This is a genomic window from Qipengyuania sp. SS22 (genome assembly GCF_025736935.1).
Taxonomy (GTDB): domain Bacteria; phylum Pseudomonadota; class Alphaproteobacteria; order Sphingomonadales; family Sphingomonadaceae; genus Qipengyuania.
Map to the genome: position 1 here is coordinate 1,242,350 of NZ_CP107048.1, position 56,665 is coordinate 1,299,014.

Annotated in this window: 54 protein-coding genes and 1 riboswitch (2 of these 55 cut by a window edge); of the genes, 33 read left to right on the forward strand and 21 right to left on the reverse strand. The window is 64.0% G+C overall.

The annotated features are described in order from the left end of the window. Together N6L26_RS06020 and N6L26_RS06025 are read left to right on the forward strand one after the other, a co-directional pair. Positions 1 to 163: the end of a class I SAM-dependent methyltransferase gene (locus N6L26_RS06020; RefSeq protein WP_263607131.1), read on the forward strand. The gene continues 437 nt to the left of window position 1, outside the view; only the last 163 of its 600 coding nucleotides appear in the window; its start codon lies beyond the left edge, outside the window; its stop codon occupies positions 161 to 163. Between the two features lie 2 nt (positions 164 to 165). Further along, positions 166 to 807 (forward strand): MOSC domain-containing protein, encoded by a 642-nt coding sequence (locus N6L26_RS06025; RefSeq protein WP_263607132.1) that lies wholly within the window; start codon positions 166 to 168, stop codon positions 805 to 807. 25 nt (positions 808 to 832) lie between these two features. Here the strand turns inward: N6L26_RS06025 and N6L26_RS06030 are convergent, their stop codons facing one another. Continuing rightward, positions 833 to 1,675, reverse strand: a complete 843-nt coding sequence (locus N6L26_RS06030) for a PhzF family phenazine biosynthesis protein (RefSeq protein ID WP_263607133.1) — start codon at positions 1,673 to 1,675, stop codon at positions 833 to 835. 71 nt (positions 1,676 to 1,746) lie between these two features. On the opposite strand from N6L26_RS06030, the gene N6L26_RS06035 reads away from it, so the two are divergent. From N6L26_RS06035 to N6L26_RS06045, 3 genes are read left to right on the forward strand one after another with little or no spacing between them, the layout of a single operon-like run. Continuing rightward, positions 1,747 to 2,511, forward strand: a complete 765-nt coding sequence (locus tag N6L26_RS06035; protein ID WP_263607134.1) for an SDR family oxidoreductase — start codon at positions 1,747 to 1,749, stop codon at positions 2,509 to 2,511. Then, positions 2,508 to 3,173, forward strand: coding sequence for a cytochrome b/b6 domain-containing protein (locus N6L26_RS06040; RefSeq protein ID WP_263607135.1), 666 nt, complete (start codon positions 2,508 to 2,510; stop codon positions 3,171 to 3,173). The genes N6L26_RS06035 and N6L26_RS06040 overlap by 4 nt, the downstream gene beginning before the upstream one ends. Further along, positions 3,170 to 3,910: a molybdopterin-dependent oxidoreductase gene (locus tag N6L26_RS06045; RefSeq protein WP_263607136.1), complete on the forward strand. Its 741-nt coding sequence runs from the start codon at positions 3,170 to 3,172 to the stop codon at positions 3,908 to 3,910. Before N6L26_RS06040 ends, N6L26_RS06045 begins: the two co-directional genes overlap by 4 nt. Here N6L26_RS06045 and N6L26_RS06050 read toward each other — a convergent pair whose 3' ends face one another. Further along, on the reverse strand, positions 3,911 to 4,348 hold the full coding sequence (locus N6L26_RS06050) for a DUF1801 domain-containing protein (protein ID WP_263607137.1): 438 nt from the start codon (positions 4,346 to 4,348) through the stop codon (positions 3,911 to 3,913). A gap of 80 nt (positions 4,349 to 4,428) precedes the next feature. Here N6L26_RS06050 and N6L26_RS06055 point away from each other — a divergent pair, with 80 nt between their 5' ends. The 4 genes from N6L26_RS06055 to N6L26_RS06070 all read left to right on the forward strand — a co-directional run bounded on the left by N6L26_RS06055 (position 4,429) and on the right by N6L26_RS06070 (position 8,843). Next, on the forward strand, positions 4,429 to 5,724 hold the full coding sequence (locus tag N6L26_RS06055) for an SAM-dependent methyltransferase (protein ID WP_263607138.1): 1,296 nt from the start codon (positions 4,429 to 4,431) through the stop codon (positions 5,722 to 5,724). A gap of 72 nt (positions 5,725 to 5,796) precedes the next feature. Continuing rightward, on the forward strand, positions 5,797 to 6,060 hold the full coding sequence (locus N6L26_RS06060) for a DksA/TraR family C4-type zinc finger protein (RefSeq protein WP_263607139.1): 264 nt from the start codon (positions 5,797 to 5,799) through the stop codon (positions 6,058 to 6,060). Between the two features lie 124 nt (positions 6,061 to 6,184). After that, positions 6,185 to 7,414, forward strand: a complete 1,230-nt coding sequence (locus tag N6L26_RS06065; protein WP_263607140.1) for an argininosuccinate synthase — start codon at positions 6,185 to 6,187, stop codon at positions 7,412 to 7,414. 913 nt (positions 7,415 to 8,327) lie between these two features. Continuing rightward, positions 8,328 to 8,843, forward strand: coding sequence for a septal ring lytic transglycosylase RlpA family protein (locus N6L26_RS06070; RefSeq protein WP_263607141.1), 516 nt, complete (start codon positions 8,328 to 8,330; stop codon positions 8,841 to 8,843). Positions 8,844 to 8,845: 2 nt separating this feature from the next. Here N6L26_RS06070 and N6L26_RS06075 read toward each other — a convergent pair whose 3' ends face one another. Further along, positions 8,846 to 9,415, reverse strand: coding sequence for a response regulator transcription factor (locus tag N6L26_RS06075; protein WP_263607142.1), 570 nt, complete (start codon positions 9,413 to 9,415; stop codon positions 8,846 to 8,848). A gap of 378 nt (positions 9,416 to 9,793) precedes the next feature. On the opposite strand from N6L26_RS06075, the gene N6L26_RS06080 reads away from it, so the two are divergent. Next, positions 9,794 to 10,498, forward strand: coding sequence for a LuxR family transcriptional regulator (locus N6L26_RS06080; RefSeq protein WP_263607143.1), 705 nt, complete (start codon positions 9,794 to 9,796; stop codon positions 10,496 to 10,498). On the opposite strand, the gene N6L26_RS06085 is transcribed toward N6L26_RS06080, so the two are convergent. Next, on the reverse strand, positions 10,473 to 11,441 hold the full coding sequence (locus N6L26_RS06085; RefSeq protein WP_263607144.1) for a hypothetical protein: 969 nt from the start codon (positions 11,439 to 11,441) through the stop codon (positions 10,473 to 10,475). The two genes, N6L26_RS06080 and N6L26_RS06085, sit on opposite strands and share 26 nt — an antisense overlap. Before the next feature lie 340 nt (positions 11,442 to 11,781). Between N6L26_RS06085 and N6L26_RS06090 the strand changes: the two genes are divergently transcribed. Together N6L26_RS06090 and N6L26_RS06095 are read left to right on the forward strand one after the other, a co-directional pair. Then, entirely contained in the window at positions 11,782 to 12,228 is a 447-nt protein-coding gene (locus tag N6L26_RS06090; protein WP_263607145.1) for a hypothetical protein, read from the forward strand. After that, positions 12,215 to 13,486 (forward strand): DUF6575 domain-containing protein, encoded by a 1,272-nt coding sequence (locus tag N6L26_RS06095; RefSeq protein ID WP_263607146.1) that lies wholly within the window; start codon positions 12,215 to 12,217, stop codon positions 13,484 to 13,486. The genes N6L26_RS06090 and N6L26_RS06095 overlap by 14 nt, the downstream gene beginning before the upstream one ends. Positions 13,487 to 13,907: 421 nt before the next feature. Here N6L26_RS06095 and uvrA read toward each other — a convergent pair whose 3' ends face one another. Beyond that, entirely contained in the window at positions 13,908 to 16,832 is a 2,925-nt protein-coding gene (gene uvrA, locus N6L26_RS06100; protein WP_263607147.1) for an excinuclease ABC subunit UvrA, read from the reverse strand. Between the two features lie 465 nt (positions 16,833 to 17,297). Here uvrA and N6L26_RS06105 point away from each other — a divergent pair, with 465 nt between their 5' ends. The 9 genes from N6L26_RS06105 (at position 17,298) to N6L26_RS06145 (ending at position 26,936) form a co-directional block, all read left to right on the forward strand. After that, positions 17,298 to 17,666, forward strand: coding sequence for a hypothetical protein (locus tag N6L26_RS06105; RefSeq protein ID WP_263607148.1), 369 nt, complete (start codon positions 17,298 to 17,300; stop codon positions 17,664 to 17,666). Then, complete coding sequence (locus N6L26_RS06110) at positions 17,630 to 18,439, forward strand: hypothetical protein (protein WP_263607149.1); 810 nt, start codon at positions 17,630 to 17,632, stop codon at positions 18,437 to 18,439. Before N6L26_RS06105 ends, N6L26_RS06110 begins: the two co-directional genes overlap by 37 nt. 9 nt (positions 18,440 to 18,448) lie before the next feature. Next, a complete protein-coding gene (locus N6L26_RS06115) occupies positions 18,449 to 18,655 on the forward strand; it encodes a hypothetical protein (RefSeq protein WP_263607150.1) in 207 nt (68 codons plus the stop codon). A 144-nt stretch (positions 18,656 to 18,799) separates the two neighbouring features. Continuing rightward, entirely contained in the window at positions 18,800 to 20,848 is a 2,049-nt protein-coding gene (locus tag N6L26_RS06120) for a M13 family metallopeptidase (protein WP_263607151.1), read from the forward strand. Positions 20,849 to 21,006: 158 nt separating this feature from the next. After that, positions 21,007 to 22,185, forward strand: a complete 1,179-nt coding sequence (locus N6L26_RS06125; protein WP_263607152.1) for a sensor domain-containing diguanylate cyclase — start codon at positions 21,007 to 21,009, stop codon at positions 22,183 to 22,185. A 172-nt stretch (positions 22,186 to 22,357) separates the two neighbouring features. Beyond that, entirely contained in the window at positions 22,358 to 23,269 is a 912-nt protein-coding gene (locus N6L26_RS06130) for a lysozyme (RefSeq protein WP_263607153.1), read from the forward strand. Between the two features lie 122 nt (positions 23,270 to 23,391). Beyond that, positions 23,392 to 23,937 (forward strand): RNA 2',3'-cyclic phosphodiesterase, encoded by a 546-nt coding sequence (thpR, locus tag N6L26_RS06135; protein ID WP_263607154.1) that lies wholly within the window; start codon positions 23,392 to 23,394, stop codon positions 23,935 to 23,937. Further along, positions 23,934 to 24,560 carry a hypothetical protein gene (locus tag N6L26_RS06140; RefSeq protein WP_263607155.1) on the forward strand — a complete coding sequence of 209 codons (627 nt, stop codon included), beginning with the start codon at positions 23,934 to 23,936 and terminating at the stop codon, positions 24,558 to 24,560. The genes thpR and N6L26_RS06140 overlap by 4 nt, the downstream gene beginning before the upstream one ends. A 132-nt stretch (positions 24,561 to 24,692) precedes the next feature. After that, positions 24,693 to 26,936, forward strand: a complete 2,244-nt coding sequence (locus tag N6L26_RS06145) for a M3 family metallopeptidase (protein WP_263607156.1) — start codon at positions 24,693 to 24,695, stop codon at positions 26,934 to 26,936. Here N6L26_RS06145 and N6L26_RS06150 read toward each other — a convergent pair whose 3' ends face one another. From N6L26_RS06150 to N6L26_RS06165, 4 genes are read right to left on the reverse strand one after another with little or no spacing between them, the layout of a single operon-like run. Then, a complete protein-coding gene (locus N6L26_RS06150; protein WP_263607157.1) occupies positions 26,937 to 27,665 on the reverse strand; it encodes an ABC transporter ATP-binding protein in 729 nt (242 codons plus the stop codon). It abuts the gene before it with no gap. Further along, entirely contained in the window at positions 27,662 to 28,615 is a 954-nt protein-coding gene (locus tag N6L26_RS06155) for a FecCD family ABC transporter permease (RefSeq protein ID WP_263607158.1), read from the reverse strand. The genes N6L26_RS06150 and N6L26_RS06155 overlap by 4 nt, the downstream gene beginning before the upstream one ends. Continuing rightward, on the reverse strand, positions 28,612 to 29,427 hold the full coding sequence (locus N6L26_RS06160; protein ID WP_263607159.1) for an ABC transporter substrate-binding protein: 816 nt from the start codon (positions 29,425 to 29,427) through the stop codon (positions 28,612 to 28,614). Before N6L26_RS06160 ends, N6L26_RS06155 begins: the two co-directional genes overlap by 4 nt. After that, positions 29,424 to 31,340, reverse strand: coding sequence for a TonB-dependent receptor plug domain-containing protein (locus N6L26_RS06165; RefSeq protein ID WP_263607160.1), 1,917 nt, complete (start codon positions 31,338 to 31,340; stop codon positions 29,424 to 29,426). The genes N6L26_RS06160 and N6L26_RS06165 overlap by 4 nt, the downstream gene beginning before the upstream one ends. A gap of 89 nt (positions 31,341 to 31,429) precedes the next feature. Further along, positions 31,430 to 31,620, reverse strand: a riboswitch (cobalamin riboswitch). Between the two features lie 161 nt (positions 31,621 to 31,781). On the opposite strand from N6L26_RS06165, the gene N6L26_RS06170 reads away from it, so the two are divergent. The 9 genes from N6L26_RS06170 to N6L26_RS06210 all read left to right on the forward strand — a co-directional run bounded on the left by N6L26_RS06170 (position 31,782) and on the right by N6L26_RS06210 (position 42,547). Continuing rightward, a complete protein-coding gene (locus tag N6L26_RS06170) occupies positions 31,782 to 32,870 on the forward strand; it encodes a cell wall hydrolase (RefSeq protein WP_263607161.1) in 1,089 nt (362 codons plus the stop codon). A gap of 118 nt (positions 32,871 to 32,988) precedes the next feature. Further along, positions 32,989 to 33,330 (forward strand): hypothetical protein, encoded by a 342-nt coding sequence (locus tag N6L26_RS06175; RefSeq protein WP_263607162.1) that lies wholly within the window; start codon positions 32,989 to 32,991, stop codon positions 33,328 to 33,330. Positions 33,331 to 33,739: 409 nt separating this feature from the next. Further along, the gene (gene mdh / locus N6L26_RS06180) at positions 33,740 to 34,702 is read left to right on the forward strand and encodes a malate dehydrogenase (RefSeq protein WP_263607163.1); all 963 of its coding nucleotides are present in this window, start codon (positions 33,740 to 33,742) and stop codon (positions 34,700 to 34,702) included. Between the two features lie 8 nt (positions 34,703 to 34,710). After that, a complete protein-coding gene (locus tag N6L26_RS06185; RefSeq protein ID WP_263607164.1) occupies positions 34,711 to 35,199 on the forward strand; it encodes a hypothetical protein in 489 nt (162 codons plus the stop codon). After that, a complete protein-coding gene (gene sucD / locus N6L26_RS06190; protein WP_263607165.1) occupies positions 35,196 to 36,086 on the forward strand; it encodes a succinate--CoA ligase subunit alpha in 891 nt (296 codons plus the stop codon). Before N6L26_RS06185 ends, sucD begins: the two co-directional genes overlap by 4 nt. 97 nt (positions 36,087 to 36,183) lie before the next feature. Then, a complete protein-coding gene (locus N6L26_RS06195; RefSeq protein ID WP_263607166.1) occupies positions 36,184 to 39,015 on the forward strand; it encodes a 2-oxoglutarate dehydrogenase E1 component in 2,832 nt (943 codons plus the stop codon). 17 nt (positions 39,016 to 39,032) lie between these two features. Beyond that, complete coding sequence (odhB, locus tag N6L26_RS06200; RefSeq protein WP_263607167.1) at positions 39,033 to 40,265, forward strand: 2-oxoglutarate dehydrogenase complex dihydrolipoyllysine-residue succinyltransferase; 1,233 nt, start codon at positions 39,033 to 39,035, stop codon at positions 40,263 to 40,265. Between the two features lie 10 nt (positions 40,266 to 40,275). Beyond that, entirely contained in the window at positions 40,276 to 41,688 is a 1,413-nt protein-coding gene (gene lpdA, locus N6L26_RS06205; RefSeq protein ID WP_263607168.1) for a dihydrolipoyl dehydrogenase, read from the forward strand. A 49-nt stretch (positions 41,689 to 41,737) separates the two neighbouring features. Continuing rightward, positions 41,738 to 42,547, forward strand: a complete 810-nt coding sequence (locus N6L26_RS06210; protein ID WP_263607169.1) for a hypothetical protein — start codon at positions 41,738 to 41,740, stop codon at positions 42,545 to 42,547. On the opposite strand, the gene N6L26_RS06215 is transcribed toward N6L26_RS06210, so the two are convergent. Further along, a complete protein-coding gene (locus tag N6L26_RS06215; RefSeq protein WP_263607170.1) occupies positions 42,529 to 44,214 on the reverse strand; it encodes a dipeptidyl-peptidase 3 family protein in 1,686 nt (561 codons plus the stop codon). The genes N6L26_RS06210 and N6L26_RS06215 overlap by 19 nt on opposite strands. Positions 44,215 to 44,341: 127 nt before the next feature. Here N6L26_RS06215 and N6L26_RS06220 point away from each other — a divergent pair, with 127 nt between their 5' ends. The 3 genes from N6L26_RS06220 to N6L26_RS06230 are packed head-to-tail and all read left to right on the forward strand — an operon-like array spanning position 44,342 to position 47,009. Continuing rightward, positions 44,342 to 45,676, forward strand: a complete 1,335-nt coding sequence (locus tag N6L26_RS06220) for an amidase family protein (protein WP_263607171.1) — start codon at positions 44,342 to 44,344, stop codon at positions 45,674 to 45,676. A gap of 14 nt (positions 45,677 to 45,690) precedes the next feature. Further along, a complete protein-coding gene (locus N6L26_RS06225) occupies positions 45,691 to 46,392 on the forward strand; it encodes a PepSY domain-containing protein (RefSeq protein WP_263607172.1) in 702 nt (233 codons plus the stop codon). Next, entirely contained in the window at positions 46,389 to 47,009 is a 621-nt protein-coding gene (locus N6L26_RS06230; protein ID WP_263607173.1) for a trimeric intracellular cation channel family protein, read from the forward strand. The genes N6L26_RS06225 and N6L26_RS06230 overlap by 4 nt, the downstream gene beginning before the upstream one ends. Here N6L26_RS06230 and N6L26_RS06235 read toward each other — a convergent pair. From N6L26_RS06235 to secY, 11 genes are all read right to left on the reverse strand, one after another. Beyond that, positions 47,006 to 47,740 (reverse strand): hypothetical protein, encoded by a 735-nt coding sequence (locus N6L26_RS06235; protein ID WP_263607174.1) that lies wholly within the window; start codon positions 47,738 to 47,740, stop codon positions 47,006 to 47,008. The two genes, N6L26_RS06230 and N6L26_RS06235, sit on opposite strands and share 4 nt — an antisense overlap. Before the next feature lie 117 nt (positions 47,741 to 47,857). Next, positions 47,858 to 48,424 (reverse strand): hypothetical protein, encoded by a 567-nt coding sequence (locus tag N6L26_RS06240; RefSeq protein ID WP_263607175.1) that lies wholly within the window; start codon positions 48,422 to 48,424, stop codon positions 47,858 to 47,860. Between the two features lie 133 nt (positions 48,425 to 48,557). Continuing rightward, positions 48,558 to 49,940, reverse strand: a complete 1,383-nt coding sequence (locus N6L26_RS06245) for a serine hydrolase domain-containing protein (RefSeq protein WP_263607176.1) — start codon at positions 49,938 to 49,940, stop codon at positions 48,558 to 48,560. A 91-nt stretch (positions 49,941 to 50,031) separates the two neighbouring features. After that, a complete protein-coding gene (gene rplQ / locus N6L26_RS06250; protein ID WP_263607177.1) occupies positions 50,032 to 50,454 on the reverse strand; it encodes a 50S ribosomal protein L17 in 423 nt (140 codons plus the stop codon). Between the two features lie 117 nt (positions 50,455 to 50,571). Beyond that, positions 50,572 to 51,627 (reverse strand): DNA-directed RNA polymerase subunit alpha, encoded by a 1,056-nt coding sequence (locus N6L26_RS06255; protein WP_253515116.1) that lies wholly within the window; start codon positions 51,625 to 51,627, stop codon positions 50,572 to 50,574. Positions 51,628 to 51,734: 107 nt separating this feature from the next. Then, entirely contained in the window at positions 51,735 to 52,124 is a 390-nt protein-coding gene (rpsK, locus tag N6L26_RS06260; protein WP_253515114.1) for a 30S ribosomal protein S11, read from the reverse strand. Positions 52,125 to 52,179: 55 nt separating this feature from the next. After that, entirely contained in the window at positions 52,180 to 52,548 is a 369-nt protein-coding gene (gene rpsM, locus N6L26_RS06265) for a 30S ribosomal protein S13 (protein WP_253515113.1), read from the reverse strand. A gap of 279 nt (positions 52,549 to 52,827) precedes the next feature. Beyond that, positions 52,828 to 54,189 carry an NADP-specific glutamate dehydrogenase gene (gdhA, locus tag N6L26_RS06270; protein ID WP_412071346.1) on the reverse strand — a complete coding sequence of 454 codons (1,362 nt, stop codon included), beginning with the start codon at positions 54,187 to 54,189 and terminating at the stop codon, positions 52,828 to 52,830. 84 nt (positions 54,190 to 54,273) lie between these two features. Then, positions 54,274 to 54,921 carry an SRPBCC family protein gene (locus N6L26_RS06275; protein ID WP_263607179.1) on the reverse strand — a complete coding sequence of 216 codons (648 nt, stop codon included), beginning with the start codon at positions 54,919 to 54,921 and terminating at the stop codon, positions 54,274 to 54,276. A 67-nt stretch (positions 54,922 to 54,988) separates the two neighbouring features. Beyond that, positions 54,989 to 55,636 carry an adenylate kinase gene (locus tag N6L26_RS06280; protein ID WP_263607180.1) on the reverse strand — a complete coding sequence of 216 codons (648 nt, stop codon included), beginning with the start codon at positions 55,634 to 55,636 and terminating at the stop codon, positions 54,989 to 54,991. A 31-nt stretch (positions 55,637 to 55,667) separates the two neighbouring features. Beyond that, positions 55,668 to 56,665 carry the 3' portion of a preprotein translocase subunit SecY gene (gene secY / locus N6L26_RS06285; RefSeq protein ID WP_263607181.1) on the reverse strand. The gene runs 367 nt beyond the window's last position, so the window shows 998 of its 1,365 coding nt (coding positions 368–1,365); its start codon lies beyond the right edge, outside the window; its stop codon occupies positions 55,668 to 55,670.

Below are 56,665 nucleotides of genomic sequence, written 5' to 3' on the forward strand. Positions count from 1 at the left end.
CCCGCTCGGGCGACTGACCAACCTCCCCGACGAGCGCTGGCTCGAACGCGCCTATCGCCACGCCGGCTTGGCAATGGTCGCCAGCGAACGCTATCGCGGCGAAGGTGCCGATGGCATCCAGCGCGACTGGTACGCGCTGACCATGCGCAGGGAGGAAAAGTGATGGTGGCAATAACCGAAATCTGTATCGGCCTGCCGCAGCCCTTCAACGGCGCGGAACTGAGCGCGATCGACAAGCGACCGGTTACCGGCGCGGTAACGATCCGGAGTTTCGGTATCGAAGGCGATATGGTCGCCGATACCGCTCATCATGGCGGCGTGGACATGGCGGTACACCACTATCCGCACGATCATTACGCGGCCTGGGACCAGTGGCTCGGCGGCCACGACCTGCTCGTCCGCCCCGCGGCCTTTGGCGAAAACCTGATGAGTACCGGGCTTACCGAACCGCAGGTCCATATCGGCGACCGGTTTCGTTTCGGCAGCGCGCTTCTCGAAGTCAGTCAGCCGCGCAAGCCCTGCTGGAAGATCGAACACCGGTTCGACCGCAAGGGCATGGTCGCGCGGATCATCAAGCAGCACGATTGCGGCTGGTACTATCGCGTGATCGAGGAAGGCGAGGCGCAGGCCGGCGATGCGCTCGAATGCGTTGAGACCGGGCATACCGAGTGGAGTGTCGCCCGATTGTTCGCCAAATTCTACGATCCCGCGCACCGCGCATCACGCGAAGAGATCAAGGAGATCGTGGATCTCGAGCGGCTCTCCCCGGTGATGCGAGACAAGATCCGCGCGAAACTCGCCAGCTAGCAATCCGTCACGCGCGCTGCGGCGCTCAGCTCCAGTCGGGCAAGGCCGCGCCTTCGGCAACACTCACACAGGTCCCGCCGATCCACACCGAACCATCGCTCTCCTGCGAGCAGTTAATGCGCCCGTCGGCCCCTGTCTGGCGCCCTTGAGCGGCGATATAGCGCCCCTCCGCAAGTCCGCTGGCGAACAGGTGCATCGCGACACCGGCATTGAAGCTGCCCGTCACCGGATCCTCGCGCATACGCCCCTGCTGGTCGGCGAAAAAGGCGCGCAGTTCCCATGCGATTTCCCCACCGCTCGTCGGTCCGGCCAGCCCGATGTCGGTGCCCTGCGGCGCCTCCGCCACCGGTTTCGCCGCGAGCACATCCTCGTCGGAGCGCAGCCGCAACAGCTGCCACTGCGGTCCGTTGGCGACGTGCACCGCCTCGACCACCGCTTCCTCGCGAACACCCGACAGGTCGATAGCCCGCGCGCGTTCCGCGTCGGATAAGGGGCCGCTGCGCACCAGATCAGGGGCGCGGAACGACAGCCGCTCCCCATCGCGCCGGATTTCGACCGGGCCGACGCCGCATTCTTGCACGATTGCCCCGTCGTTCTTCGGCACGCCGCCCGCGCGCAGCCAGGCATGGCAGCTGCCCAGCGTCGGATGGCCCGCAAACGGCAATTCGCCCGCGGGATAGAAAATCCGCACGCGATAATCGGCGTCGGGATCGGTCGGCGGAAGCAAGAAGGTGGTTTCGGAAAAGCCCAGCCATTGCGTCAGTTTGAGCATCTGCTCGGCGCTGAGACCGTCCGCCCCATGCACCACCGCGAGCGGATTGCCGCTCAGCGGACCAGAACCAAATACGTCGACAAGATCGAGTTTCACAGCATCTTCCTCGCTAATGCGGCCCGCTGGCAAAGCTAGGCAATCATCGCCAAAACTGCTCAATAGAATTCATGACGAGTTCGACAGTTTTGGTGACCGGCGGATCGGCGCGGATCGGTGCGGCAATCGTACAGGCGTTTGCAGACAATGGCTGGCATGTCGTCATCCATTACGGCGAATCGCAGGACGAGGCGGAAGCCCTGGCGAGCATCCTGCCCTCCGCCGAAACGGTGCATTGCGACCTTGCCGACGGCGATGCCGCGGTGACGATGGTCGAAGCGCTCGCGGCGCGGCTGCCCGATTGGCGCTGCATGGTGAATTGCGCGGCGATCTTCGAGCCGGACGATGTAACCGGGCTTGATCCTGCGACGAACTGTCAGTCGATGCAGATCAACGCCCGCACTCCGGCACGCATGGCGCAGGCCTATCTCGCGCATGCCCGCGCCGAAACGGGGCGCCGCGTGATCCAGTTCACCGATCAGAAGCTGGCCAATCCCAATCCCGATTTCTTCAGCTACACGATGAGCAAGCACGCAGCCGGATCGACCGTGCCGATGCTCGCCATGGGTGCAGCGCAGCCTGACGATCGCATCTATGCCCTCGCGCCGGGCGCGATCCTCGCCAGCCACGACCAGAGCGAGGCCGAGACCGAGGTCTCTCACCGTATGAACCTGCTGGGCCGCAAAACCGGGGCGGACGAGGTCGCCGAGGCCGCGCTGTTTCTCGCGCAAGGCCATCTCGCCAGCGGGCAGACGCTCTATGTCGATAGCGGCCAGCACCTGCTCGCCCAGCCGCGCGACGTGATCTACCTCGCGCGCGAAGGGCAGCCCGCATGAAGCGCCACGCGCTCAGCACGCGCCTGTGGCACTGGCTCAATTTGCTGTGCGTGACCGTGCTGTTCATGTCCGGGCTGACGATCTCCAATGCGCACCGCCGGCTGTACTGGGGCGACTGGGGCTTTGCCCCCGAACAGGCGTGGCTCGCAGTGCCGCGCTTTCCCGACTGGATGACGATCCCCGGCTATTACAGCCTGGCGGTGGCGCGCGACTGGCACATCCTGATGGCCTGGCCCTTCGCGCTCGGCTTGCTGTTCATGTGGCTCGCCATGCTCATCAATCGCCATTTCAGCCGCGACATCGCCACCCGTTCGCGCGAATGGCGCCTCTCCGCCATCGGACGCGACATTGCCGCGCATCTCAGGCTCGATTTCGACCATGCCGGTAACAAGTACAATTTCCTTCAGAAGCTCGCCTATGGCCTCGTGCTCGGCGTGTTCCTGCCGATGATGATCTCTACCGGCATTGCGATCAGCCCGGGCATGGGGCCGAGCTTCGGCTGGCTGGTCGAATTGCTCGGCGGGCGGCAATCCGCGCGCAGCCTGCACTTCATCTTCGCCTTTGCCATCGCCGCATTCTTTGTCGTCCATGTCGTGCTGGTCATCCTCGCCGGGCCAATCCGCCAGATCCGCGACATGATCACCGGAGGGCGCGAACCGTGAAGCGCAGGAATTTCCTCGTCGCTGCGGGCGCGGCTTTCGTGGCGGGCTGCAACCGGATCGCAGAAACCGACGCCGGCCAGTCGCTGCTTGGCGCAGCCGAAGGGTGGCACAGGGGCGCGCATCGGTTGCTGAGCGACCGCGAAGCGCTCGCCCCCGAATATCCGCGCAGCGCGGTCTCACCCTATTTCCGCGGCAACGGCTCGACCGATCCGCAAAGCGGCGATTACCCGCGCCATGCCGAGGAAGGCTTCGCCAATTGGCGGCTCACGGTGGGTGGGCTGGTCGACACACCGCTGAGCCTGAGTCTCGACAACATCCGCAAGCTCCCGCAGCGCACGCAGGTTACCCGGCACGATTGTGTCGAAGGGTGGAGCGCGATCGGCGAATGGAGCGGGCCGCAATTGTCGTTGCTGCTTGATGCCGCGGGCCTGCGCGAGGAAGCCAAGTTCATCGTCTTCCGCTGTGCCGACAATCTCAACGGGCAGGATTATTACGAAAGCGTCGACCTGCTCGATGCCTATCACCCGCAGACCATCGTCGCTCACCGCCTCAACGGGGAGCCGCTGCCGATCCGCAACGGCGCGCCGCTGCGCATGCGGATCGAGCGGCAGTTAGGCTATAAGCACGCCAAATATCTCACCGCGATCGAGGCGGTCGCTAGCCTGGACGATATCGGCAAGGGCCAGGGCGGCTATTGGGAAGACCGCGCCGGCTACCAATGGTACGCCGGGATCTGATCAGGCGGGATAGCGCCGGTTTATTTCCGCCCAGTCGGCGCGGATCATGTCTTCAAGCACCGCCAGATCGATATCGGCCAGCTTGTTGACGTAAAGACAGCTCTTGCCCCGCGCATGCTTGCCCAGCCGCTCCAGCGCGTCGGCATGCTTGGCCCCGGTTTCCGGATCGCAATAGCCACCCATCAGATAGAGCGAATGCTTCGCCTTGCGCGGGCTGAAACCGGTGCGCATCCATTCGACCTCGCGCCCGCTGGCATAGGTGGTTCGATAGCTGCCATAGCCGATGATGCTCGGCCCCCACATCTTGGGCTGCTCACCCGTCACCCGCCGGAACAGCGCATCGAGCGCCTGCGCCTCCTCGCGCTTGCGGCTCGGTTCCACCGCAGCGAGGAACTCCTGCGGATCGATGTCGGTCGGCTGCGTTTTCGCCTCGGCCATAACACGGCTCCATCATTTGACTCGCTGTCCCATGTGCCACAGGCTCCGGCCCAGGGGAAACTGCGGGGAGACCGGTGCCCATGTGGCTGCTCAACAAATTCTTGAATTCGGCAATCCATCGCGGACGTCTCATTGTGACCGACCATGACGGACAGACCTATGAATATGGCTCACCGGAGCAAGGCGAGACTCCGCTCCACATCAAGCTGACGCATCGCAAGGCCGCCAACCACATCGCGCGTTATCCGCAGGTCGGCGCGGGCGAGGCGTTCATGTGGGGCTGGCTGGAAGTCGTGCCACCGCACGACATCCGCGATCTGGTGCTGTTCGTGACCATGAACGCCAAGCGCGAGGCAGGAGCCTCGCTGAAGCCACAGGGGCCGCTGCGCAAGGCGGCGCAGAAACTGCTCGCCAAGGCCGACAGCATAAATTTGCGCGGTAAGGCGCGCAAAAACGCGGAACATACCTACAACCTCACCCGCCGCCTTTACGAGCTGTTCCTCGACGAGGACCGGCAATACACCATGGCCTATTACCGCGAGGATCCCGCAGCGACGTCGCTCGAGAAGGCGCAGCTCGACAAGAAAGCGCATCTCGCCGCCAAGATGTGCATCCAGCCGGGCCAGCGCGTGCTCGATATCGGCTGCGGTTGGGGCGGCTTCGCGCTCTACCTCGCGCGGCATTACGAGGTCGAGGTCACCGGGGTCGCGCTTGCCCCCGACCAGATCGCCTTCTGCAACGAACGGGCTGAGGCCGCCGGTCTGGCCGATCGCGTTACCTTCGAACTGATGGATTATCGCGACGTACAAGGGCAGTTCGACCGGATCAGCTCGGTCGGCCTGCTCGAGCATGTCGGGACCCCGCATTATCCCGAGTTCTTCGAGCACACCAACCGCCTGCTGGCCCCCGACGGCGTAATGGTCAGCCATTGTTGCGGCCGCGCGGGTGCGCCCGGCTTCACCGACAAGTGGACGCGAAAATACATCTTTCCCGGGGGCTACATCCCCGCGCTGTCCGAACTCGTGACGCAGAGCGAGAAGTACCGCTGGCAGGTGATGGATGTGGAAGCGATGCGCTTCCATTACAGCCATACGCTGGAGGAATGGTACCGGCGCACGGTCCTGCACCGCAAGGCGATCGAGGCGCTGTATGACGAGCGCTTCTATCGCATGTGGCTGTTCTATCTCGCCGGCGCCGAGCAGAGCTTCCGCCATGGCAATATGGTCAATTGGCAGCTGCAATATGTGAAGGACCGCAATGCGATCCCCATGACGCGCGAATATATCGAGATCGAAAGCGCCCGCCTGCGCGCGGCCGACGCGGGCAACGTGCCTAAATGGCACCTCGACCCCGCGCTGGATGAGGCGGCGGAGTAGATCGCCGCACGGACCCCATTCGGTTGATTTTTCGCGTTTTCACCCCATCTCTACGGTCGGAAGGACAATAGCATGGCAGGTGGTTGGGCGCGCGATGGCGCGGTTCAGGATCAGATCGACGATACGATTTCCGACGCAGTGAGCGCGGCGCGTGCGCGGATGCCCGTGGGCGAAAGCGAGCAATGGTGCGTCGACTGCGGCGAGGAAATACCCGAAAAGCGCCGCGCGGCGTTACCGGGTGTGAAGCGCTGTGTGCAATGCCAGTCCGGCCTCGATACCAGCGCGCGCAATTCGGGCATAAACCGGCGCGGGAGCAAGGACAGCCAGCTGCGCTGACCAGGCTGTAATCCCGCCCCGGACCAAGACCGCAACTGCGCTTGGCATCCGTAAAGCGTGAATCGATTGCCTACAGTCCCCTCCCCCTGCTAGCGGCGCGCTCGTTACAACGAAGGTGCCCTCAATGTCCGATACCAAGCGCCCCGAAATCAAACGGGTTGTCCTCGCCTATTCCGGCGGTCTCGATACCTCCGTCATCGCCAAATGGCTGGAGGTCGAGCGCGGGGTCGAAGTCGTGACCTTCACCGCCGATCTCGGCCAGGGTGAGGAAATCGAGCCGGCGCGCGAAAAGGCGCGGGCGATGGGGATTCCCGACAAACACATCTTCATCGAGGATGTCCGCGAGGAATTCGTACGCGACTTCGTCTTCCCGATGATGCGCGCCAATGCGCGCTATGAAGGCGATTACCTGCTCGGCACCAGCATCGCGCGCCCGCTGATCTCCAAGCGACTGGTCGAGATCGCACATGAAACCGGCGCCGATGCCATCGCGCATGGCGCGACCGGCAAGGGCAACGACCAGGTCCGTTTCGAACTGTCGGCCTATGCGCTCGATCCCGACATCAAGGTGATCGCCCCGTGGCGCGAATGGGACCTCACCAGCCGCACCGCGCTGATCGCCTGGGCCGAGACGCACCAGATCGCGGTACCGACCGATAAGCGCGGCGAAAGCCCGTTCTCGACCGATGCGAACCTGCTGCACACCTCGTCCGAGGGCAAGGTGCTCGAGGATCCGTGGGAGGAAACGCCCGACTACGTCTATTCGCGGACCGATCATCCCGAGGATGCGCCCGACACACCCGAATATATCGAGATCGGCTTCGAACGCGGCGACGGCGTGTCACTGAACGGTAAAGCGATGAGCCCGGCGACACTGCTCGCCGCGCTCAACGATCTTGGCCGCACCCACGGTATCGGCCGCCTCGACCTCGTCGAGAACCGCTTCGTCGGGATGAAGAGCCGCGGCATGTATGAAACGCCGGGCGGCGAGATCTACGCCCGCGCGCATCGCGGGATCGAACAGATCACGCTCGATCGCGGTGCGGCGCATCTCAAGGACGAACTGATGCCGCGCTATGCCGAGCTGGTCTATAATGGCCTGTGGTACAGCCCCGAGCGTGAAATGCTGCAGGCGGCGGTCGATCTCAGCCAGCAGAAGGTTTCGGGCACCGTCCGGCTCAAGCTCTACAAGGGCAACGCGATGGTGGTCGGCCGCAAATCGCCGAACTCCCTTTATTCCGAAGCGCATGTGACCTTCGAGGACGATGCCGGGGCCTACGACCAGAAAGATGCCGAGGGCTTCATCAAGCTGAACGCGCTGCGTCTGCGGCTGTTGGCCCAGCGCGACCGTTAATTGCGATACAAACGGGCCTTGCGGCGCAATATTGCGCAAGAGGCGCAATCGAGGTTATATTTTTGCGGTGGATGGTGGACTTATCCACCCTCCTCCACAACCAAAAGCTGGAAAAGTGGAAAACTCGGGCCTCGCTTGCTGGACGAATCGCGCGGTGAGGAGCAGCTTCAAGTCATCGGAACGGTGAGGGACTTCCACCGGGTTTGAGGCGTAACAGCCTCTGATTACGGAGAAATTTCGGACCGGAAAGACATGGGAGGTGCTGTCCATGTGTTTCTTGAGACCATCGCGCCGCGGGCTTCGGTCCAGAGCATGACGGTCGATGATGGAGCGCAAAAGTACGTCTTCCATGGATCGGACCAACCCGGTCGGATGCCGAGGCGGCATTGCAAGAAAAGGTCTTCGGACCGGATCGGCAATTCACCCCCTCACGGTTCCGGCCATGAACGGAAGGACCGATCGCGGAGCCACCCGTCGAGGGCCGGCCTGGGAAAGAAGCGAGGGTCTCACGATCTGGCGCACTCAACCGGGTCAGCATGAGGGCGGAGCCGGATGCCGGTGCGAGCGCCGGTGACAGAACCGGAAGAGCCTGTCTTCGGACGGCACAGACGGGGAGACATCGGATGCCAAGCCCCTGCCTTCGGGCAAGGCCACGCATCGGTGAGAGTGGGGTCGGCAGCGATGTCGACCCCATTTTCTGTTGCCTCTCAAAGCGGTTCCTTGGCGCGCCCGATTGCATGGCGAACTAGGGCTTGTGCCCGGCGCCAGATGTGCCCCCGAAATGCGGTAGTCCCGCCTGTCGACCGATGAAGCGCGACGAACTGTGGCATGAATGGGGCAGCCGCCCCCCGTGTTGAGGACTCGGCTCTTACCCTCCCGTATAGACGCTGGAACCGATCGGGAGGTTCCCACCATGGCCTATCGCGCGTTTCGTAATGTCCTTTTCCTTGCTGCCCTGACGCTGCCCGCTACGGCCGCGCTACCGCAGGAACATGTCCATCGCGCCGCGGTGCCCGGTTCCTTCGACGCCAGCTTCGCGCGGTTCGAAGCGCTCCCCCCCGCACCGCAGCCCGCCGGCCATGTGGTCGATCTCTCGACGATCGAGCCCCCGGTTGAACTGCCGCCGGTGACACGATCGATCGGCACCGGTGTCGCCTCTTATTACGGACGGCGGTTCCACGGCCGGCTCACCGCCAATGGCGAGAGGTTCGACATGCACGCGATGACCGCGGCGCATCGCACGCTGCCATTCGGCTCGCTGGTCGAGGTAACCAATCCGCGCACCGGCAAGCGGGTCACCGTGCGCATCAATGATCGCGGCCCGTTCCACGGCAACCGCGTGATCGACGTCAGCCGCGCCGCCGCGACCGAACTCGGCCTGATCGGACGCGGTCATGGCACGGTCGAGCTCGCGCTGCTCGAGGGTTAGAGCTACAGTACCAGTTCGCGTTCCTGGGCCACGGCGGGCCCGGCGTCGAGCTGCGCTTCGACCGACAGGCGGACTGCGGCGGCAACGTTGCGGACGCCCAGCTTGGTCAGCACATTGGCGCGGTGCAGTTCGACCGTGCGCGGGCTGATCCCCAGCGTGCGCGCCACTTCCTTGCTCGAATAGCCCTCGCTCACCCCCGACAGCACTTCGCGCTCGCGCGGCGAGAGCTGGCCGACGCGCTGCTTGGCGCGCGCCTGTTCGGGCGTGGTCGACCCCTGCCACTTGCGTGTCATGATATTGCCGAGGCTGCGGCGCAGCCGTTCGTCGAGCGTCGGCCATTCGAGATAGCCCGCCGCCCCGTCGCTCAGCACGTCCATGATATGCGTGATGCTGGCCTGCTTCGAATAGGCGACCAGCGGGTAATACTGCCCCGCGCTGCGCAGCGCCTGCTGCGTCTGCGGCAATTGCGGCCCCTCGTCATGGACCAGCAGCCAGGCCCCCTCGGGCCAGCGCCCCCCCAGGTCATCGAGCGTGTCGGCGGGCACTACATAGCCCATTTCGCCCAAGGCCAAGGTCAGTGCGTTTCGGTTACGATAATTACAATCGACGACAATAAACGTGTTTTCCTGCATCGCGGTTCGATCCCGTTCCCCGTCAATACCCCCGGCCGGGAAAACTTCACTTATCCCCGGCCCCACCCGAATTCGTATGCTTAACATGGGAATTACCACAGTCACCCGGCTGGAGGTCGTCTGAGCGGAGGTCGTTCATCCGGAGGACACCCAAAGACCCGGAATCGCTCGCGATTGTCAGATTGCGGTAAGCCAGTACCGGATTTGGATTCAATCCCCACCTTCGCGCTTCCCGAATGTTGCCCCTAGTCCAGATGGATGACATTCACTCGTACTAAGGGCCAACGTAGAAAAAGCGGGACCGGGGGGACAGGGGACATGGAAGACAACAGGGTCGTCAGACGGATCGCGGCTGCCGGGGACATGGACGAGGTCCTCTCGATCGCCCGCGCCTTCTACCGGCTGCACGGGTTCGAGGCGCTGAGCTATGCGCGCCCCTCGCAGGACACGCCGGGACACACCGACATGCTCTTCCTCGGTTTTCCCGAGGCCTGGGTGACCGGGTACCGCGAGGAGCTCGGCCAGCTCGACCCCTTCCCCGCGCTGGCGGCGTGTTCGGGCCGGCCGCTGCGCTACAGCACGCTCACGCAGGGCAAGCCGCTGACCGGCGAGCCGCTGCACTTCATCGAGCAGGCGCGCGCGCATGGGGTGACCGACGGCTATCTCTTCCCCACCTTCGGCCCGCGCCAGCGCCTCGCGGCGATCGGCATCACGATGGCCGACCATCCCGACCGCGTCGATCATGCCGATGTCCCGGTGCTGCATTGCGTGGCGCAGGCGGCGCATCTGCGGATCGACCAGTTCGAGGAAGACGCGGTCGAGCGCCCGCGCCTCGCCCCGCGCGAGGTGACGATCCTGCACTGGATCGCGCGCGGCAAGAGCAATGAGGAGATCGCCATGATCCTCGGCAGCAAGCGCCCGACGATCGCCACGCATATCAAGCGCATCTTCATCAAGCTCAACGTGTCCGATCGCGCCGCGGCGGCGGTCAAGGGGCTCAAGTTCGGCATAATCGACGTGTGAGCGTCACCGCGCCCGCCCGCGCCTCCGCTTCCTCCATCTCGTCGAGCATCCGGTCGACCGGCGGGTAATGCGGGCAGGCGCGGCAATCGGGCCAGCGCGGCGTATCGCAGCACGGCCCGCCCGCGCCTACATTGACCACCGGTTCGAGCCCCTCGGCCCCGCGCCGGTAATGCGGCTGCCCGCGATCGGTCCCATGCCGCGCGCCGACGCAGTCGCAGGGCGGTTCGGACGGGTGGGACATGGCTGCATGCGGGGACGGTTTTCGCGTGTCTGCCTCCCGAGAGGCTTTCTCTGCGTCTCCCTCCGAAGGCGTTTTTTGTGTGTCTTCCTCCGAAGACATGGACCGGGTGTTACACAGTCCAGGCGAAGAATTCTCGCCCCCTTCCCGCTCACCCCGAGCCTGCCCACAGGTTCCCGCGCCAGGCAGTCCTGCTTCGACAGGCTCAGCATGAGCGGAGTTCGGTGCCGGAACGTCCGGCTCGATCGGCTCGCCGCGACGCATCCGCAGGACCATGGCGTCGAAATCCTCCGCGAGGCGTTCGATCCGTTCATCGCCGCGCATCCGGTCGAGCCGCCCGAGATGCGCGAGCAGCAGCCGGTCGGAGACGCGCGTGCGCGAACCGACGAGGTCGCCGTGATACCACACCTCCTCCTCGACCCCGTTCATGGCATAATCGGCGAGCTTCGCCTCGGCCGCACCGCGCGCGACCACCAGCGCTGCATCCCACGCGCGCCCGAAGCCCGCGCTGGAGCGGCGCGCACGGTAGCAGGTCTGGTGCGATACCCGCGCCCGCCGCGCCGCCGCGCGCACGCTGCCGGTGGTCGCCAGCGCCTCGAGAAAGGCCACCTGCCGCTCGACCACGAACTGCGTCTGCGGCGCGCGGTCGTCCTCGGCATGGAGGTCGGCGTGGAGGATGATGGGGTGCGAGGCCATGTCGGTCATGCTGCGCCTCCCGAGCGAAGGTGGGAGCGTCGCGGAAGTTTCCGAGCCGAAGGCGAGGCAAGCGCGACTGCGCGCCGGCCGGTTAGGCCGAAAGCCAAGCGAGCCGGATGGCTCGCGCCCGGCGCTTGAGGGTCTACAAAAGAAAGGAACATGGTTCACCTGTGGGTTGGGATCAGGGGAACTGGGCTATTTATACAGATGGGGGCGTGTAGGACAGAGCCGAAGCAAAGTGATGGAAATCAACACTCCCTAAGCCGGAAGACGTTTAACGAAATTTTCCTAGCAAGCCATCTCGTCTTTGGCCTATGGGCCGATGGCATAGATGCGGAGGGGAGGACAGGTGAGCGATAACCGATCAGTAATTCCTGCAAATTCTAACGTAATAGCCGCAACTACTACGTTCCGAATGCAGTTTGAACCTTACTTGCCGGCAAGCTGTCCACCCAACGACGCGATCACTGGACCGAAAACCCTCTTCCGCCTCACTGTCAGTGATGCAGTTAAATCTTCCGATTTCCTGACAACCTTCGAGGAAGGCAAGTTTCTTTCTCGCGATCCGTGCCAACGTTGCTCTCTTTCAACCTTAGCTACCGAGGAAGCTGCCAAGGAGCACAGGCGCCTTATTCCATTTCTGAACTCTCGGAAGATAGCTAAGGGAACCATTCCTGAGGGAGCAGGAATGGTTAAGCATACGCCCACTCAAGGCTCGTACCATCATTGGTCGTGGTGGCCGGCGAAAGGCGTTGTGCGTCACCAGTACTTCGAGATGATTGATGAAGCTGCCTGATCTAGACCCCTCTGGGGGCTCACTTGCGATCAGTGAGGTACTGATCGACTATGATGGGCCTCAGTTGTTCGTCGCAAAAAATGCAGCAGGAGCCATATTTCTAGGCCTCCACTGCCCGCCAACCGAGAAGGGTGACACGTGGCTTTTCGCGCGCACGTCGCGCCATCGAATTAGCCAGGTTGCAACGGGAAAGATTAGTCTACGGTCGGCGATGACCTCATATGCTCGTGGCGACCTGGCGATCGCCATCAGCTATGAGGAGGACTGGCACCATTGGTTCGAGGCACCTGAAAATGTGCCCGATACATATTTACCAGACCCAGATTCATATGTCCGGCATACTTCAGTACCGGAGCTTTATAAGTTACCAATTGCGGCATCGGACAACAACGATGACTTTGATCTACCCGTCTCAGTAGAACAGGACATGTGGGAGTTCGATCCCCAAACCGTTGCTTATTTAAAAGAGAACCAAACTCCACTTTATGTAGTCGCCCGCAGGCGGCAACGCTTAGTCGCAGACATCATCTTGTCTGACGGTGATGCGCGGCATGACGTCCCACTTCCAGAACTTTCGAAAATCCTCCTGAGTTTACAAAAAACTGTAGACAGCCTTGCAGCGCCAATCGTCGATGACGATTGGCGACCGTCAGCAGCCTCGAAAGCAGGGACCCGGCTGGACGCAATAGCTACATTCCCTTCGTCATTCGGGCTTCGTATCGAAGCTCACCAAGGGGCGCTTGCCGATGAAGGCGCCGGAGCTCTCGCGTTTCAAAGATTGATCGATTTGCTCTCTTCAGTTCGCGATTTCGATGCAGTGCGATCATCTTTTACATATCACAGTAAAAGCACGAAATTGCAGTTCGGCAAGCTAGTGGAATATCTGGCTAAATCTGGAAACTCAATCAGAATATCTGCCAGCACTGGTTTATCTGAGGGAATAGACACAACCTTCGTTACGCACGATGACCTCTACGCACTCAGCGCAAAAATTCACGAGATAAACGAATCTGACTTTGATGACATTGAATTATTAGGTCGCCTCAAGGCTGTGAGTTTAAAAACGAAATTTTTCCTGATTGAGAATGAAGATGAGTCTATCTCGGGAAGGATTGACGAAGACCTTCTTCCCAAGATTTCAGGAATGGCGATTGACGAGCACTATCTCGCTCAGGTGCGTTTACACCATTCAGTTCAAGAGCTGACGGGTGAAATCACCACCAAAGCAATACTAATGGATTTGCGCGAAACTGAGTAGACTGGACTGGTACGCGGCTACTCCGCCGTTTCCCGCTGGCACTACAACATCGGTTAGAGATAAGGCCCCGCATAACTCCCCCTGCACCGCCGCGATACTGAACCAAGTTCAGGGTAACGCATGTTATTGGGAGCGTATCCGCCGCCCACAAATTCTCTGCGGCCCCTGTTCCTCTGCGGGCACTGCGTGAAGCACGGGGTTCCGAGCCAGCCGTGGGTGCCCCACCACCACCTTTGGTGGTCCCGCTGGCGGTTCGCGCCGTCTGCGATTCCCCCGGTCCGGGGAGGCTTATTCCGCCGCTTCCCGCTACCGCTTTCCTTTTTGCGCACCCGCTGACGCTGCTTGAGCGCGCTCGAGCATCGCCTTGAGGTACTGTCCCGTAAAGCTCCCCTCGACCGCAGCAACCTCCTCCGGCCCCGGCCTACGCCGGGGCAGGCTCGTTCCGGGTCGCGCGTTCCAAGAGCGGCTTGAGATACTGACCCGTGTAGCTACCCTTCACAGTCGCGACGTGTTCCGGAACGCCCTGCGCCACAACCTCACCCCCCCGCACACCGCCGCCCGGGCCCAGATCAAGTACATGGTCCGCCGTCTTGATCACATCCAGATTGTGCTCGATCACCACCACCGAATTGCCTTGGTCGACCAGCCGGTGGAGCACTTCGAGCAGCTTGCGGACGTCCTCGAAATGCAGGCCCGTGGTGGGCTCGTCCAAGATGTAGAGCGTCTGCCCGGTACTGCGCTTGCTGAGTTCCTTGGCGAGCTTGACGCGCTGCGCCTCGCCGCCCGACAGCGTGGTCGCCTGCTGGCCGACCTTGACGTAGCCGAGGCCGACCTCGTTGAGCATGTGCATCTTGTCGCGGATCGGGGGGACCGCCTTGAAGAAGCCCTCCGCATCCTCGATCGTCATGTCGAGCACGTCGGCGATCGAGAGGCCCTTGAACTTCACCTCGAGCGTTTCGCGGTTGTAGCGCTTGCCGCCGCATTCCTCGCAGGTGACGTAGACGTCGGGGAGGAAGTGCATCTCGATCTTGATGAGGCCGTCGCCCTGGCACGCTTCGCAGCGGCCGCCCTTGACGTTGAAGCTGAAGCGCCCGGGCTTGTAGCCGCGCGCCTTGGCTTCGGGGAGCCCGGCGAACCAGTCGCGGATCTGGGTGAAGGCGCCGGTATAGGTCGCGGGGTTGGAGCGCGGGGTGCGGCCGATCGGCGACTGGTCGATCTCGATCACCTTGTCGCAATAATCGAGCCCGGTGACCTTGTCGTGCGCACCCGCGACCACGCGCGCGCCGTTGAGTTGGCGCGCGGCGGCGGCGTAGAGCGTGTCGATGGTGAAGGACGACTTGCCCGAGCCCGAGACGCCGGTGATGCAGGTGAAGGTGCCCAGCGGGATGCCCGCGGTGACGTTGTTGAGGTTGTTCGCGCGCGCGCCGTGGACGGTCAGCTGGTGGCCATTGCCCTTGCGGCGCGTGGCGGGGACGGCGATTTCGCGGCGCCCGGTGAGATAGGCGGCGGTGAGCGATTTCTTGCTCTTGAGTACCTGCTTTAGCGTGCCTTCGGCGACCACTTCGCCGCCATGCACGCCCGCGCCGGGGCCAAGGTCGACGACGTAATCGGCGGCGCGGATCGCATCCTCGTCATGCTCGACCACGATCACCGTATTGCCGAGATCGCGTAGTCGTTTGAGCGTTTCGAGCAGCCGGTCGTTGTCGCGCTGGTGGAGGCCGATGCTGGGCTCGTCGAGCACGTAGAGCACGCCGCTGAGCCCGCTGCCGATCTGGCTGGCGAGGCGGATACGCTGGCTCTCGCCTCCGCTCAGCGTACCTGAAGTGCGGTCGAGGTTCAGGTAATCAAGCCCGACATTGTCGAGGAAGCCCAGCCGCTCGTTGATTTCCTTGAGGATGGCGTGCGCGATCTGCTGCTGCGTCGGGCCGAGCTGGTCGGGCAGCGCGAGGAACCACGCCTTGGCATCGGCGACGCTCATCTTGGTCGGCGTGGCGATATCGGTGCCCGCGATCTTGACCGCGAGCGCCTTGGGATTGAGCCGCTTGCCCTCGCAGGTCTCGCACGGCTGCGCGGTCTGGAACTTGGACAGCTCCTCGCGCATCCAGGTGCTCTCGGTCTGCAGCATGCGGCGGTTGAGATTGCCGATCACGCCTTCGAACGGCTTCTTGACGGTATATTGCTTGCGTCCGTCCTTGAAGGTCAGCGGGATCGCGCGGCCCTTGGTGCCATGGAGGATGATGTCGCGGATCTCGGCGTCGAACTCCTCCCACGGGGTGGTGAGGTCGAATTCATATTCCTTCGCGAGGGATGCGAGCACCTGCATGTAATAGGGCGACGGCGGGTTGGACTTGGCCCAGGGCACCACCGCGCCCTTCTTGAGGCTGAGCGCTTCGTTGGGGACCACCAGCTGCGGGTCGAACAGCTGTTTCTCGCCGATGCCGTCGCAGGTCGGGCAGGCACCCTGCGGCGCGTTGAAGGAGAACAGCCGCGGCTCGATCTCCTCGATCGTGAAGCCGCTGACCGGGCAGGAGAAGCGCTCGGAAAAGACGATGCGGTTGGCGGGCAGGCCTGCGCCCTTCATCGCGCCGCCCGAAGCCCCCTCGTCCTCGCGCCCCGGCACGACGCCATCGGCGAGATCGACATAGGCGAGCCCGTCGGCCAGCTTGAGCGCCTGTTCGAAACTGTCGGCGAGGCGGGTTTCGAGCCCTTCCTTCACCGCCAGCCGGTCGACCACCACCTCGATGTCGTGCTTGAACTTCTTGTCGAGCGCAGGCGCTTCCTCGATCGGGTAGAGCTCGCCATCGATGCGCACGCGGGTGAAGCCCGCCTTCTGCCATTCGGCCAGTTCCTTGCGGTATTCGCCCTTGCGCCCGCGCACCACCGGCGCGAGCAGGTAGGCGCGCGTGCCCTCGGGCAGGTCCATCACGCGGTCGACCATGTTGGAGACCGTCTGCGCCTCGATCGGCAGCCCGGTGGCGGGCGAATAGGGCACCCCCACCCGCGCCCACAGCAGCCGCATATAGTCGTAAATTTCGGTGACCGTCGCGACGGTCGAGCGCGGGTTGCGCGACGTGGTCTTCTGCTCGATCGAGATGGCAGGCGAGAGCCCGTCGATATGCTCGACATCGGGCTTCTGCATCATCTCGAGGAATTGCCGCGCATAGGCGCTGAGCGATTCCACATAGCGCCGCTGCCCCTCGGCATAAATGGTGTCGAAAGCGAGGCTCGACTTGCCCGAGCCGGAAAGGCCGGTGATGACGATCAGGCTATCCCGCGGCAGGTCGATATCGACGCCCTTGAGATTATGCTCGCGCGCGCCGCGGACGGAAATTTTGGTGAGGGCCATGGAGGACGCGTGTTCCTGAATTGTTCGCTTGGGTCAAGGGGTGAGTCGGCAGAGCCCTATCGGCCCGCGAGGCGAAAGGTTCCGTCCCGTCTGCCCGCGCCGATGTGGGAGCACGGGCGGAAAAATCAATGCGCCGAGCGGGACCCTAGGTTTACGCAAGTATTTCTCCCGGTTCGCAGTGGCAGATGAATAGACTCCATCGACAGGATGCGACGTCAATGGGTTGGCGGATCCATTAGGGCCAGAAGCGTGCGAAAAACTCACAGACTGGCAGGCTACCGCTTTCCCGTCCCGGAAGTCACGGCGAGCGCTGCACTTGACATAATCGTTTGCAAAGCGCCTTCTATACATCCGGGTAGCCGGATAATGAGGGGGCCGGTGGTATCGAATGCGAGAGCCGCAGCGATTTCTTGGCGTCGGTTCGCCCTGCTTTCGGACCAAAACTGTTCCCGAGAATAACCACAGATGAGCCGTGCGGATGCCTTGGTCGCCGCGTGCTGCCTGCTGCCCGCATGCACCAGCGTCACGGTAGGCGAAGGCGGCGGCGAAACGATCACGGGCATAGGTGTAGTCCGCGTCGAATTGCCGCCTACCAAGGGCGGTGTGGTGGCGGTCAAGCGCAGTGGTTTGGGGCTTGGCTGGGACGACCTTCCGGCCGGCGGTGCCTGGCTCGGCTATTCGGATAGCCAGTGGGTCATCGCCGATCCGCGAGATTGCCAGTTGCTCGTCATCATCCGGTCCGCGGCTGAAGCCGAGAATGCGGCCAAGGTCCTGTCTGCACTTGAGGGGAGTTCGCCATGCGTAGTCGATCACACAAATACCTTGCAGCCCTAGCCCTGCTGCCGCTCGCGGCGGGGTGCGTTCAGGCGACGCGGCACAGCAATACGATGATCTTCGGGACCAATACGACTTTCGGGGTAAAGGCTGGTGCGTCTACCGGCGAAGTGCCGGAGATCATCGTGGGATATGATCGGCAGGAGGCAGTCATCATGCCGCTCCTTGCCAACAATGATGAGAAAAATGGTTCGACAAACCAGCTTAGCCCATGCGACCCGACCAAGCCACTGACGGTAGTCGGAGCCGAATACATCGTCCACCCGTGCTCTTTCGTTGCATCGAAAGGCGAGGCGCAGGACAGTTATTCGGTACTGGCCAGCTTCGGAGCCGAGTTTTCTGCCAAGGCGCAAACATCCGCCGAAGCCTCTGGCGGCCTTGCCCAGTATTTTGCGACCGGAATGGCGGCGCAAATTCTCGCAGCCAAGGGTGGTGCGGCATTGGTTTCCACCAGCCGTTCCGCCGGGATAGCCGCGGCGAGCAACACCGAGATCGCGGCCCTTTTTCCTGATGGCACTGGCGATCCTCGCCCTGTTATTGAAAGCTTCGACGATCCGATCAAGAATCTTCGCGTTAAGATTGCCGCAACAAGCGACAACGCGCTGGCTGGCAAGATGAAGGGCTTCGAAGCAAAACTGGGAGGAACAGTCGACCTGAAACTGGAAGAATCCTGCACAGATGTCGCGCAATGCATCCTCGCCGTCGATCAGAAGAAGGCTCTGATGAGGCGCTCTGAGTTGAAGGACGCCGTCGATGGATGGAACGAGTACTAGGAGCACACAATGTCTGACGTCATCTTACACGTTTTCGACAGCCTCGAAGAGGCTAAGAATTGCTTCGCAACTATCGCCAACTCCTCGGAGCTGCATGGTGCGATTACGACCAGCTCCGGCATGTTGTACCAGAAGGTCGGCGACAACATCTCAGAAGTAGTCGGCACCAACAAATTCTACGTCCTCGAGACCGGTGCCAACGTCGTTTCGGACTAGCTGGGATTTCAGTGCCGTTCGCACAAGCAAACGACCGCCGGTCGCCCCTTGCCGATGGCCCTCATCGGTTCGCCGACAAAGTTTTCCTCCTGAGCACCGCACGCGCTAGCACGCGAGCCAGCTCAATTCTCAGGGGAATCACACATGCCATCCACTCGAAATTTCGCCCGCGCGACGGCGGCTTCCGCGCTCGCGCTGGGGCTGGCTCTCGCCTCTCCGTCCCTCGCCGAGGAAACCGACGCCAACACCATCGTCGTCACCGGCCAGGCCAAGATCGGCGACTTCGGGCTCGACCTCACCGCGCGTGACACTGCCGCCGATCCGGGTGACGATTTCGAACGCTATGCTTCGGGCGCGTGGATCGACCGGACCGAGATTCCCGGCGATCGTCCCTCGGTCGGCTCGTTCTATAATCTGCGCGAGGATGTGACCGAAGAGGTCAACGGGCTGATCACCGAAGCGCCTGCGGGCACGCAATATGGCGCGCTCTACACCAGCTTCATGAACGAGGCGGCGATCGAGCGCGCGGGTCTGGCCCCGCTGATGCGCGATCTGGCACAGGTCGATGCGCTGTCGGACAAGAGCGCCTTCGCGCGCTACATGGGCGCGGCCTATGGCAAGTTCGGCGGCTCGCTGTTCGGCGCCGGCCCCTATGCCGACCCCGACGATCCGACGATGAACGCGCTGTGGATGTTCTCCGGCGGGCTCGGCCTGCCCGAGAAGGAATATTATTTCGACGAGAAATTCGCCGACCAGCGCGGCGCGTATCTCGCCTATCTCGAGCGCACCTTCCGCAATATCGGCGAGGCCAGCCCGCGCGAAGCGGCCAGCCGCGTGATGACTTTCGAGACCTATGTCGCGCAGCTCAATTGGGATGCTGAACAGAAACGCCAGATCGAGAAGATCAACAATCCGATGTCGGGCAGCGAACTGGCCGCCTATGCGCCGGGCGTGGATTGGGACGCGTTCTTCGCCGGTCACAACATCCCGCCGCAGGAGCGCATTATCGTTACCGACAACACCGCGATGAAGGCGATCGCCGCGCTGTTTGCCAGCACCGATCTCGATACGCTCAAGCTGTGGCAGAAGGCGCAAGCAGCGCACCAGGCCTCGCCCTATCTCAACCAGAAGATGGTTGAGAGCCGGTTCCGGTATACCAGCGCGCTCAACGGCACGAGCGAGCAGCGTGCCCGCTGGAAGCGCGCGGTCGACACGATCGACGGCTCGCTCGGCGAGCTGGTCGGCGAAGCTTATGTCGACGAATATTTCCCCAAGATCGCCAAGACGCGGATGGACGAGCTGGTCCGCAACCTGAAACTCGCCATGGGTGACCGGATCGGCGAAAACGACTGGATGAGCCCCGAGACCAAGGACGCCGCGCTCGACAAGCTCGAGCGGATGGACGTGATGGTCGGCTATCCGGAAAAATTCCGCGACTATTCGCAGCTGCCGATGTCGGCCGACGATCTCTATGGCAACATGATCGCTGCCTCGCAGTTCAACGCCGATTACGAGATGAGCGACCTTGGCAAGCCGGTCGACCGCAAGAAGTGGGGCATGAACCCGCAGACGGTGAACGCCTATAACGGCGGGCTGGAAAACAAGATGGTCTTCCCGGCCGGCATCCTCCAGCCACCCTTCTTCGATCCCTGGGCCGACCCGGCGGTCAACTATGGCGCGATCGGCGTGGTCATCGGCCACGAAATCAGCCACGGCTTCGACGACCAGGGCCGCAAGATCGACGCCAGCGGCGCGATCCGCGACTGGTGGACCACAGGCGATGCCGAACGGTTCGAGGCCGAAGCCAAGAAATTCGGCGCGCAATATGCCGCGTTCGAAGTCGTGCCGGGCAGCTTCATCAATCCCGACCTGACGATGGGCGAGAACATCGCCGATCTGGCGGGCGTGCTGGTGGCCTATGATGCCTACAAGAAATCGCTCGGCGGAGAAGAAGCGCCGGTAATCGACGGGCTGACCGGCGACCAGCGCTTCTTCCTCGCCTACGCGCAGGTGTGGCGGGCCAAGGCGCGCGAGGACAGCTTGCGCAACCAGGTCGCAACCGACCCGCACAGCCCCGCGCGCTATCGCACCATCGCCCCGCTGCGCAATGTCGATGCATGGTACGAAGCCTTCAACATCACGCCCGAAGACGCGATGTATATCGCGCCCGAGGACCGCGCACGGATTTGGTAACCATGAAGGCGGCGTGCGAGCGTATTTGCCGCACGTCGCCCTCGCCAATTTCGCGTCGCCAGATCCGGGAAGATCGTGAACATTCCGCGCCAAATCGTTAACGATTGGGCGCTAGAAAACGCGATCGTACGCGCGAGAAGAGGTCAAGGTCGCAGCCGGTGCACATCGACGATCAATTCGACGGCAATAGCGCCGGCCTGATGAACCGTGTCCCGGTCGATCCCTACGAGATCGAGCGCGAAGCGGTGATCGCCATGCTCGAACGCGAGCAGCGTTCGCTGACCGCCAGCCTGATCGCGCTGGCGCTGATGGCGGTCGGCGTGGCGCTGATGCCCAACCCGCTGTCGATGGCGGTCCTGCTCGCGCTGCGCTTCTGTTCATTCCTCTACACCCGCAAGGCCGCCGCGCGGCTGGAACAGCTGGCGCGCGCGCGTCAGCCGATGCGCCACGCGCGCTGGATCCTGGTCTTCGCCATGTCGATGACCGGGGTGACGCTGGGGCTATTGCTGTGGCCACCGCCACCCGATGGTTCGGTGCTGGCGGTCAATCTGGTCCGCGGCGTGGTCTTGTTAACGGCGACGCTCATCGCGGTGACGCTGGCCGCGCTGCCCTCTGCGCGAGATGCCATGCTGGCAAGCTTCTGGCTGACGACTTTCGGGTTTTACCTGTTCCACCCCGGCGTCCAGCACCCGGTGCTGATCGCGATCCTTGCGCTGATGGTCATCGGCATCCGCATCTACAGTTCCTCCACCGGGCTGCATATCCGGAGCGCGGCACAGATGCTGGTCGAAAACCGGCAACTGTCCGAGGATCTGGCCGATGCGCTTGCACATGCCGAATTCCTCAGCTGGCGCGATCCGCTCACCGGCCTGTTCAACCGGCGCAAGCTGTTCGAGGAAACGCGCATGGAACACAGTGCGCTCTCGCGGCACCTGCTCACCATCGATCTCGACCGGTTCAAGACGATCAACGACACCTTCGGCCATGGCGTGGGCGACCACGTGCTGATCGCAACCGCCGATACGATCCGCGAATGGTGCCATTCGATCGAAGGCACCAGGGAACATCAGGCCTTCCGCCTCGGCGGAGAGGAATTCCTGGTCATCGTGCGCGGGCTCGATGATGTCGAGGTCGCCGAAGCGGCCGAAGCGCTGCGCCTGCAGATCGCCGGGCTGGAGGACCAGTTCGACACCTATCCCGACATCGCCATTTCGGCCTCGATCGGGCTGGCCAGCTGGCGGTTCGGCGAAGGGATGGACGATGCGCTGCTGCGCGCCGATATTGCCTGCTACGAAGCGAAAAACACGGGTCGCAACCAGGTCCGCCGCGCCGCCTGAGCGCGCCGCCTGACCGCTCGACCGTTGCACCGCAGCGACGAAACGGGGACCAAAGAACCCCCGCCAACCGTTCCATATACGAGACCAACACCGCGCCACAGCGCATGAAATCGCATGCGCAGGTCGCAGCGCCGGTGTGATACATGATTACGCAATGAAAGGTGCCCGCCTTATGGATAAGGACACCGCGCACAACAGGAACCAAGCCGGCGGGACGCGCCACGCGTCCGCCCCAAGCGCGAACACAGACGATACGCTCAAGACCATCCTCGACGATCTCAACCGTCCGCTGGACGAGGTCGACTGGTCGCATACCACGCTGCATGGAAAACGCGGAGAGAAGCCCGAGCGTTTCCTCAAACGCCTGCGCCGCGAGCGCCAGCATCGCCGCGAGCTGCGCCGCGCACGGCAGGCTGCCGCCAAGGCATTCGACGTCCGGCCGCGCCTCTCCACCCGCAAGCACGCAACGCTGATGCTGGGGGCCGGGGCGCTGGGCCTGACAGCCTTTACCGGCCCGCCCAGAGCCCCGCAGCCGAGTGCGGCAAACATGGTTCTCGGCCCCACGCAAGGCGTGCGCCAACCCGCCCCGCTGCTTACGGCGAGCGATACGTTCAAGCAGGCGCTGATCGAGGAGGAAGGCGTTCGCTATACCGTGTACCGCGATGTCGCCGGCTATCCTACGGTGGGGGTTGGCCATCTGGTCCAACCGCGCGACCGGCTGCGGGTCGGCGACCGGGTGAGCGAGCAACGCGTGCTCGCTTTTCTCGATGCCGACTTGGCCGAAGCCGAACAGGGTGTCCGCCAGTTGGTCGGCGACCTGCCACTTCACCAGCATGAATTCGATGCGCTGCTCGACCTCGTCTACAATGTCGGGATCGGCAATGTCTCGCCCAGCGAAAGCCCGCGTCTCAATGCGGCGATCGATGCGCGCGATTACGACGCGATTGCCGAGGAGCTGAACTATACGCATGCCGGCGGCGCATTCGCCAAGGGACTGGAACACCGCAGCGATCGCCGCGCGAGCATCTTTATGGATGCTGCCTATGAGAACCCGCGCGAGAGTGCCGCACACAATGCGGCCTGAGCGAGAATGGCCCGATCCGGTGCGGGCTTGCGCCGGGAGGACGAAACGCCCTACCAATCAAGCAGGTCCGCGGCGGCCTGCTGAAACCCCTGCAATACGCCGACCGAGCGGCGTCACGATCCATGTCCCATCGCCTCTTCGTCGGTATCCGGCCCCCTCCCCCGATCCGCGATGCGCTGATCGACCTGATGGAAGGTGTCGATAACGCCCGCTGGCAGGACGACGACCAACTGCACCTGACCCTGCGCTATGTCGGCGTGGTCGATACCCATGCGGCGGATGAACTGTCCGAACGGCTGCGTGCTGCCAGTGGTCCCGCATTCGACCTGACGATAGTCGGGACGGGAGCGTTCGAACGCAAAGGGGTTGCGCATACGCTGTGGGCCGGGATCGCGCCGTCGATCGAACTGACCCGGTTCCAGCAGCGCGTGGAACGCATCTGCATTGCCGCGGGACACGAGCCCGAACACCGGAAATACCACCCGCATATCACGTTGGCGCGCACCAACCGCGGCACCGCGCCGCTTGCCCCGTTGCTCGCACGGACGGCGGACCTGCGGCTGGGCCCGTGGACTGCGGATTCGTATATTCTGTACGAAAGTTTCCTGCGACCCGAAGGTTCAGTCTATGAGCCGGTAGTCCGCTATCCCTTGGTTCCCGATCCATGACGCGCACCGCCCTCTCCCTGCTATCGACCCTGACGCTGGCGTTTGGCGGCTGTTCGCCCGCGGATGCGCCCGCTGGCGAGGATGCGCCCGCACTGGCGAGCGACCCTGCCTCCCCCGACGATTGCCTGCTGCTGGTCTGGTCGAGCCAGGAAGAACGGCATGCGCAATTCGACCGCACGCACGACTTCGTCGATGGCGGGGCGATCTCCTGCGCGACGGGAACCAGCGCCAGCCAGTTCGACGCCGCGATTGCAGCGCTACGCGATGCTGCCAGCAGCGGAAACAAGCGCCGGATGCTCGAGGAGATCGGGCTCCCGCTGCTGTATATCGATGCCGCGGGAAACCGCCGCGAAATCGAGGATCGCGGCGAGGTCGAGGCGGTATTCGACGAGATTTTCGATCCCGCGATGATCGCATTGCTGCAGCGACTGGACCTATCGCAGATGAGCGTGGCGAAGGACCAGGGCGGGTTCTTCACCCTCGGCGCCGTCTGGCTGGTGGTCGACCGGGATGGCGGGCGTCCGCGGCTGATGACGGTCAATCGCCAGGCGCTCGACGAAGCGCTGGAGATCGCGCGCGACCAGGCCGAGCGGAACCAGGGCGACCGCGTTCCGTTCGATTAATGTAGGAGCAGCGCCGACCGGCGACGTTTGCGCGCTTGCGCGCGGTCGCGAAGCGGTCCTATCGCACTCCCATGATCGCAATATTGCGCCGGGCATCCGTCCGGCGTTTCATATCATCCTGAGGGGACAAGCATGAAGGCCCAGATTCTGGCCACCGTCGCAACCGCAGCATTGCTCGCCGGTTGCACCACCGCATATGGGGAAGACCTCGACACCATGGCCACACCCAGCGCCGACGCCGCCGCCATTCCGACCGGCACGGGCTATTTCGCCGCAGACAGCATGCTGCCGTTCAAGACGCCCGATTTTTCGAAGATCTCCGAAGACGATTACATCCCCGCTTTCGAGCAGGGCATGGCGATCCAGAAGGCCGAAATCCAGGCGATCATCGACAATCCCGCCCCGCCGACGATGGACAACACCATCGTCGCGCTGGAAAAATCGGGCCGGATGCTCGGCCGCGTGGCGCGCGTGTTCTTCGCCGTGACCGGGTCGAACACCACCGATCGGCTCGACGAGATCAACACCGAAATCAGCCCCAAGCTGACGGCGCATGGCGATTCGATCGTGCTCAACCCCGAGCTCTTCGCGCGCGTGAAGGCGGTGTATGACAACCGCGCCGCGATGACGATGACGCCCGAAGACGCGACACTGCTCGAAGACACTTATGACGGCATGGTCCACGCCGGCGCGCTGCTGACCGAAGCACAGCGTACGCGGGTCAAGGAAATCAATTCCGAACTGTCCGAAATCACCACTGAATTCGGCCAGCAGGCCCGTGCCGCGATGGCCGACCAGCCGGTCGTCTTCGACAGCCGCGACGATCTCGCGGGACTGTCCGAATCCGACATCAAGGCCGCCGCCGACCTGGCTGCCGAAAAGGGCTTCGAGGGCAAATACGCCATCGCGCTGCAGAACACGACGCAGCAGCCGCTGCTGCCGAGCATGACCAACCGTGCCGCGCGTGAGAAGCTGTTCAAGGCGAGCTACAACCGCGCCAACGGCACCACCGACATCGACACGCGTCCGCTGGTGGCCAAGACCGCCGCGCTGCGCGCCGAGAAGGCGGCGCTGTTCGGCGAAGCCGATTGGGCGAGCTACGCCATGTGGGACCGGATGGCGGAAAAGCCCGCCACCGCGCTCGGTTTCATGGAGCGCATGGTCCCCGCCCTCGCCGCCACGCAGCGGCGCGAAGCGGCCATGCTCAACGAAGCGATCGCGTCGGACGGCGGCGATTTCGAAGTCCAGCCGTGGGACTGGTATCGCTATGCCAACAAGGTCAAGGCGGAACGCTACGACCTCGATGAAGATGCGGTGGCCGAGTATTTCCAGCTTGAGACGGTGCTCGAAGACGGTGTCTTCTACGCTGCCAACAAGCTCTACGGGCTCGATTTCAAGCGCCGCACCGACCTGCCGGTCTATCACCCCGACGTCTGGACCTACACCGTCTACGACCGCGACGGCAGCGAACTGGGCCTGTTCTATTTCGACCCGTTCCAGCGCGAATCCAAGCGCGGCGGTGCGTGGATGAGCAACTTCGTCGATCAGAGCGATCTGTGGGGCACCAAGCCGGTGATCTACAACGTGCTCAACATTCCCAAGGCTCCTGCGGGCGAAACCCAGCTGGTCAGCTTCGACAACGTCAACACGCTGTTTCACGAATTTGGCCATGCGCTGCACGGCTTCTTCGCCGACCAGCGGTATGAAAGCCTGTCGGGCACTGCGGTTGCGCGCGATTTCGTGGAGTATCCGAGCCAGGTCAACGAAATGTGGGCGACCTATCCCGAAGTACTGTCGAACTACGCCAAGCACTACAAGACCGGCGAAACCATCCCGGCTGAAATGATCGAGAAGCTCGAGGCCGCATCGCAGTTCAACCAGGGCTATGATTTCGGCGAAGTCGTCGAAGCCGCCCTGCTCGACATGAAGTGGGCGGCGCTGTCGAAGGAAGAAGCAGCAGCGATCGACACGCCGGCCGAAGTCAGCCAGTTCGAGCGCCAGTCGCTGGAACAGCTGGGGCTGGAAATCGACCTCGTCCCGCCGCGCTATCGGACGACCTATTTCAACCACATCTTCAGCTCGCCCAGCGGGTATAGCGCTGGCTATTACAGCTATCTGTGGACCGAAATGCTCGACCGCGACAGCCGCAAGTGGTTCATGGACAATGGCGGCCTGACGCGCGCCAATGGCGACCACTATCGCAAGACCGTGCTCAGCACGGGCGGGACGATGGATTATTTCGAGATGTTCCGGAACTTCGCCGGGCGCGAACCCGACGTGACTCCGATGCTCGAAGCGCGCGGCCTCATCGCGGGCGATGAAGCGGCGGACAGCGAAGTCTCCGACGGCGCGCTGCCGACGCAGACCACGCCGTAATCAGGCGCTGACCAGGGCCCGGTGGCGCGGTTCGCCGATCCACCGGGCCGGGACTTTCCAGACGCGCTCGATCACTTGCTGGTCGAGCGCGTCTTCGCATCTGCCATCGGCGGCGACCCGCCCCTGATCGAGCACGACGACCCGGTCGGCATGGTTCATCGCGTGGGCGAGATCATGCAGCACGAGGACCACGCCCGCGCCGCCAGCGGCAGCGGCGCGCAAATGGCGCAGCAAGGCGAGCTGGTGCGCGATATCGAGCGCGGCGAGCGGTTCGTCGGCGAGGATCCAGCGCGGCTCCCCCGCCAGCACGCGCGCGAGCAGGACGCGCGCGGTCTCGCCGCCCGAAAGCGTCTGCGCGCGGCGGTCTGCGAGTGGGGCGATATCGAGCGCCTCGAGCGCGGCATCGACTGGCGCGGCCAGCCGGTCGCCATGCGCGAGGCGGCCCAGTTCGACCACGCTGCGCACAGGCACATCCCATGCGATTTCATGTGCTTGCGGGAGATAGCCGAGGGCCCGTGCGCGCTCGCGCCGGGGCATGGCATGGACCTGCTCCGCATCGAGCAGCACAGCTCCGTCATCGACGGGTAGCAGTCCCGCCAGCGCTTCGAGCAGGCTCGACTTGCCCGCCCCATTGGGACCGCAGATGGCGGTTATCGTACCCGGTTCGAGCACGAGCGAGACGCCATAGAGCCGGTCGGCGATGGTGACCTGTGCCGCGGCCAGCCTCATGCCAGCCCCCGGCGCATACGCAGCAGCAGCCACAGGAAGAACGGCGCGCCAAGCAGGCTGAGCGCAATGCCCAGCCGCAATTCGGTAACCAGCGGCAGCACCCGCACCGCGCTGTCGGCCACGAGCACCAGCAGCGCCCCGGCCAGCGCGCTCGGCACGATCAATTGCGAGGGCCGCCGGTCGGTCAGCGGGCGCACCAGATGCGGGACGATCAGCCCGACGAAGCCGATGATGCCCGCCACCGCCACGCTCGCCCCCACGGTCAATCCGACTCCTGCAATCAGCAGCCACAGCAGGCGGTGCGTATCGACACCCAGCGAACGCGCCACCGGTTCGCCCAGCATCAGCGCATCGAGCGACCGGCCGCTGCGCCACAGCACTGCCACGCCCAGAGCGACCAGCGGGGCGGCGAGCCAAACTTCACGCCAGCTGCGGTCGGTCAGCGCGCCGTTGAGCCACATGACGATCTCGCTCATCGCGAAAGCATTGGGCGCCATGCTGATCGCCAGCGCGGTCAGCGCCCCGGCGAGGCTCGCCACCATCAGCCCGGCAAGCGTGAACAGCGCAATCCCGCCGGTGCGGCCGGCGATTGCGGCGAGCAGTCCCATCGCCCCGCCCGCGCCGATCAGCGCGAACAGCGGCAGCAACCAGGGCGAGATGGCATAGCCGAACCACAGTGCGGCAACCGCGCCCAGCGCCGCGCCCGGGGCAATGCCGAACAGTCCGGGATCAGCCAGCGGATTGCGCAGATAGCCCTGCATCGCCGCTCCGCTCGCGCCCAGACCCGCGCCGACGACAATCGCCAGCAGCGCGCGTGGCAGCCGCAGTTCGGCGAGGATCAGCGAGGCATTGGGCGTGCTCGCCGGATCGAGCCAGACGCGCCCGGCCAGCAGCGACAGCGGCAGCGCGAGTACGAGCAGCGCACCGAACAGCAGCGTGGCGCGGTTCATGATGCACGCTGCCGGATCGCGGCCAGCCGTTCGGCTGCGCGGATGATCGTAGGGCCGCCGCAATAGAGCAGACTGGTATCGAATTGCTCGCGCCGCATCTGCGGCAGCGCGTCGAGCACCGGATGGCGCTGGCCGACTGCACCGCCTGCTACCAGCAGCACTTCGGGCGGCGCGGCGACGACCTCCTCCAGCGACACGAAATCGGCCTGCGCAAGCCCGCGTGCGGGAGCGACATTGGCGAAGCCGGTCCGCGCGAGCAAATCGCTCACCAGCGCCTGTTCGCCCGCGACGATACCGCCGGGCTGCCACAGCAGCGCCTCGACCCGTTCGCCACCTGTCGGGGCCGCAGCGGCAAGCGCCGCCTCGATCCGCGCGACCAGCTGTTCGCCTGCCGCGGAATCACCCGCCAGCGCCGCCAATTCGCGCACCTGCGCCGCGCTGTCATCGACATCGCTGGCGATGCCGAAGGTCGCCACTTCGATGTCCAGCGCATCGAGCGAGGCGCGCGTCGCCGGGGCGAGGAAACTGCCTGCAACCACCAGATCGGGATCGAGCGCGAGCACTTCCTCCACCGTCCCGCCGGTTGCACGGAACCGCGCCGCCATGGCGGGCTCCATCGAACTGGCGCGCGGATCCTTGCTGTAATGCGAGATCGCCAGCAATTGCCCCGGTGCGGCGATCTCCGCGAGGATCGCATCGGTACAGGGATTGAGGCTGACGATCGTCGGGCGGCCGTCCGGCGGCGGCGCTTCGGCCCTGCCGCCCGCGCAAGCGGCGAGCAGCAGGACCGAGGCGACAAACAGCGGTTTCACATCCGCGCCCTGATCCCGCCGAAGACACCGCGTCCGGCGGAGCCATATCCGGCGACCGTCTGGTAGTCGGTGTCGAAGACATTCTCGACCCTGCCGAACAGCTCCAGATTGTCGCCCACGCCGAAGGATGCCCGCACGTCGAGCAGTTCGTAACCGTCGATCCGGTTGGTGTTCGCGCCATTGTCCCAGCTGGGTCCGACGATCCGCAGGTCCGCCCCCAGCGCGAGGCCGAAGCTGCTGGCCCAATCGGCATAAAGCGTGCCGAAATGATTGGGCCGCCGCGCCAGTTCGAGCCCGGAGGTGCGATCCTCCGCATCGACATAGGCATAGGTCCCCGCCAGCCGCAGACCGGGAGCAAGATCGACACCCGCCTCGGCCTCGATCCCCTGCGCGCGGGCGCGGGCGGTGTTGAGATAGACGCCCGAAGGCCGTTCGGCGGTAAAGCCGAAGCCGATCAGATTGTCGCTGTCGCGGCGGAAACCCGTCAGCGCGAGGTGCAGCCCCGAACCGCGCTGACCCTTCTCGACACCGAGATCGTAGCTGGTGCTTTCCTCGGGATCGAGCTGCGTGTTTCCGTAGAAGGACAGCAATTGGTAAAGCGTCGGTGCCTTGAAGCCCTCACCCACGCTGGCGCGCAGCCGCCAGTCGCTGCCGAAGCCATAGCTGACATCGCCGCCAAAGCTGACATGCGTGCCGAACTGTTCGTGGTCGTCGACGCGCGCCCCGGCATGCGCGGCCAGCCGGCCCATCACCCAACCAAGCTGCGCATAGGCGCCGCTGATCTCGGTTTCGGCGGCAGCATCGAAGCTGGTTTCGAACGCGGTCCATTCGTGATCGCCGCCAAAGGCCAGCGCCAGCCCGCCCAGCAGGCGGTATTCGCCGCGCAGCGACAGGCGTTCCGAACTGCCGTCGCTGGCGAAGGTCTCCGCGCCTGCGCCATTGCGGTTGGCGCGCTCGGTGTCCGAGCGGCTGTAAGCCGCGCGCAGCGTCAGGTCGTTGCCGTAATAGGCCAGCCCGACATCGCCCCAATAGCGCGTGGTCTTCTGCGTATCGTCGGTATCCGCAAGCACGAAAGCAGGTGCGGGGAAACCGTCGATCTCGACCTCGCCCTCGGCAAAATTGCCATGCGCGAACAGCTCGAGGCTCGGCGTCAGATTGACGAAGGCGCTGGTGCCAAGCGCGAATTGCTGCGAACCGTCGGCCTCGGTGCCCGAGGCGGCTGCCGAAAACCCGTCGGTTTCGTACCACGAGCCGGTCAGGCCGAAGAACACATCGTCATTGCCCGCGCCTGCGGCCGCGCTGGCGAAGAGCGTGTCGCGCGCGCCGAATTCGACGCTGCCGGCCAGACCGCGCTCGGTGCGGGTCGAGACATCGATGACGCCGCCCACGGCTTCCGAACCCCAGATGGTGCTGTTCGAGCCGCGCAGTACGTCAACCTTGCCCGCTGTGCCGAGCAACAGATTGCCGAAATCGAAGCCGCCCGACGGGCTGGCCTGGTCGGCCACGCGCACGCCATCGACCAGCACGAGCAATTGGTCCGCATTCGCCCCGCGCACATTGACGCTGGTTACCGTGCCGATCCCGCCGCTGCGCGACAGCGACAGGCCGGGGACGCGGTTCAGCGCGCGCACCGGGTCGGCGCCCTGGAGGGTCTCGATCTCGGTGCGGTCGATGACGGTGACCGACTGGCCGGTATTGCGCAGATCGGTGCCGAGGCCATTGGCGGTGACAGTGATGACCGCCTCACCGGCGCGCGGCGCGGTGCCCGCACGGGGCGCGTCGGCAACGGTCGCTTGCTCGCTTCCGGCGTCCTGCCGTTCGACGATCTCGGCCAGCGCCTGCTCGCTCGGGCTCTGCGCGTATGCCGCAGTGGGAATGGCCGAAGCCGTCAGGAAAAACAGATATTTGTACACGTAACCTCCTATCATAGACGAATCGCCGTCCATGACGGGAGGGAGCAGGATTGCTCCTTCCACGTTTGCCTACGATACACCCCGCCCGCGGCCGAACGACGGTCATGGGCAGGTCTCCTGGCTCCCGGATCGACGCTTTCCCGCCGCCTTCCCGGACCAAGGCCCAGTGGCATGTGGCGGGATCGCTCCCCGGTCACAGTTGCGGGGGCAGCGGAGGGTTTGCACCTCCTTCCCTCTTCGGGCCTGCGCGAACAGGCCAACCCGTGACTCGGCCGCCCGACTAACGCGCGATGCCGCAATGCACAAGACGATCCTTCGTTAAGCACTATCTGATAGTTATATCGCGAACGCACCTTACGTCCCGATGCGGGATGGTGCGCCCACCCGGCTAGGGATAAGGACCAGGCTGGGCTATTGCAGCGGAAGAAAGCAGGAAGCGAATTGCGTCAATCGAAGGCCAGAGCGGACCGAAGCAGGCGCGCCCCGCGCGTCCCGTCCGCGCGCGCCAAACGGTTCGAGGCGCGTCGCCGCAACCGGCGCAAGCTGGTCTCGCGCGGGGCGCTGCTAGCCGGAGCGATCGCGCTGCCGACGGTTGCTGCGCAGGGCGAATGGGCGGATCTGAAGAGCGCGATGGGGCTTACCGAAGAGCGCGTCGCCTTTGCCCCCATGCCGTTCGAAACCCCGGGTGAAAGTTTCCCCGGCTCGGCGTTCTATTATCTCGAGGATGCTCCGCGCCTCGCCATCGATGTGAGCGACCTGCGGCAAAGCGAGGGCACGTTCGAAACGGTCGAGTTTACCGAAAGCCACGGGGCGGGCGCAGCGGCGCAGGCATTCCGGCAGGCGGGCAGCGGGCTCGACAAGGCGCGCGCGCTGCAATGCCTGTCGATGGCGGTCTATTACGAGGCGGCCAGCGAGAGCTACGGCGGGCAGCAGGCGGTTGCGCAAGTGGTGCTCAACCGGGTCGCGCATCCGGCCTATCCCGCCAGTATCTGCGGCGTGGTGTTCCAGGGATCGGAGCGCACGACCGGCTGCCAGTTCAGCTTTACCTGCGATGGATCGCTTGGCCGCACGCCCGCCCGCCGGGCCTGGGCGGTGGCACAGTCGGTTGCACTGGCGGCGCTGGCGGGCGAAGTCTACCAGCCGATCGGGCTCGCGACGCATTACCACACCAATTACGTGAACCCCTATTGGGCGGCGAGCCTTGATTTCATCGGCGCGATCGGCGCGCACCGATTTTATCGCTGGAAGGGTGGCGCGGGCACCGCGGGCGCGTTTACCGATGCCTATGCGGGCAGCGAGCCACTGGCTGCACCCAATGTCCGGCGGGCGGAACTCGATGTGCCGGGTCCGGTGGCCCCTGCCCCGCCATCGAACGACACGATCAGCCTCGGCGCGGCTTCGACGGTCCCGGTAGGCGGGACGGGTGCAACGACTGCCGCCCCCGCGAGCACCAAGCTGCCGCAATCGGGGCGCGTGAAGGACGAATATGCCAATTCGGGCAAATGGATCAGCGAGCCGGGGCGGAAATAGCCGCGTAGCTTGCGCGGAGGCGATCCTTTACGTCTTCACAACCATGCTGCGGAACCGAAGCTTAGCGGTGGCCGGGTAGGACCGATTGATCCCCCAGCCGCTTCACAAGGACAGAGGCATGCCCCTCCATTTCGCCGCCGCCCGTTCCGCCGCGCATTCGCCGATCGCCCGCGCCTTGGCGAAAAAGGCGCTCGCCCGCGCTGCCAACGACAATGGCGATGCGGCGCATATGCAGGCGGAAGCGTCGAGCTTCGACCATATGATGCGCGCTGCGCTGCGGCACTTTGCCGAACACGGGATGGGCGCAGCCGAAGGGGCGCGGCAACAGGCCGAGCAGGCGCATTTCACCGGCGATACCGAGGCGTATGAGTGGTGGCTGGGTGTCTGCCGTACGCTTGATCGCCGTCTTGCCGAAAGCCTCGAGAGTACGATCGCCATCGACGCCCTGCTGGCCCGTTAAGCAACGCCCGGACGGGGGTAAGCGTTCTTCCGGAGGTGACATGTGCGCCCGGATGAGTGCTCATAGGCGCAGACCTATGCTCAGGAATGCCCATTTGCATCGCGGCGACATGCGCCATCGCCGACCGCCGCGAAGCGCCCTTCCCAAGGCTTCCCAGTCTGCGGCGACGGCTGGCCCATACCGCCAGCATATCCTTGAATTCGCGCACCTATTGCAATTGCGAACCATTTGCAAACATAGTTTGGTGAGCTGAAGGCATTGGCGGTTGCAATCCCTCCGGCGCGGGCCTAGGGCGCACACGCAATCGACCGGGTGCCATGCCTCCTCTGCGGGACACTTGACGCATGGCCCAGTTTCGGTCCGGGTATCATCTCTGTCCCGCACGGCAGGAACAAGGACCCTCATTTCCATGGCACGCAAGAAGATCGCCCTTATCGGCTCCGGCATGATCGGCGGAACGCTCGCCCACCTCGCGGCGAAGAAGGAAATGGGCGACATCGTCCTGTTCGACATCGCCGAAGGCATGCCGCAGGGCAAGGCGCTGGACCTGTCGCAGTGCGGCCCGGTCGAAGGCTTCGACGCCAAGATCACCGGTAGCAACGATTATGCCGACATCGCCGGCGCCGACGTGGTGATCGTCACCGCCGGTGTGCCGCGCAAGCCCGGCATGAGCCGCGACGATCTGCTCGGCATCAACCTCAAGGTGATGAAGTCGGTCGGCGAAGGCATCAAGAACAACGCCCCCGACGCATTCGTCATCTGCATCACCAACCCGCTCGACGCGATGGTCTGGGCGCTGCGTGAGTTTAGCGGCCTGCCGCACAACAAGGTCGTCGGCATGGCCGGCGTGCTCGACAGCGCGCGCTTCGCCACCTTCCTCGCGTGGGAGTTCGATGTCTCGGTCAAGGACGTGAACGCCTTCGTGCTCGGCGGCCACGGCGACACCATGGTCCCCGTCACCAGCTACACCACGATCAACGGCATCCCGGTCAACGACTTCGCCAAGATCAAAGGCGTCTCGGAAAGCCGCATTGACGAAATCGTCGACCGCACCCGCAAGGGCGGCGGCGAGATCGTCGGCCTGCTCGGCAATGGCTCGGCCTATTATGCGCCTGCCACCAGCGCGATCGCGATGGCCGAAGCCTATCTCGGCGACACCAAACGCATCCTGCCCTGCGCCAGCTATGTCGACGGCAGATACGGCCTCGACGGGCTGTATGTCGGCGTGCCGACGATGATCGGCGCGGGCGGCACCGAAGAAGTGATCGAAATCGAACTGTCGGACGAAGAGAAGTCCAACCTCAAGGTCTCGACCGATGCGGTCGAAGAGCTGCTCGAAGCCTGCAAGGGCCTGGATAGCTCGCTGGCCTGAGCGAGACGATGCGGAAGCTCTTTTTCCTCCCCGTCCTGCTGCTTGCCGCCCCCGCGGCGGCGCAGCAGGAGCCGTCCACTGCTGCACATGTCACCGAAGCGATCGCCGCCTGCCAGGCAATCACCGAAGCCGATGACGTGCGATATGACAATTTGCCCCCGATGGAGTGGGACAATGCCAAGCGGCGTGGCGCACGATCGCAGCGTGTGTTCAAGGGGCTTTACCAGAAAGAGGGCAACAACGCGCTGATCGTCGTTGCGAACGAGCAACTCGAGGCCAAGACCTGCGTCGTGCAGGCCTTCCTTCCGGATACCGCTTCTTACGTCCCCCTGCTGCAGGAGGTGTCGCAGTCAATCGGCACGCCCGAACAGCAGGACGGTTACAGCTATTTCTGGACGATCGCGGGCCATACGGTCCGGGTCGATCCCGCGGGTGATGCAAAGCGCCCGTTCGCCCGTTTCGAAATTTCCGCAATTCCCCAGGAGAGTGCCGAATGAGTATCCTCGTAGACAAGAACACCAAAGTCATCACGCAGGGGATGACCGGCGACACCGGCACCTTCCACACCGAGCAGGCGCTCGCCTATGGCACGCAGATGGTTGCAGGCGTGACCCCCGGCAAGGGCGGTAGCGAGCATATCGGCCTGCCCGTTTACAACACCGTTTCCGAAGCCAAGGCCGAAACCGGCGCGACCGCTTCGTGCATCTATGTCCCGCCGCCCTTCGCCGCGGATTCGATCCTCGAGGCGATCGACGCCGAGATCGAGCTGATCGTCGCGATCACCGAAGGCATTCCCGTGCTCGACATGGTGCGCGTCAAGCGCGCGCTCGAAGGCTCGAAGTCGCGCCTGATCGGTCCGAACTGCCCCGGCGTCCTGACCCCCGGCGAATGCAAGATCGGCATCATGCCCGGTTCGATCTTCAAGAAGGGCAGCGTCGGCGTCGTCAGCCGTTCGGGTACGCTGACCTATGAAGCCGTGCACCAGACCACCACGGTCGGCCTCGGCCAGACCACCGCAGTCGGCATTGGCGGCGACCCGGTCAACGGCACCAATTTCATCGACGTGCTCGACCTCTTCCTCGACGATGACGACACCAAGTCGATCATCATGATCGGCGAAATCGGTGGCAGTGCCGAAGAAGAAGCCGCCGAATTCATCAAGCAGGAAGCCGCCAAGGGCCGTGAAAAGCCGATGGTCGGCTTCATCGCCGGACGTACCGCGCCTCCGGGCCGTCGCATGGGCCATGCCGGTGCCATCGTTTCGGGTGGCCAGGGCGGCGCCGACGACAAGATCGCCGCGATGGAAGCTGCGGGCATCCGCGTCTCCCCCTCGCCCAGCGAACTCGGCACCACGCTCGACGCGCTGCTGAAGGAACTCGCCTGACGGCCAGCGCGGACGGCCTCCCCTTTCGGGACCGTCTGCGCGGCTGAGGCATTGCCATAGAGAGCCGACAGCAGGTCGGCACGAGAAGGTGACCCGGATGGGCAACGAAAGCCACGATTTCCTCCCCGAGCTGGGCGACCAGGAAGGCCCGCAGCAGGGCCCGAGCTGGGGCAACCCGCGCTGGCTTGCCGAAGTGGTCGACAGCGAGGCGGATCTGACCGCCGCGCTCGATCCCACGCAGATGCGGATGGCAGTGGCCAAGGCGGCGGAAAAGACGGGCAAGGCGCTCGATCCAAAGGCTATCGAGCAGGCGGCGGACGATTCGATCCGCGCCATGTTGCTGGTGCGCCTCTATCGTGTACGCGGCCATCTCGCTGCCAATCTCGACCCGCTCGGCCTGTCACACCGCGAAGTGCCCGAGGATCTGACGCTCGAATGGCATGGCTTTGGCGGTCAGGAAGACCGCGAAGTCTATGTCGGCGGCGTATTCGGCTTCGAATGGGTCAGCATCGGTGAGCTCTTCGACGTGCTGCGCGCGACCTATTGCGGCAATGTCGGCCTCGAATACATGCATATCTCGGATACCGAGGAACGCCGGTTCCTGCAGGACAAGTTCGAGACGCCCGAGGACACGATCCAGTTCACCCCCGAAGGCAAGAAGGCGATCCTCGCCGCCGTAATCCGCGGTGAGCAATACGAGAAATTCCTCGGCAAGAAATACGTCGGCACCAAGCGTTTCGGCCTCGATGGCGGCGAATCGATGATCCCCGCGCTCGAAGCGGTGATCAAATATGGCGGCCAACTCGGCACGCGCGAGATCATCTACGGCATGGCCCACCGCGGCCGTCTGAACGTGCTCGCCAATGTCATGGGCAAGCCGTACAAGGTCATCTTCCACGAATTCTCGGGCGGCAGCGCCAACCCCGACGATGTCGGCGGCTCGGGCGATGTGAAATACCACCTCGGCACCAGCACCGATCGCGAATTCGACGGCATCAATGTCCATATGTCGCTGGTGCCCAACCCCAGCCACCTCGAGGCGGTGAACCCCGTCGTACTCGGCAAGAGCCGCGCGCAGCAGGCGATCCGCGACGATCTACGCCAGCACGAGCAGGTCCTGCCGGTGCTGCTGCACGGCGATGCGGCCTTTGCCGGCCAGGGTATCGTGTGGGAGTGCCTCGGTTTCTCGGGCGTGCGCGGCTACAACACCGGCGGCTGCCTGCACTTCGTCATCAACAACCAGATCGGCTTCACCACCAGCCCGCAATTCGCGCGCAGCTCGCCCTACCCAAGCGATGTCGCCAAGGGCGTGCAGGCACCGATCCTCCATGTGAACGGCGACGATCCCGAAGCGGTGACCTTCGCCTGCAAGCTGGCGGTCGAATACCGCCAGACCTTCGGCCGCGACATCGTGATCGACATGTGGTGCTATCGCCGCTTCGGCCATAACGAGGGCGACGAACCCAAGTTCACCCAGCCGCTGATGTATGACGAAATCCGCCAGCACCCCAAGGTCAGCGAAATCTACTCCGCGCGCCTCGAGGAAGAAGGCGTGATCGAGAAGGGCTATGCCGACGGGCTGAGCGCCGAGTTCATCGACCACCTCGAGCAGGAGTTCGAGGCGGCCAAGGATTACAAGCCCGACCAGGCCGACTGGTTCGGCGGTCGCTGGTCCGGGATGAACAAGCCCGCCGATCCCGAGACCGCGCGCCGCAATGTCGAAACCGCACTCGAAAAGAAGCTGTTCGACAGCCTCGGCCGCACGCTCACCACGGTGCCCGACGACCTGACCATCCACAAGACGCTGGGCCGCGTGCTCAAGGCAAAGGACGAGATGTTCTCCAGCGGCGAAGGGTTCGACTGGGCCACCGCCGAAGCGCTCGCCTTCGGCAGCCTCGTCACCGAAGGGTTTGGCGTGCGCCTGTCGGGCCAGGATTCGGGACGTGGCACCTTCAGCCAACGCCATGCGGTCTGGGTCGACCAGAAGGACGAGCGCAAATACATCCCGCTGACCACGCTGCCGCATGGCAAGTTCGAGGTCTATGACAGCCCGCTGTCCGAATATGGCGTGCTCGGCTTCGAGTACGGCTTCGCCATGGCCGATCCCAAGAGCCTGGTGATGTGGGAAGCGCAGTTCGGCGATTTCGGCAATGGCGCGCAAATCGTGATCGACCAGTTCATCGCCGCGGGCGAAGTCAAATGGCTGCGCGCCAATGGCCTCGTCCTGCTGCTGCCGCATGGCTATGAAGGCCAGGGCCCCGAGCACAGCTCGGCCCGGCTCGAGCGGTTCCTACAGCTTTGCGCGAACGACAATATCCAGGTCTGCAACATCACCACGCCGGCCAATTACTTCCATGTCCTGCGCCGCCAGATGCTGCGCAGCTTCCGCAAGCCGCTGGTCATCATGACTCCCAAGAGCCTGCTGCGTCACCCGCTGGCGAAGTCGGACGCGAACGAGTTCATGGGCGATCAGCACTTCATGCGGATCAAGTCCGACATGAAGGATATTGCCGACGAGAAGGTCAAGCGGCTCGTGCTGTGCAGCGGCAAGGTCGCCTACGACCTCATGCAGCGCCGCGACGAGGCCGAGCTCGAAGACGTCTCGATCGTCCGGATCGAGCAGCTCTACCCCTTCCCCGGCGAGCCGCTCGCCGTGCGTCTGGAACGCATGACCAATCTCGAGCAGATCGTCTGGTGCCAGGAAGAGCCGAAGAACAACGGCGCATGGTTCTTTGTCGATCGTCTGATCGAGGAAGCCGCCGAAGCCGCAGGCAAGACGGGCATGCGCCCGTGTTATGCCGGCCGCGAAGTCGCCGCCTCGCCTGCCACGGGTTACGCCAGCCGGCACCAGGTGCAGCAGGAAGCCCTCGTCAACATCGCACTCGGATTGAACGGCAGCGCGCCGAACGTCCGCAGTGACTGCAAGTAATCCGGGAAAGCGAGATTATGGCCACCGAAGTCAAAGTTCCCACGCTGGGTGAATCGGTCAACGAAGCGACCGTCGGCGAATTGCTCAAGAAGGTCGGCGACGCGGTTGCGGTCGACGAACCGATCGTCAGCCTCGAAACCGACAAGGTCGCGGTCGAGGCCCCCTCGCCCGTCGCCGGCGTCATCAAGGAATTCAAGGTCGCAGTCGGCGACACGGTCGAGATCGACGCGGTCATCGCGGTGATCGAGGAAGGTGCTTCGCCTGCGGCCAAGGGTGCCGAAGCTGGCCGTGCGCAGGAAGAACGCGAAGAAGGCAAGCAGGAGCGCGCGGATACGCCCGCCCCCGCCGCCTCTTCGGACGCCGCGCAGACGCTCTCGCCTGCCGTGCGCCGCGCCGTGCTCGAACATGGCGTAGACCCGTCGACCATCAAGGGCACCGGCAAGGACGGCCGCCTGACCAAGGAAGACGTGATCGCTGCGGCGAATGCCAAGCGCGATGGCGGCGGCGCCCCGGCGGCATCGTCGGCCCCGCCCGCCGCGACCGGCGGCGAGCGCCGCGAGGAACGCGTCAAGATGACGCGCATGCGTCAGACCATCGCCAAGCGGCTGAAAGGCGCGCAGGAAAACGCCGCACTGCTGACCACCTTCAACGATGTCGACATGTCGGCGGTGATGGAGACGCGCGGCAAGTACAAGGACATGTTCGCTAAGAAGCACGACATCCGGCTCGGCTTCATGGGCTTCTTCGCCAAGGCCGCCTGCCTGGCGCTGAAGGACGTGCCCTCGGTCAACGCCTATATCGAAGGCGACGAGATCGTCTATCACGACTATGTCGACATCTCGGTCGCGGTCAGCGCGCCCAACGGCCTCGTTGTCCCGGTGATCCGCGATGCGCAGGACAAGGGCTTTGCGCGGATCGAAAAGGACATCGCCGATTTCGGCAAGCGCGCCAAGGATGGTACGCTGACGATGGACGACATGAAGGGCGGCACCTTCACCATCTCCAACGGCGGCGTGTTCGGATCGCTGATGTCGACGCCGATCATCAACCCCCCGCAGAGCGCAGTGCTCGGCCTGCACCGGATCGAGGATCGCGCGGTCGTGGTGGATGGCGAAATCGTCATCCGTCCGATGATGTATATCGCGCTGTCCTACGACCACCGTCTGATCGACGGCCGCGAGGCGGTCACTGCACTCAAGATCATCAAGGAAGCGATCGAAGATCCCACCCGGATGCTGATCGACCTTTGAGGAACACATAATGGCTGAATACGACTACGATCTCTTTGTCATCGGTGCGGGTCCGGGCGGCTATGTCGCTGCGATCCGCGGGGCACAGCTCGGGCTCAAGACGGCTTGTGCCGACAGCCGCGATACGCTGGGCGGAACCTGCCTCAATGTCGGCTGCATCCCATCCAAGGCGATGCTGCACGCGTCCGAATATTTCGACGCGGCGAGCAATGGTTCGATGGCCGCGCTGGGTGTCGACGTCACTCCCAAGCTCAATCTCGAGCAGATGCACGCGCAGCGCCGCGATGCAGTGAAGAGCCTGACGGGCGGGATCGAATTCCTGTTCAAGAAGAACAAGATCGACTGGAAGAAGGGCCATGCCACCTTCCAGGACGCGCATACGGTCAAGGTCGGCGACGAAACCTTCACCGCGAAGGACGTGATCATCGCTACCGGCTCCTCGGTCACTCCGCTGCCCGGTGTCGAGGTCGATAACGATAAGCAGGTGGTGGTCGATTCCACCGGCGCGCTCGAACTGAAAGCCGTGCCCAAGAAGATGGTCGTCATCGGCGGCGGCGTGATCGGGCTCGAACTCGGTTCGGTCTGGCGCCGTTTGGGCGCCGAAGTGATCGTGGTCGAATATCTCGACAAGCTGCTGCCCGGCATGGACGACGATGTCCGCAAGGAAGCAGCGAAGATCTTCAAGAAGCAGGGCATGGAACTGCGCCTGTCGACCAAGGTCACCGGCTGCACCGTCAAGGGCAAGAAGGCCACGCTGACGCTCGAACCCGCCGCTGGCGGCGAAGCGGAAACGCTCGACGCCGATTGCGTGCTGGTCTCGATCGGCCGCCGTCCCAACACCGACGGTCTCGGCCTCGATGCGATCGGGCTGGAAACCAACCAGCGCGGCCAGATCGAAATCGATCATGATTTCCGCACCAAGGTCGATGGCGTGTGGGCCATCGGCGACGTGGTCCCTGGTCCGATGCTGGCACACAAGGCCGAAGACGAAGGCATCGCCTGCGCGGAGAACATTGCCGGACAGACGGGCATCGTGAACCACGATCTCATCCCGGGCGTGGTCTATACCTGGCCCGAATTTGCCGGGGTCGGCCTCACCACCGAGGAAGCCATCGAAAAGATGGGCGGCGACAAGAGCAAGGTCAAAGTCGGCAAGTTCCCGATGATGGCCAACAGCCGCGCGAAGACCAATCACGAACCCGACGGCTTCGTGAAGGTCATTGCCGAAGCCGAAAGCGACCGCGTGCTCGGCGTCTGGGCGATCGCCAGCGTGGCCGGGACGATGATTTCGCAGGCGACACAGGCGATGGAGTTCGGTGCCACATCCGAAGACATCGCTTACACCTGCCACGCACACCCGACGCATTCCGAAGCAATCAAGGAAGCGGCGATGGCGGTCCAGGGCAAGCCGATCCACGTCTGACCGAATGGCGACGACAGCGGCCCTTCCGGTAAAGAGCGAGGGCTGCTGAATGGCCGGGCGCGCGGCAATCTCCCTCGCGCTCGGCACGCCTGTTCTAGCGGGTCTGATCTTTCTTGCCTTTGGCGGCGCTCCGCTGGCCTATCCGGTCGGCAATGCGCTCGCCCTGCTGCTGGCATTACCGGTAGCAGCCTTTGTGCGGATACGCCTGACCGGCGCCCAGCACCGTGCGCTGGCGGTGGTGCTGCTGGCGTTATTGTTCGTCCCGCTCCTCAGCGGCCCCCACCTCAACGGCATAGCGCGCTGGCTGCCGCTAGGACCGGTCACGCTGCATGCCGGTGCGCTGGTTCTCCCAGCGTTGGCGGTGCTTGCCGCGAGGGACGAGGATTACGCCCCGCCGATCCTGCTGGCAGCGCTGCTCGCCGCCAGCGTGCAGCCCGACGCGGCGACCGGCCTCGCGGTGATGATGGCCGCCATCGGGCTCTACAATGCGAGCGGTGACTGGCGGATGGTGCCGGTCGCGGGGATCGCCTTCCTTGCCAGCATCAGCGCCGGACTGCGCGGCGAATTGCCCGCCCAGCCCTTCGTCGAGCGCGTATTGGTCGATCTGGCGCTGCACCAGCCGTTTGCCGCGCTCGGTCTCGGCGTCGCATTGCTCGCAAGCTTCCTGCTGATCGCCCACGCGCTTCCAGCAGGGAAGCCTGTGCGCCATGCGCTGTCAGGCTCGCTGTTCGGCTTTTCGCTCGCAGCGCTTGTGTCCAACTATCCAAGCGTGCTCATCGGCTACGGTGCCGCGCCGATCCTAGGATACGGGCTGGCACTGTCGCTCGCGCGTCAGACCCCTCAGACCCCGTCGGGATAGACCGGCGCGATATCGACCGGGATGTCCGCCATCGCCGCGAACCGCGAATTGGCGGCATCGTCGAGCACCGCATGACGATCGAAGAACGCCTTCGTACCCGCATAATCGCCGCGCGCCTGCAGCATCAGCTGCGCGTTGAGCAGGTCGCGGATACCCGCTTCCATCGCCGCATAGTCCACCGTGTACCGCTGCGCCGCTGCATCCCAGGCGAAGGCGCCCTTCTGCTGGAGATAGCCATATTGCAGCTTGGCACCGCGGCCATGCGCGCTTTCGGTGCCGAACCGCATAGAGCGGAACAGGCCGGTGAAATAGGTCGAGAACAGCTCGGGCTTCTCCGCAGCGGGGATTTCTCCCTTCTCCATCATCAGCAGGATGTTCCAGATGCCCATTACGTCGGCCTTCGATTCCTCGAGCGCCGAATACTGGTCGCGCAGTTCCTCGTTCACCGTGGTCTGGCGGCCATCGACGGTGATCGTGCCGGGCCCGAGGCTGTGCGACAACTCATGGAACAGCGTGTTTGCTTCCATGTATTTCTTCGCCACCAGCGCTGCCTGGTCATCCTTCAGCACGACATCGGCCATCGGGGCGAGGATACGGTCGTATTTGGCGCCAAGCACATTGGCCAGGATCACCTTCTTGGCCCCCTTCGCTTCGCGCACGCGCTCGTCATTGGGCAGGTTGAAGGCGATGGTCTGCGTGCCCGGGACATTGTCGCCGCCGCCGTGGACCTGATCGGCCACTGCAATCGGGCTTTCGAACCCGCGCTGGAAATTCTTGTCCGCGTCGGGGATGGGCAGGTTCTCTTCCATCGTCCGCAGGTAGTTCTTGTACCTCGCCAGCGCGGCGCTTTCTTCGGGATTGCGCAGTGTCACGAAGCTTTCGAAGGCGGTCTTGGTACCATACAGCCGGTCGGTATAGACCTCGTAGGGACCGATCGCGACCTCGATCGGCGTATCCTGCAGGTCCATCCAAGCCATCTCGCTGGCAAAATAGTCGTCGGTCAGGAAGCTGGTCGCGCGCAGCGAGAGAAATTTCTTCAGGCTGGGGTTGGACGTCCGCTGTGCTGCCCGTTCGAGCAGGCGTGCGGCGGGCACCAGCCATTCGCGATATTCCTGCGAATAGGGGACGGCGACGAAGCCCTCGCCGCTGCGCTTGACCACCGTGTAGGGGCTGGTCAGTGCCTCGCGCTGGTCGGGATTGGCCGCGAGATAGGCGTCGAATTCGGCGCGCGTCAGGTCCTGCGGATAGAAACCTGCCCCTTCGGGCATGTCCTGCGTACCCCAGAAGGGATGCAGCTCGGCAACTTCATCCCACGGACCGAAATTACGATCGAACATCGCCACCAGCATGTCGCGGTCGGCGCGGCGGTTGCGCGCGATCGTCTCGCGTAGCTGCGGCAAATCCGCGCCCCGCTGGCGCAGGTAAATCTCGTCCATGTAGCCGCTGGCTTCGATCAGCAGATTGACCACCTCGCGTTCTTCCCCGGTAAGGAAGGATGTGTCGGGCGCCATTTCGATGACCGCCAGCTTGGCGTATTGCGCCTGGAGGTCGTAACCATCGGGGGCCGCCGCGGCAGGCGGCACCGCGTTCGGTTCGATCCGCGTGTCGGTGACGGCAGGCGAGCAGGCAGCGCTGGCAAGCAGCAGGGGCAGGATGGCGCGACGCATGGGAGATCCTCTGAAAGTTTTCGTTCTATCGCTGGAAAACGCCATGCGGCGCTGATGTGTCCCGCGCAAGAGCGCGATTGACCGAGCGGTTCGCTTATCCGACATTGGCGCGCAGGGAGGAAAGAGCATGGCCTATCCGACACTGACCACGAAACCCGGGGCGATCGAGATTGCAGGCGCCATCCGCCATGGCGAGATGTCGCCGATCGAGGCGGTCGAAGCGGCAATTGCGCGGATCGAACATCTCGATGCGCATATCAACGCGGTGGTGGTGACCGATTTCGACCGGGCGCGGGAACAGGCGAAGGCCATGACTGCCGCACGGCTGCCCCAGGACCAGCCGCTGTTCGGCGTCCCGATGACGATCAAGGAAAGCTTCGATGTCGCCGGCCTGCCGACTTGCTGGGGTCACACCGAATATGCCGACACCATCGCCACACGCGACGCCTGGGTGGTCGGCCAGCTCAAATCCGCCGGTGCGATCCTGCTGGGCAAGACCAATGTCCCGCCCGACCTCGCCGACTGGCAATCGAACAATCCGGTCTATGGCCGGACCAACAATCCGCACGATCACGCGCTGTCTCCCGGAGGCTCGTCGGGCGGGTCGGCGGCGGCGGTGGCCAGCGGAATGGTGCCCTGCGACTTCGGCAGCGATATCGGCGGTTCGATCCGCGTCCCGGCGCATTTCTGCGGCGTGTGGGGGCACAAGACCAGCTGGGGGCTGATCCCGAAACGCGGCCATGTTCACCCGGTGGCGGCGGGGCAAGAGGCGCATGATGGCGCGCTGTCGGTCGTCGGACCATTGGCGCGCAATGCCGCCGACCTTCGGCTGCTGGTCGAACTGACGCAGACGATCCCGCCGCGCGCGCGGGCCAAGCCGTTCAAGGAAAGCCGTTTCCTGCTGCTGATCGATCACCCGTCCTGCCCGACCGACGATGCGGTGCGCGGGCCGCTCGAAGCGGCTGCCGCCCAACTCGAGCGCGCGGGGATCACCGTCGATCGCGCAAGCGACCTCGTTCCCGATCTCGCCGCGCAGCAGGCCGACTACATGCGCATGCTCAATGTGACGCTCGCACGCGGCATGCCCGGCCCCGACGGACAGCGGGCAAGCGCCACCGACTGGTTCGACATGCGCGATGCGCAGGCGCGGAACGAGATTGCCTGGGCCGCGCTGTTCGACAGCTACGACTTCGTCCTTGCCCCGCCCGCACCGCTATTGGCCTTCCCCCACCGCGCGGATCGCCTCTTCGATGGCATGGCGACCATCAACGGCGCTGACCAGCCGGGGGCAACCGCGCTGTGCTGGGCAGGCTTGGCGACCTATCCCAACCTCCCCTCCACCGTCTTGCCTGTGGGCGAAACCGGCGGCCTGCCTTGCGGAATGCAGGTCATCTCGCGCAGGTGGGCGGATCTCGATTGCATTGCCGCGGCAGAAGCGATCGGCACGATCCTCCACGGCTAGGGAGCCTCGACACAATGGCACGTCCGCGCATCATGCAGCGCCTTGCAAAGTGGCACGTCTGGCTGGGCTGGCTGGTCGGCCTTCCGGTGTTGATGTGGACAGTGACCGGGCTGGTCATGGTGGCCAAGCCGATCGAGGAAGTGCGCGGCAACCATCTGCGCAAGGACGTGCCCGAACGCGCGCTGCCCGCGGATACCGAGATTGCAGTCTCGCTACCCGCAGAAAGCACCCAGCCGGTGCGCGCGGTCACCACACGGGTCGAGCGCGGTGAGACGATCACGCGGATCGCCTATATGGACGGGACGACCGCGCGGTACCGCCCCGATGGCAGCGCGATGGGGCCGCTGTCCGAGGTCGAGGCGCGGCTGATCGTGGCCGAGGGTATCGAGGGCGGCGACAAGGTCACCGGAACCGCGCGCTTTGCGGCCGACGACGTGCCCTTCGATTTCCGCCGCCCGCTGCCCGTCTGGCAGGTCGCGCTGGCCGATGGCACCAACGTCTATGTCGGTACCGAAACCGGGCAGATCGAGGCGGTACGCACGCGCTGGTGGCGGACCTTCGACTTCGTCTGGGGCCTGCACATCATGGATCTGCAGACCCGCGAGGACACGCATCACCCGATCCTGATCTTTTTCGCCCTGCTGTCGGTGATCGGCGCGCTGTTCGGCTGCATCCTTATGTTCCGCCGGCGTAACGTGGGGGTGGGCGGCAAATGAATACCGAGGTCCTGACACCGCTGCTCGACTGGCTCGACCTTGCCGGGGTGGCGATCTTCGCGCTCACCGGCGCGCTGGTCGCCGCCAAGGAGCGCCAAACCTTCGTCACGCTGGCCTTCTTCGCGCTGGTTACCGGCGTCGGCGGGGGCACGGTGCGCGATCTGCTGATCGGCGCGCCGGTCTTCTGGATCCACGATGGCGGGGTCGCGGGCGTATGTCTCGCGGTGGCGCTGTTCGCGTGGTTCATCCCCACACGCTGGTGGGCGGGCCGCTTCCTGTCGATTGCCGATGGTCTGGGGCTGGCGGCCTATGCCGTGCTGGGTTCGGCCAAGGCGCTCCAATACGGCGTGCCGCCAGTCCCCGCCGCACTGATGGGGATCATCACCGGCTGTGTCGGCGGGATTATCCGCGACGTGGTCGCCGGACGCCCGTCGATCCTGATGCGGCCCGAGCTCTATGTCACCGCCGCAGCTTTATCGGCCAGCCTGACGGTGCTCGGCGATGCCGCGGGAATCATGCGCGAATGGGTGTGGGTGGGCGCGACCGCCGCAGGTTATGGCCTGCGACTGGCCGCGATCAGGTGGAACCTGGCACTGCCCGCCTATCAGCGCGATTAGCGCCGCGCACCCTGGTATCCGGTGCCGTATTCCAGATCGGCATCGACCGCATCCTCATCTCCCGGCAGGGGACCGCCCGGATAGGCGGGCTGCGCGGAATCGCTGCGTGCACGCATCGCGGCGTAATAGGCGTCGTCATACTGGCGATCCTCGCCTTCGAAACGCGCCGCATCGTCATAGCTGCGATCGTAACGGGCATCGCCGCGATCATAGTCGATCGCTTCGATACGGCCATCGGCGCCGATCGAGCAGTTGAACCCCTGCCCGTCATATAGCGCGCCGCTGACGGTCCAGCCGCGCGCATCGCGATTGACCGCATCGACAGTGTCGACCCGCGCATTGCGTTCGATCTCGTCGACACACATGTCGACCGCGCGATCGATCCCGCGTCCGTCATCGTAGCTGACCCCACCGCGACGCGGTTCGGGGTAGCGGGTGTCGCGGCGTGGATAGCGTTCGGTCGAGCCCTTCGCCGCATTGGCGATAGCGGCAATTCCCCCGATGATCAGGATACCTGCCAGCACATCGCCCGCATCGACTCCGCGATCACGGCGGTGGCGATACCGGCGGTGTCCCGCTGCGTCATCATCGCCCGGCATCCAAGCCGGCGCGGCATGCGCCGCCGCAGGTGCTGCGGGTGCGGGCAGCTCGGCGGCCTGCACCGGCATGGCGGTCAGCGACAGGGCGGCAAGCAGCGCGGGTGCGGCAGAAAGTGATTTGATGGACGGCATGGTCCGGTACCCCAGTGGTCACGCCCCCACCCGGCGCGCGATTATCGATTGAACAGGACTAGGCGGCCCAGGCTAAATGAAGCCTGAACCGCCCATGGTGGTCCTTGGAAGCAGGTATCAGCGCAGTCCGCGGATACCGCTGAAGTCGAGATAGGTGACGCGGCCGCGTTCGATCGAGCAAGTGAAGCTACCGCGATCGCGATTGCTGTACCGGCGATCGCGGCGGTCATAGCGCGAGTTGTAACCGCGCTGCCCATCGACCACCATCGTGCCCTTGACCTTCCAGCCATAGCGGGTGTCGTCGACATCGCGAATATCGGTTACCTGCGCGAGGCGATAGCCATAGCGGCGCGCATCGGCCTGGGCGGCGCTGACGCAGCGCTTGACCGCCGACCGCGGGTTGCCGCGTGTGGCATAAGCGGTGCGGCGATAGTCGTTGCCGTGGTTGTAGCGTTGGCCATCGCGGTAATAGCGGCCGTCGCGGTGGTGGTCGCGGTTCTTGCTAGCCGCGCTGGCGATGGCAGCAATGCCGCCGATGATTACTGCACCGGCGATCACTTCGCCAACCGAAATCCCGTCATCATCACCGCGAGCCTGGGCAGGCGTGGCTCCGGCCAGCGCCATCGCGCCGACGGCAGCCGTTGCGATCCCACCCTTCGCGAACGTTTTGGTCAATTGTTGCATCTCGAGGTCCTCCTCGTCGGTGCCGCGGCGGGATTGCCTCGGCTATGAGAAGGGTTCTAGAGAAGCCGCCGTGAGGTGACGCTGAACTCCGGCTACAGCGATTGTTCAGGTACTGAGCTCTTTTCCTGAACGCCTATTCTCTAAACGTTTCAAGCACATCGCGTGTAAACGTGGCAATATCGAAGCGCGATCCGGTCGGATCCTCGCCCCGCCGTACGATCACGACGTTCATACTAGGCACGATTACGATGAACTGCCCGCGATTTCCCATTGCGGCGAATGTGTCGGCCGGGACACCCTCGGAAGTGTTCAGCAGCCAGAACCCCGCGCCGTAGCCGAACGGGCTGTCGGGCTGCGGACCGGTGGGCGCCGAGACATAGTCGACCCAGTCTTCGGGCAGGATACGCGTGCCATCGGCGAGCATACCGCCGTCGAGATAGAGCTGACCCAGTTTCGCCAGATCGCGCGCGGTCGACCAGACCTGGCTCGAGAGAATGTAATCGCCCTCCCAGTCGGTCTCGGCCACGGTGTGGTGCATGCCGAGCTTCTCGAACAGCGCAGCGGGAGGATGTTCGTCAAACCCCGGTTTGATAGCGCGCACCGCCATCAGCGTGTCGTTATTGGCATAGCGATAGACCGATCCCGGCGGATGGATGACCGGCCAACTGGTCGCCGTTTCCGCGACCGACGAGCCACCGAAATAGAGCGGATCGGTGCGGTTGCCAGGCGTGTCGGAGTAACGCCCAGAGGCCATGCGCAGGAGATGGTCGATCGTGATCCCGTAGCGGGTATGGTCCTGCATTCTGCCGCCCAGTCCCGCGCGGGCATCGACCTGCACTTCGCCGCGCGCCTGCGCGGCGCCGACCAAGGTCGCGGCAATGCTCTTGGCGACCGACCAGGTACGCTGCGGCACCGCCGGTCCGAAGTCGGGGGCATAGGCCTCGCCCAGCAACGCTCCGCGGCGCTGCACCAGCACCGCCGTAGTCCGCGTGCCCTCGCCATAGCGCTGCGCGAAGGCACCCTCGCCAACGGTCTTCAACGCGCCCTCCCCGAAAGGCGTCACCGCGGCGACCGGATGGTTTTGCCCGGGCCGGGTAGTCACGAAGGGAGGAAGCCCTCCGCCGATGGGGGCAAGCTGGCAGCCCATCCGCGAATCGTGGATCGCGATCCGGGGCGGCATGCTCTCTGCCCAATCGACGCTGATATGGCTGACTTCGTTCGAGCCCGCGGCAGTAGCCCTGGACGCGGGCCTGCGGTGGATTTCATAGGCCAGCTCGGGCGCGATTTCGTCGAGTGGTGCCTGGATACCCGTCAATTCCCACGCCTCGACGCTGGCAGGCGTTCGGGCTGCTCCATTGCGTTCCGCATTGGCGATGGCGCTGCACAGGAACAGCGCCTTGTACCCCGCAGCGAGCGCGCGATCGTAGCGGGCGCCAAGTTCATCCTGCGTGGTGGATTGGGCAGCGGCTGGCGTGGCGGCGAGCAGCGCGGCGGCTGCGAGGGCATGTCTGATCATGCGCGTCTTGTGGCACGGCTTTCCGTGCAAGCAAAACAAAAGGGCCGGACAGTTTCCCGTCCGGCCCCGCTTGTCTGGTTTCGAATGCGGCTTACGCCTCTTCGAGGTCCATGTCTTCGTTCATGACCGGACCCGAATCCTGCCCCTTGGCGTCCACGTCGCGGTCGACGAGTTCGATGACGGCCATCTGGGCGGCGTCGCTGCCGCGGTAACCGGCCTTGATCACGCGGCTGTAGCCACCTTCACGGTCGTCGTAACGCTCGGCCAGCACGTCGAACAGCTTCTTGAGCTGGGTTTCGTCCTGCAGGCGGCTCATGGCGAGGCGACGGTTCGACAGGCCGCCACGCTTGGCCAGCGTGATCAGCTTTTCGATGTAGGGCCGCATTTCCTTCGCCTTGGGCAAAGTCGTCATGATCTGCTCGTGCTTGATCAGCGCGGCGGCCATGTTGCGGAGCATCGCATTACGGTGGCCGGTCTTGCGCTGCAGCTTACGGCCGGACATTTTATGACGCATTTCAACTTATCCTTCGTTCGATAGGGGCCCGTGCGAGGTAGCCCGTAGCTGGTCGGACAGGGCCGACCTCCCTGATCGCGACGTCCCGGCTTGCACCGGGACGCACGCAGTATGAATTTAACCCAGAAGCTCTTGTTCGAGCTTCTTGGCCATTTCCTCGATGTTCTCGGGCGGCCAGCCGGGGATGTCCATGCCGAGGCGCAGACCCATTGACGAGAGCACTTCCTTGATCTCGTTGAGCGACTTGCGGCCGAAGTTCGGCGTACGGAGCATCTCGGCCTCGGTCTTCTGGACCAGGTCGCCGATGTAGATGATGTTGTCGTTCTTGAGGCAGTTGGCCGAACGCACCGACAGTTCCAACTCATCGACCTTCTTGAGAAGGTAGCGGTTGAGCTGGTTGGTGTCGCTTTCCTGCGGCTCTGCAGCCTGGCCGATCATGGCCGAGCTGGGCTGCGGGATGCCGTCTTCGAAGTGGACGAACAGCGTCAGCTGGTCCTGAAGGATGCGGGCGGCATAGGCCACGGCATCTTCGGGAGTGACGGTACCGTCGGTATCGATGGACAGCGAAAGCTTATCGTAGTCGAGTTCCTGGCCAACACGGGCGTTCTCGACCTTGTAGCTGACCTGGCGGACCGGCGAAAACAGCGAGTCGACCGGGATCAGACCGATCGGCGCATCGACGGGGCGGTTCATGACTGCCGGGCGATAGCCCTTACCGATGTCGGCCGTGAGCTCCATGTTGAGCGTCGCGCCTTCGTCGAGATGGCAGATCACCAGATCCTTGTTCATCACCTCGATGTCGCCCGACACGGCGATGTCGCCGGCTTTCACTTCACCGGGACCGGTAGCGGAAAGCTGCAGGCGCTTCATGCCTTCGCCCTCCATCTTCAGCGCGATCTGTTTCACGTTGAGGACGATGTCGGTGACGTCTTCGCGCACGCCGGCAAGCGAGCTGAATTCGTGGAGCACGTTCTCGATCTTGATCGAGGTGATCGCGGCGCCCTGGAGCGAGCTGAGCAGCACGCGACGCAGTGCGTTGCCGAGCGTCAGGCCGAAGCCGCGCTCGAGCGGTTCGGCCACGAAGGTCGCCTTGCGCGCCTTGTCGCCGGATTCCTTGATATCAAGGACATTGGGTTTCTTGAGTTCCTGCCAGTTCTTAATGTTGACGGACATGCAAATCCCCTGGTTCGGATGCGGGCAGGACCGGCGCTCTTTGCAAGAGCGTCCGGTCCGTGAGAGGGTGTCGGCGGCCCGCTAGCGAGCCGCCAGGCAGGTACGGATCAGACGCGACGACGCTTGGAAGGACGGACCCCGTTATGCGGGATCGGCGTCACGTCGCGGATCGAGGTGATGGTGAAGCCCACTGCCGCGAGACCGCGCAGTGCGCTCTCACGACCCGAGCCCGGGCCCTTCACTTCGACCTCGAGGGTGCGCACGCCGTGTTCCACGGCCTTGCGGCCCGCGTCGTCGGCGGCGACCTGCGCGGCATAGGGAGTCGACTTGCGGCTGCCCTTGAAGCCCATCATACCCGCGCTGGACCAGCTGATCGCATTGCCCTGTGCATCGGTGATGGTGATCATCGTGTTGTTGAAGCTGGCGTTGATATGTGCAACGCCGCTCGAAATGTTCTTTTTGTCGCGGCGCCTAACGCGGCCGGGTTCGCGTGCCATGGTCTCTATTCCTCTAATCTATCAAGAAGGCAAAAGCGTAGGGAAATCCCTCCGCTTACTTCTTCTTGCCAGCGATCGGCTTGGCCTTGCCCTTGCGGGTACGGGCATTGGTGTGAGTGCGCTGGCCGCGAACGGGCAGGCCGACACGGTGACGCAGGCCGCGATACGAACGCAGGTCCATAAGGCGCTTGATGTTCATAGCCGTGTCGCGGCGAAGGTCGCCTTCGACCATGTGCTCTTCATCGATCGTTTCACGAACGCGCAGGACTTCCTCGTCGGACAGGTCCTGCACGCGACGCGCATGATCGATGCCGAGCTTGTCGGCGATCTCGACGGCCTTGGTCCGGCCGATTCCGTGAATATAGGTGAGCGCGATGATCACGCGCTTGTTGGTGGGGATATTTACCCCGGCAATACGAGCCACTTACTTCTCCATGCTCCACAGGGACCGGACATCCGGTTAACCCTATCTCATCGCTCCATTCATCGACGCTCGCGGTACCTGCCTGATACAAATCGGCAGGAGGGCGCCCAATATGGCTGTCGCCGCCGGACTCACCGCAATGTCGAATGAAGAGCGCGCTTAGGGGGATTCGCCCGCGGCGTCAACCGCCCAGCACACGCAAACCAACGAGACCGCCGGATGGGCGGCTCGCGAGGTGTTGCAGGCCTTGTAGCGCGTGACGCCGCGAAGGTCAAAACCCTACATCACTCCAAATGCGAGCATCGCATCGGCAACCTTCTTGAACCCGGCGATGTTCGCGCCTTTGACGTAATCGACATAGCCATCGCCCTGGTCGCCATATTCGACGCATTTGCCGTGGATGCCCTCCATCAACTCGGTCAGCATCTGGCCTAGCCGTTCGTGGTTCCACGCGATCCGTTCGGAATTCTGGCTCATCTCGAGCCCCGAGACCGCGACCCCGCCCGCATTCGCCGCCTTGCCGGGTCCGTACATGATCTTGGCATCGTGGAAGACCTTCACCCCGTCGAGCGTGGTCGGCATATTGGCACCTTCGGAAACCGCCTTGCAGCCGTTCGAGACCAGGCTGCGCGCCTCATCTTCGTTGAGCTCGTTCTGCGTTGCGCAGGGCAGCGCCAGGTCGCATGGCACGTCCCACGGACGCCGCCCCTCATGGAACGAGGCGGAGGTGAAGTGGTCGGCATATTCGGAAATGCGCCCGCGGCGGCGGGTCTTGAGGTCTTTGACCCAGTCGATCTTGTCCTGGTCGAACCCGTCGGGATCGTGGATGAAGCCGCCACTGTCGGACAGGGTCAGTACCTTGCCGCCCAGCTGGACGATCTTTTCCGCCGCATGCGTCGCGACATTGCCCGAGCCCGAGATCACCGCACTCTTCCCCTCGACCGCGTCGCCCTTGTGCGCCAGCATGTTCTGCAGGAAATAGACCGCGCCATAGCCGGTCGCCTCGGGGCGCATCTGCGAACCGCCATATTCGGTGGCTTTGCCGGTCAGCACGCCTTCCCAGCGATTGGTGATGCGCTTGTACTGGCCGAACATATAGCCGATCTCGCGTCCGCCCACGCCGATGTCACCCGCCGGCACATCGGTATCGGGGCCGATATGGCGGTAAAGCTCGGTCATGAAGCTCTGGCAGAAGCGCATCACTTCGCTGTCGCTCTTGCCCCTGGGGTTGAAGTTCGCCCCGCCCTTGCCGCCGCCCATCGGCAGGCCGGTGAGCGAGTTCTTGAAGGTCTGTTCGAAGGCGAGGAACTTGAGCACGCTCTCATTGACGCTGGGGTGAAAGCGGATGCCGCCCTTATAGGGGCCGATCGCATTGTTGTTCTGCACCCGCCAGCCGCGCTGCACCCGGATACAGTGATTGTCGTCCTCCCAGCACACGCGGAAGCTGACGATCCGGTCGGGTTCGGCGATCCGGCGCAGGATCTGCGCCTCGTGGTATTCTTCCTTATCCTCGATGAAGTGGTAAACGTCCTGCGCCACTTCCTGGACAGCCTGGACGAACTCGTCCTGCCCCGGATTGCGCTTCTTCACGCCCTCCATGAATGTCGAAAGATCCACGTGCCTGTCGTAGACGGATGCCATGTCGCAATTCCCCCCTGGTGCCCGGTCGGGCGAGTTGATGTTTGCGACCCCGGCGCCCGTTCGGCGGGCGCTCGTCAGTTTGTGTTATTCCGCGACCTGCAAGGCATCGATCTGCGCCTCGATACTCGGTTCCTCATCCGGTGACGGGTCATCGGCTGCGCCGTCTGCCCCGCCCGCCCCTTCGAGAGCCCCAAGATAGTCCCTGAGGCCATGCAACTGCTGGCTCATCACGGCATCAACGGCCTGCGAAATCGAGGCAACCTCGTAGCGCATGGAGCCGCCGACGGCATATTCCCAGCGGATTCGCGTCCCGCCCGCGATCTCCTCGAGCGTGATCGTCAGCACACCGGTGGCCGGTTCGCCCTGCAACGGGCCGAGCCCCCCGCGCATGCGCAGGTTCCTGAGCGGATAGGCCTGAATGACGGTCATGTGCTGGACGCTGCCGTCGAGCGAGAACCCGTCCTCGCGGTCCTCGCCGGGCACACGCTCGCAAAAGCAGCCGCCCGCCTGAGGGGTCAGCGTCATATTGGCGGCATCGGCGGACCAGGTATGTGCGTCGCTCCACCAGTCGGCCGGCCGGATCAGCGCGAGCCACGTATCCAGCGGGCTGGCCGCGACATCGGCCTGGTCCTGCGTCACGAAGCCGCGTTCGCTGGTCTCGGCAACCGTGGCCGACAGCGGCACCGCAGCCGTCAGCGCGGCTGCAGCAAGAACCGTTGTGACAAGACGCATGGACCCTCTCCCCTGTGCGGAGAGACGTCCTAAGCGAAGTTGCGTCTGTTTGGAAGCGCCGGGTCGATCAGTCCGCGAGGATCGCGTCGATCGCGCGGGTCACGTCTTCGATCGAAGCCATGCCATCGACCCGGCTGACGATACCGCGTGCTTCGTAGCCTGGCAGGATCGGAGCAGTCTTGCCGCGATATTCCTGCATGCGGGTGCGCACGGTCTCTTCGTTATCGTCCGGGCGGCGCTTGAATTCGGTCGAGCCGCATTTGTCGCACACGCCCTCTTTCTCGGGCAGCTTGAAGACATCGTGATAGCCGGCGCCGCAATTGGCGCAGGTGAACCGGCCGGTGATCCGCTCGACCAGCGCATCCTCGTTCACTTCGAGTTCGATCACATGGTCGAGCTTGCGGCCATGCCGAGCGAGGATTTCGTCGAGCTGGTCGGCCTGCGCCGCAGTCCGCGGATAGCCGTCGAAGATCGCACCGATCTCCGGCCCCATCTCGGTCAGCTTGGCATCGATCATCGCCGAAACGATGTCATCCGAGACGAGCCCGCCCGAATCCATGATGTCGGCTACCGTACGGCCCAGTTCGGTATCGGCCTTGCGTGTTTCACGCAGCATGTCGCCGGTCGAGAGCTGGAGCATGCCATGATGCTCGACCAGTCGTTGTGCCTGCGTTCCCTTACCGGCGCCCGGAGGGCCCAGGAGGATGATGTCCATCGCGTATTGTCCCCTTCGCCCGTGCTGTGCCTTAACGCGGGCGTCCCTTCAACTTCGCTTTTTTGATGAGGTCGCCATACTGGTGTGCCAGCAGATGCGACTGGACCTGGCTGATCGTATCGACCGTCACATTGACCACAATGAGCAGGCTGGTGCCGCCAAGGAACAGCGGAACGCCGGTCTGCGCGATCATGTATTCGGGCAGCACGCAGACGAGCGTCAGGTAGATCGCCCCGATCACGGTGATGCGGGTCAGCACATAGTCGAGATACTGTTCGGTGCGCTTGCCCGGACGGATCCCCGGGATAAAGCCACCGTTCTTCTTCAGGTTGTCGGCGGTCTCTTCAGGATTGAAGACGATCGCGGTGTAGAAGAAGCAGAAGAAAATGATGCCGATGGCATACAGCGCCATATAGAGCGGCTGGCCATGCTGGAGATATTGCAGCACCGACTGGAGCGCGCCCCCCGCGGCACTATCGGTATCGACCGAATTGCCAGCGAACTGGGTGATCGTCAGCGGCAGCAACAGCAGCGAACTGGCGAAAATCGGCGGAATGACGCCAGCGGTATTCAGCTTGAGCGGCAGGTGCGAACGGTCGGCCTGCATCATGCCGCGCTGCGTCGCGCGCTTGGGATACTGGATCAGCAGGCGGCGCTGCGCGCGTTCCATGAAACAGATCACGAGGATCAGGATCACGACCATCGCGATCAGGCCAACGATGATGCCGGTGGCGATCGAACCTTCCGAATAACCCGAACCGAGGTTCGAGACGAAGGTCGGGAACTGGGCGACAATGCCCGCCATGATGATCAGCGAAACGCCATTGCCGATACCGCGACTGGTGATCTGTTCGCCCAGCCACAGCAGGAACATCGTCCCGCCGACGAGGCTGATGACCGCGCCCACGCGGAACATGATGCCCGGGTCGACCACCGCCTGCAGCCCGCTCTGCGCGCCGAAGCTCTCGAGACCAGAAGCAAGGAACCAGCCCTGGATCGCACACAGGAACACAGTGCCGTAGCGCGTGT

Bases quoted from the DNA above. Each gene is read 5' to 3' on its own strand.
- N6L26_RS06070 (WP_263607141.1), top strand. From the start codon at position 8,328: ATGGCCTATCGCGCGTTTCGTAATGTCCTTTTCCTTGCTGCCCTGACG.
- rpsK (WP_253515114.1), bottom strand. From the start codon at position 52,124: ATGGCACGCGAACCCGGCCGCGTTAGGCGCCGCGACAAAAAGAACATT.
- odhB (WP_263607167.1), top strand. From the start codon at position 39,033: ATGGCCACCGAAGTCAAAGTTCCCACGCTGGGTGAATCGGTCAACGAA.
- N6L26_RS06280 (WP_263607180.1), bottom strand. From the start codon at position 55,636: ATGGACATCATCCTCCTGGGCCCTCCGGGCGCCGGTAAGGGAACGCAG.
- N6L26_RS06155 (WP_263607158.1), bottom strand. From the start codon at position 28,615: ATGAACCGCGCCACGCTGCTGTTCGGTGCGCTGCTCGTACTCGCGCTG.
- N6L26_RS06195 (WP_263607166.1), top strand. From the start codon at position 36,184: ATGGGCAACGAAAGCCACGATTTCCTCCCCGAGCTGGGCGACCAGGAA.
- N6L26_RS06060 (WP_263607139.1), top strand. From the start codon at position 5,797: ATGGCAGGTGGTTGGGCGCGCGATGGCGCGGTTCAGGATCAGATCGAC.
- N6L26_RS06110 (WP_263607149.1), top strand. From the start codon at position 17,630: ATGCGTAGTCGATCACACAAATACCTTGCAGCCCTAGCCCTGCTGCCG.
- gdhA (WP_412071346.1), bottom strand. From the start codon at position 54,189: ATGGCATCCGTCTACGACAGGCACGTGGATCTTTCGACATTCATGGAG.
- rplQ (WP_263607177.1), bottom strand. From the start codon at position 50,454: ATGCGTCATAAAATGTCCGGCCGTAAGCTGCAGCGCAAGACCGGCCAC.
- N6L26_RS06230 (WP_263607173.1), top strand. From the start codon at position 46,389: ATGAATACCGAGGTCCTGACACCGCTGCTCGACTGGCTCGACCTTGCC.
- N6L26_RS06035 (WP_263607134.1), top strand. From the start codon at position 1,747: ATGACGAGTTCGACAGTTTTGGTGACCGGCGGATCGGCGCGGATCGGT.
- N6L26_RS06140 (WP_263607155.1), top strand. From the start codon at position 23,934: ATGACGCGCACCGCCCTCTCCCTGCTATCGACCCTGACGCTGGCGTTT.
- N6L26_RS06055 (WP_263607138.1), top strand. From the start codon at position 4,429: ATGTGGCTGCTCAACAAATTCTTGAATTCGGCAATCCATCGCGGACGT.
- N6L26_RS06225 (WP_263607172.1), top strand. From the start codon at position 45,691: ATGGCACGTCCGCGCATCATGCAGCGCCTTGCAAAGTGGCACGTCTGG.
- N6L26_RS06275 (WP_263607179.1), bottom strand. From the start codon at position 54,921: ATGCGTCTTGTCACAACGGTTCTTGCTGCAGCCGCGCTGACGGCTGCG.
- N6L26_RS06145 (WP_263607156.1), top strand. From the start codon at position 24,693: ATGAAGGCCCAGATTCTGGCCACCGTCGCAACCGCAGCATTGCTCGCC.
- uvrA (WP_263607147.1), bottom strand. From the start codon at position 16,832: ATGGCCCTCACCAAAATTTCCGTCCGCGGCGCGCGCGAGCATAATCTC.
- N6L26_RS06240 (WP_263607175.1), bottom strand. From the start codon at position 48,424: ATGCAACAATTGACCAAAACGTTCGCGAAGGGTGGGATCGCAACGGCT.
- N6L26_RS06040 (WP_263607135.1), top strand. From the start codon at position 2,508: ATGAAGCGCCACGCGCTCAGCACGCGCCTGTGGCACTGGCTCAATTTG.
- N6L26_RS06185 (WP_263607164.1), top strand. From the start codon at position 34,711: ATGCGGAAGCTCTTTTTCCTCCCCGTCCTGCTGCTTGCCGCCCCCGCG.
- N6L26_RS06210 (WP_263607169.1), top strand. From the start codon at position 41,738: ATGGCCGGGCGCGCGGCAATCTCCCTCGCGCTCGGCACGCCTGTTCTA.
- N6L26_RS06080 (WP_263607143.1), top strand. From the start codon at position 9,794: ATGGAAGACAACAGGGTCGTCAGACGGATCGCGGCTGCCGGGGACATG.
- sucD (WP_263607165.1), top strand. From the start codon at position 35,196: ATGAGTATCCTCGTAGACAAGAACACCAAAGTCATCACGCAGGGGATG.
- N6L26_RS06130 (WP_263607153.1), top strand. From the start codon at position 22,358: ATGGATAAGGACACCGCGCACAACAGGAACCAAGCCGGCGGGACGCGC.
- N6L26_RS06215 (WP_263607170.1), bottom strand. From the start codon at position 44,214: ATGCGTCGCGCCATCCTGCCCCTGCTGCTTGCCAGCGCTGCCTGCTCG.
- N6L26_RS06105 (WP_263607148.1), top strand. From the start codon at position 17,298: ATGAGCCGTGCGGATGCCTTGGTCGCCGCGTGCTGCCTGCTGCCCGCA.
- thpR (WP_263607154.1), top strand. From the start codon at position 23,392: ATGTCCCATCGCCTCTTCGTCGGTATCCGGCCCCCTCCCCCGATCCGC.
- N6L26_RS06175 (WP_263607162.1), top strand. From the start codon at position 32,989: ATGCCCCTCCATTTCGCCGCCGCCCGTTCCGCCGCGCATTCGCCGATC.
- N6L26_RS06115 (WP_263607150.1), top strand. From the start codon at position 18,449: ATGTCTGACGTCATCTTACACGTTTTCGACAGCCTCGAAGAGGCTAAG.
- mdh (WP_263607163.1), top strand. From the start codon at position 33,740: ATGGCACGCAAGAAGATCGCCCTTATCGGCTCCGGCATGATCGGCGGA.
- lpdA (WP_263607168.1), top strand. From the start codon at position 40,276: ATGGCTGAATACGACTACGATCTCTTTGTCATCGGTGCGGGTCCGGGC.
- N6L26_RS06255 (WP_253515116.1), bottom strand. From the start codon at position 51,627: ATGTCCGTCAACATTAAGAACTGGCAGGAACTCAAGAAACCCAATGTC.
- N6L26_RS06150 (WP_263607157.1), bottom strand. From the start codon at position 27,665: ATGAGGCTGGCCGCGGCACAGGTCACCATCGCCGACCGGCTCTATGGC.
- N6L26_RS06085 (WP_263607144.1), bottom strand. From the start codon at position 11,441: ATGACCGACATGGCCTCGCACCCCATCATCCTCCACGCCGACCTCCAT.
- N6L26_RS06065 (WP_263607140.1), top strand. From the start codon at position 6,185: ATGTCCGATACCAAGCGCCCCGAAATCAAACGGGTTGTCCTCGCCTAT.
- N6L26_RS06050 (WP_263607137.1), bottom strand. From the start codon at position 4,348: ATGGCCGAGGCGAAAACGCAGCCGACCGACATCGATCCGCAGGAGTTC.
- N6L26_RS06120 (WP_263607151.1), top strand. From the start codon at position 18,800: ATGCCATCCACTCGAAATTTCGCCCGCGCGACGGCGGCTTCCGCGCTC.
- N6L26_RS06245 (WP_263607176.1), bottom strand. From the start codon at position 49,940: ATGATCAGACATGCCCTCGCAGCCGCCGCGCTGCTCGCCGCCACGCCA.
- N6L26_RS06220 (WP_263607171.1), top strand. From the start codon at position 44,342: ATGGCCTATCCGACACTGACCACGAAACCCGGGGCGATCGAGATTGCA.
- N6L26_RS06095 (WP_263607146.1), top strand. From the start codon at position 12,215: ATGAAGCTGCCTGATCTAGACCCCTCTGGGGGCTCACTTGCGATCAGT.
- N6L26_RS06235 (WP_263607174.1), bottom strand. From the start codon at position 47,740: ATGCCGTCCATCAAATCACTTTCTGCCGCACCCGCGCTGCTTGCCGCC.